Below are 57,671 nucleotides of genomic sequence, written 5' to 3'. Positions count from 1 at the left end.
AACGGGTCGCGGGTCTGCACGAACAACAGTTCGATCACGTGAAAAACCAGATAATAGAGCGCCACCAGCACCACACAGCCAATCGCCCCGGTAAGGACCAGCGAGACCAGCCGCTCGAAACGCTGATAGCCGGAAAGCTGCGACCACTGATCCATCAACTCGGGGAACCACTTCTTCATCGTTGCGTCTCGCTTATGTTGTGCTTACGACTCATAACGGTGTCAGCTTGGCGAATCCCAGCACCAGCCATTTGTCGCCCTTGTCCTCGAAACTGATGTGCACGCGGGCCCTGGCGCCTTCACCCTCGGCATTGATGATCACCCCTTCGCCGAAGACCGGATGACTGACCCGCTGCCCCAGGCTCAACGACGGCTGATCGTCATCGCTAGACACACTTTGCTGCTGGGAGAGGCCGCGGTTGGGCCGCGAAGAAATCGGCCGCGAGACCTGGCCACGCAGGCGCACCTCCTCGAGCAACGATTCGGGCAATTCATGCAAAAAGCGCGACGGCCGCGAGAAGGTTTCCTTGCCATGCAAGCGACGAATCTCGGCATGCGTCAGATACAGCTTACGCATGGCGCGGGTCACCCCGACATAGCATAGCCGCCGTTCTTCCTCGAGGCGTCCCGGCTCCTCCAGCGACATCTTGTGCGGGAACAAGCCCTCCTCGACGCCAGCGACGAACACCACCGGGAATTCCAGACCCTTGGCAGAGTGCAGCGTCATCAGTTGCACGCTGTCCTCGAAGTCGGCCGCCTCGTGATCGCCGGCATTGAGTGCCGCCTCGGCCAGGAACGGCTCCAGCGCCGCCGCGCCCTCGCCGACTTCCTGTAGCGAGAAGGGATCACCCTGGGCAAAGTTGCGCGCCGCGTTGATCAGTTCCTCGAGGTTCTCGACACGTGCCTGGCCCTTCTCGCCCTTTTCGTTGCGGTGATGCTCGAGCAACCCGGTGGTATGCAGGACATGTTCGATCAGCTCATGCAGCGCCATGCCGGCGGTATCGTTGTCGAGACGCTCGATCAGTTCCGCAAACGCCGAGAGCGCACTTGCCGCGCGCCCCTTTAGCAGCCCCTCACTGAGGCTATCGTGCAGGGCTTGCCATAATGATACTGACTGCGTACGTGCCCGCTCGCGCAGCACTTCCACGGTGCGCGTACCGATGCCGCGTGCCGGCACGTTGATCACGCGCTCCAGCGAGGCATCGTCGTCGCGCGTCAGCGTCAATCTGAGATAGGCCAGAGCGTTCTTGATCTCGAGACGCTCGTAGAAGCGTTGACCGCCGTAGATGCGATAGGGCACGCCACTGCGGATCAGCGCCTCCTCGAGCACCCGTGACTGGGCGTTGGAGCGATAGAGAATCGCGATATCATGCCGCGCGCTGCCCTTGTTCACTTCCTCGTTGAGGGTATCGACGATGAAGCGGGCCTCGTCGAGGTCGTTGAAGCCGGCATAGACCGAGATAGGCTCGCCGTGCACGCCGTCGGTCCACAGCTCCTTACCCATGCGCCCGGCGTTATGGCTGATCAGCGTGTTGGCAGCCTCGAGAATCGCGCTCGTCGAGCGATAGTTCTGCTCCAGGCGCACCGTGGTGGTCGCGGGGAATTCCTCGGCGAAGCGCCGGATGTTCTCGACCTTGGCCCCGCGCCAGCCATAGATCGACTGATCGTCGTCGCCGACCACGGTCATGCCCGCGCGATCGCCGGCGAGCAGCTTGAGCCAGGCGTACTGCAAGGTATTGGTATCCTGGAACTCGTCGACCAGCAGATGGCCAAAACGCTCGCGGTAATGCGCCAGCAAGGCGGGATTGTCGCGCAATAATTCCAGGCCGCGCAGCAGCAATTCCCCGAAGTCGACCAGACCGGCACGTTCGCAAGCCAGTTGATAGCGCTCGTAGAGCTCGACCATCTGGCCCATGTAGGCGTCGCCATGGGTCTGGACCTGATGGGCGCGCAGGCCCTCTTCCTTGCAGCCACCGATGAAATATTGCACCTGCTTGGGCGGGAAGCGCTCAGCGTCGATGCGATGATCCTTGAGCAGGCGTTTGACCAGGCGCAGTTGATCGTCGCTGTCGATGATCTGGAAATGCTGGGGCAGGCGCGCGTCATGCCAGTGGGTGCGCAGCAGACGATGCGCAATGGAGTGGAAAGTGCCCACCCACATATTGCGCAGCGACAATCCCAGCAGCGCTTCGAGACGCGTGCGCATCTCGCGCGCCGCCTTATTGGTGAAGGTCACAGCGAGAATCGCGTAGGGCGACAGCCCCTCGACCTGCAATAACCAGGCGATACGATGCACCAGCACGCGCGTCTTGCCCGAGCCGGCACCGGCCAGCACCAACAAATTGCCCTGCGGATGGCTAACGGCCTCGCGCTGAGCCGTATTCAGCGAGTCGAGTAGCGGCGAAACGTCGCCCGGCGAAACGTCGTCCATGGATCACGTATCTTGGCATTGCGAAATGAACGCCCAGCTTAGCACAAGCGGTCTCGGCTTCGGTCGCTCGCGATCCGCCAGGCGGCTAGGCATCTTCGTCGGCGTCGGGATAACGCAGCGGCACCAGGCTTTTCTTCACCGACTGCAGTTGTTCGGCGAGCTTGGGGCCTCGCGTCTTGGCCACACCCACGGCGAGCACGTCGACGATCACCAGGTGCGCTACGCGTGAGCTCATCGGGGTATAGATTTCGGTGTCCTCGTGCACGTCGATGTACAGCGGCAGGGTGACCTCGCTGGCCAGTGGCGAGTCGCTGGGACATAAACCGATCACCGTGGCGCCGGTCTCGCGGGCCAGGCGCACGCTGGCTACCAATGCTCGGGTGCGCCCGGTCTGGGAGATGGCCACCACCACGTCGCGCGGCGTCAGCGTCACCGCCGACATATTTTGCATGTGCGGATCGGAATAAGCCGCTGTGGATATCTGCAGGCGGAAAAACTTGTGCTGGGCATCGAAGGCCACCGCACCCGAGGCGCCGAAGCCGTAGAACTCCACGCGATTGGCCATAGCCAGGGCATTGACCGCCTTGCCTAGCGCGGCGTGATCGAGCCGATCGCGCACCGAGAGCAGCGTGCCCACGGTGGAGTCGAAAATGTTGTGGGCGAATTCGGCGACGCTGTCGCTATCGTTCATCGAAAACTGCGCGAACTGGCTCCCTGTGGCCAGCATCTGCGCCAGTTTGAGCTTGAAGTCCTGGAAACCGTTGCACCCCAGCGCGCGACAGAAGCGCACCACGGTCGGCTCGCTGACCTTGGCTTCGGTGGCCAGATCGACGATGCGCATGTGGATAACATCCTCGGGATGACGCAACACGAAACGCGCCACCTTCTGCTCGGAGCGCCGGAAGTGCTCCATGCGGCGTCTCATCTCGTCGAACAAGGCACTGCTCATGATGGCGCGACTCCTTGGCTGACCAACAACGACGTGAAAACAGATTCGATTCTAGTATGCCGCAGGCGTTGAAGAGGAGAAAAAACGCCCGTTTCAGCCTTGACGTCATAATTCTGTCAAGTGCGTTATAGTAAGAATGTCAAGCGAAAACCGGTTACATGTTAATAAGACGGTTATAAGAACGATTGGGAGATTCGATATGCGTGGTACCGAACATCTTCAATCCTTGAAAAGCGAGCTGCTCGACATTCATATGAGCCTGGAAATGCTCGAGCACGAACAACGCAAGAAGAGTGCCGCGACACGCTATCTGCGCGCGCGGCGCGGCATTGAACTGCATCAGGAATTCAAGCGCTTGGAGCGCGACATCGTCGATTACGACGACTGGCAATAAAATAAACAGACACTCGATGAGCGGAGGAAGCTCCCCGTTCATCGAGTGTCTGGAAGGGCGTTCCCAGCCCGGCGCGGGGGGCAATATCCGCCCACGCCGGGTAACACTCAGAGGCTGCTGACGAAGACGATCACCACGCCGATGGGCGCAATGAAACGTACCGCCACGCGCCACAGCGCGAAGGCGCCATCGCTCATGTTGAGCTGCGAGCGCAGTTCGTCGCGCCCCATGAACCAGCCCACGAACAGCACAGTGGCCAAGCCGGTCAGCGGCAGCAGCAGCTTACTGGTGACGTAATCGAGCAGGTCGAAGAGGGTCATGCCGGCGAACTTGTCGAACATGCCCAGCGGCGCGAAATCACCCCAGATGTTGAACGACAGCACCGTGGCCAACCCCAGGGCCCAGGTCGCCAGCCCCGCAACGATGGTCGAGCCCACGCGCGACAGCGGCGAGCGCTCTTCGATCCATTCCACCAGCGGCTCGAGCAGCGAGATCGCCGAGGTCCACGCTGCGAACACCAGCAGCACGAAGAACAGCAACCCGAACAGCCAACCACCGGCCATGTTGCCGAACGCCAGCGGTAAGGTCTGGAAGATCAGGCCTGGACCCGCCGCCGCATCCAACCCATTGGCGAACACGATGGGGAAAATGGCCAGTCCGGCAAGCAGGGCAATGACGGTATCCATGACCACGACGATGAGCGCCGAGCGCCCGATGTTGACGTCATCGGAGAGATACGAGCCATACGCCATCATGATGCCCATGCCCAGACTCAAGGTGAAGAAGGCATGCCCCAGCGCGGCGAGAATGCCGTCACGGGTGATCTTGGAGAAGTCCGGCGTAAACAGGTAAGCCGCCCCTTCGGCGAAAGCGCCGGTGGTGGCGGCGTAACCCACGAGCAACACCAGCAGCACCGCCAGCGCCGGCATCAGGGTCTTCGCTGCACGCTCCAGGCCACCGGCGACGCCGCCCACCACGACACCGATCGTCATGATCATGAACAAGCTATGCCAGAGCAGCAATTCCACCGGGCTCGCCAGCAGGTTGCCGAACAAGGTACCGACGCTATCGTTATCCAGCCCGCTGAAGGTGTCGACCACCGCCATTTGAATGTACGCCAGCGCCCAGCCACCGATCACGCTATAGAACGAGAGGATCAAGTAGGCGCCGAGAATCCCGGCCACGCCGATCAACACCCAGGCACGGCTACGCTTGAGACGCCGCGTGATGTCGCCCATCGTCGAGATGGGATTCTTCTGGCCCAGGCGCCCGAGCAACCATTCGGACATCAGCATCGGCAAGCCGACCAGGAAGATGCAGATCAGATACACCAGCACGAAAGCGCCGCCGCCGCTTTCGCCGGTCATGTAGGGGAATTTCCAGATATTGCCCAGGCCGACCGACGAACCGACGGCGGCCAGCACGAAGGCCATCCGGGAGGACCATTGCGCGTGCGAATGAGACTTGTAAGACATTGCTTCACCTGAGTTGCGTGGCGCCATCGATCAATAAAATGATGGCGTTGTATTGTTGTTGCCACGTCCCCTGGGCATGGATCGCATACCGCGACATGGAGCATGACAGGCCCTTGCGAGCGCTGGGATCTGGCCACCGATCGACAAGGAGACCGCACCGCTCGCAGCGATGACAGTCAGCGTAAGGGTGTCGATAAACACCGATTGAGGAGACGACTGTCCGCGACAGTCGTCCACAAGAAGTACCATTTTAGCGGCAAGTTTTAGCCAAAACCATTCGCCCAATAGCGTCAAGTCATCAACGGCGAGTCATACGACGCCATCGCGCTATCATCACCGTCAGAAAAGTGCACTCTGACGTTCACCGGGAAAAGCCTCGAGAGGCGGTAATTCGACGCGCTCGGCCAGGCGTGAATAAAAGCGTCGCGCCAATTGCGGCGCTTGCCGGTTATCCGGCGTATGCACAAACAAAAAAGGGGTTTTCCCCTGTTTTATCCACAGCACCAGACGCTCACACCAAGGCGCGAAAAGTCGCTCGTTGATGGCCATATCACAATGACCGATGAAACGCACGATAGGCATATTTGCCGTGGAAATCACGTGTAACGGGCGTTTCGGCTTTTCACCCTGGGCCTTTATCAAGCGCGTATCGCTGCCTGCGGGCGTGGCGAAAAGCGGCCTCACATCGAGCATGACCCGGTCTATTCCTAAAGTTATCAACAAGCGGTTCAATTGCTGTTCTGCCGCCCCTTTGTGGAAAAAATCACTATGACGCACCTCTACGGCACAGGGGATTGCCGACGGCCAGTCTCTCAACAATGCCTCCAGTGCTGGCAGTTCCGGGGCCCCGAAATCACGCGGCAATTGCACCATCGTCGGCCCTAGCTGGTCATGTAACGGCGCTAGCGCCGCAAAGAATGTCTCGAGTTCCTCCGCGATGCCCACCAGGCGCTTTTCATGCGTGAGCCGCGCCGGCAGCTTGAAGCAAAAACGAAAATCCGCCGGCGCTTGACGCGCCCACTGGGCGACGGTCGCCGCCTTGGGCGGCCCGCTGTAGAAGGTGGTGTTGCCCTCCACGCTAGTGAACACGGCACCGTAATCGTGCAGCATGCCCTCCTGCGGTGCGTGTTGCGCGTAGAGACTGCCGCGCCATTCGCCATTGGCCCACATCGGCAAACCCAGAAACAAGCGCGGGCGATCCTCCGTCATGACGCGCCTCGCAATTGTATCGCGGGTATCCCGCGGCTATGATGCGCTGCGCTAAGCGGCCTCACCGGGTACGCTTCTTGCATCGTGTCATTTCTCCGCCCTTCGGCCACAAGCCCTCGGCGGTACGCCGACCATCCTCGGCATCGATTCATCTTCCACACCCTCGGGAGAGACAACATGAAGGTTTCCTGGCGTTCCTGGCTGACGCTGCTCGAAGGCTGCCTATTGGTGGCACTCGGCGTGCGGCTTCTGCAATCCGCCGATTTACTGGTCAGCGGTACCGCAGGGTTGAGTTTGCTGATCAGCGATCTGCTGCCGGTGAGTTTCGGTATCACTTTCTTCGTCATCAACCTGCCCTTTTACGGGCTCGCGTTCAAGCAATTGGGGCGCAATTTCACGCTACGCACACTCGCAAGCGTGACCTTGCTTTCGGTGCTCAGCGACACCCTCACCGCCACACTTCCCCTGGGCAACACCCACCCTGTGGTATGCGCCATCGCGGCGGGGCTTTTGATCGGCCTCGGGCTTGCGTTGCTGTTTCGCAGCAACGCCTCGTTGGGGGGCCTCAACATTCTCGCCCTGTATCTGGAACGCCGCGTAGGGTGGCATGCCGGTCGCACCACGCTGTGCTGCGATCTGCTGCTGTTGTTGCTGGCCGTCATCGTCTACCCATGGACGCAAGTAGCGGGCTCGGCCTTGGCATTTCTCACCTTGAGCGCGGTGCTCGGCCGTTATCATCGCAAGGCCAGTGTCCAGCGCCATCAACGCGGTGGTGATGACGACGAGACGGCACATATTCCACGTCGCAAGGGCGCCTTGTCACCGCATCGCGCTTCGATCGCCCGCTTGCGGCCCCTCAACGAGGAAGGTTAAGACCAAAACGCCACTGGCACGATCCAGTCCGGCAAGGCATCATCGCTGGCGACACTCATTCCAGGCGTCGACCGCCGAGGTGCCTTGCTTGTTCATGCCATTGCCGCGACCGATCATCGATGCCGCCCTCACCCTGCGCCAAATCACGCGTGCGGCGTGGTTGTTGCCGCTATTGGTGCTCGCGGCGTGCAGCTCTCAGCCGCCCGCGCCGAGTGCGCCATCGCCGACGGCGTCCGAGCGCATGCAACCCATGGAATGGCAGGCGTTGCCCGGTTGGCGTGACGATCACGTCATCGCCGCCTGGAGCGCGTTTATCGCCAGTTGTCCGCAGCTTGCCAAGCAGTCCCGCTGGACATCGGTCTGCACTGACGCCAAGCATGTCGACCCGCTCGATGAGCGCGATATCACGCGCTTTTTCGAGACGCGCTTTCAGCCTTACCGCCTCACTAACGACGACGGCTCCACCACGGGCACGATCACCGGCTATTACGAGCCCATTCTGCATGGCGCGCGTGACCGCCACGGGCCGTATCAGACACCGCTCTACCGCTTCCCCAACGCCTGGCAAGCGGCACCGCAGCGTGTGCGTGCCGCGCAGCGCACATTGCTGGAAAGCGGTGCCCTGCGTGGGCAGGAATTGGTCTGGGTCGACGACCCCGTCGAAGCCGCCTTCCTGCAGATCCAGGGCTCGGGGCGTGTTCGGCTGGACGACGGCGGCACCATGCGCGTGGCCTTCGCGGGGTCCAACAATCAGCCCTTTCGCTCGTTCAATCGCGCCTTGATCGAGCGCGGGGAAATCGACGCCTCACAGGCGACGTTGGCTGGCGTGCGGGCCTGGGCCAAGCGTCACCCCCAGCGCGTGGAAGAAATGCTGACCGTCAACCCGCGCATGGTGTTCTTCCGTGAGCTGGATAGCAATCACAGCGCTACCCAGGGACCGATCGGCGCCCTCGGTGTGCCTCTGACCTCGGAACGCAGCCTGGCCGTGGATCCCTCGCGCATCCCGCTGGGCGCGCCGGTATTCCTCTCGACCACACAGCCTCTCTCGAAGGAACCCTTGCAGCGCCTGATGGTCGCTCAGGATACCGGCAGTGCCATCAAGGGGACGGTACGCGCGGATTTCTACTGGGGACATGGCGATGCAGCCGGTGAGCGTGCCGGGCGCATGAAGCAAGATGGCCGCCTGTGGGTGCTGATGCCGAAATGAGTCGATCAGCGGGCGAAGAGAGGAGAGACACATGAATGAAGATCGCCACGCCACGCCTCCCTTGGCGGTGGTCACCGGTGCCACCGCCGGGCTCGGACTCGAGACCGCCAAGGGTCTGGCCACACAGGGTTATCGCCTGATCGTCACCGCACGCAACGTGGAAAGAGGCGAGCTGGCCTGCCATGCCATCCGTGCTCATGCGCCGCATGCCGAGGTGCGCGCCGAGCCACTCGACCTCGACAGCCTCGAATCGGTACGCGACTTCGCCCGGCGTCTGACGCAGACCGAGTCCTCGCTGGAGCGGCTGATCAACAACGCCGGCATCATGGCCCTGCCGCAGCATGAACGCACACGAGACGGCTTCGAGCGCCAGTGGGGCGTCAACTACCTGGGGCACTTCCTGCTCACCAGCGAATTGCTGCCACTGCTCGTCACCGCAACGGCACCCCGCGTGGTGCAGCTCTCGAGCCTCGCCCATCGTAGCGGACGCATCGCCTTCGATGATTTGAACGGCGAGACGCACTACGATCCCTGGCGCGCCTACCGGCAGTCCAAACTCGCCATGTTGTTATTCGCCCAGGCACTGCAGAAACACAGCGATGACCGGGGTTGGGGATTATTGAGCCTGGCTGCCCATCCCGGATTGTCACGTACCGCGCTGTTCGACGCCGGGGTCAAAAGCCGCCCCTTCATCGGCAGTGTATTCAAGCTGACCCTACCGCTGATCAGCCAGTCCGCCGCCGAGGGCGCCCGCCCCACGCTGCATGCCGCGCTCAGCGACAACGCCGGCCCCGGCGCTTACATCGGGCCCGACGGTCTCGGCGAGACGCGTGGCGCCCCCAAAGCGGCCCGACGCGCCCGCAATGCACGCGATCCGGCGGTCGAGGCACGCCTGTGGGACGTTTCATGCGAACTCACCGGGGCACGCTGGGACACGACACACCCCGCGTAGGTACTATCAGCCTCTACAGCCCCTCCAGCCTCTACAGCCCTTCTTCCAACAACTGGGGAGCGAAGTAGGTCATGATCAGGTCGGCACCGGCGCGGCGCATCGAGCCAAGCGTCTCGCGGATCACCGCCGCTTCATCGATCACGCCCTGTTGCGCCGCCAGGCGGATCATCGCGTACTCACCGCTGACCTGATACGCCACCAGCGGCAACAGGCTGTTGCGGCGGATATCCGCCATGATGTCGAGATACGCCAGCGCCGGCTTGACCATCAGGAAATCGGCGCCTTCGGCCTCGTCCGCCAGCGACTCACGCAGCGCCTCGCGACGGTTCATGGGATCCATCTGATAGGTCTTGCGATCCCCCAGGAGCTCGGTGCCCGCCGCTTCGCGGAAGGGCCCGTACAGCGCCGAGGCCAGCTTAGTGGAATACGCCATGATGGGAACATCCTCGAAGCCGGCCTCGTCCAGCGCCACGCGAATCGTCGCTACCTGACCGTCCTGGGCCGCCGAAGGCGCGATGATATCGGCCCCCGCCTTGGCGGCCGCAACCGCCTGCACGCCGAGGTTGCGGATGGTCAGATCGTTGTCGACCGTGTCGCCCTTGAGGATGCCGCAGTGGCCGTGCGTGGTGTACTCGCAAAAGCAGATATCCGGAATCACCACCATCTCGGGGTCGGCCGCCTTGATGATGCGCACCATGCGCGACACCAGGCCATTATCGTCCATCGCATCGCTGCCATTGGCGTCCTTGTGATGCGAAATCCCGAACGGCATGATGCCCTTGAGACCCAGTGCACTGAGGCGTTTCACTTCCTCCGCCAGTTGGCTTTCCGGCACGCGATACTGCCCCGGCATGCCCTCGATGGGAACGAAGTCGTCCGCGCCTTCCTCGACGAAGATCGGATACACCAGATGCTCCGGACGCAGCGAGGTTTCACGCACGATGTCACGCAGCGAGGATGTGCGCCGCAGGCGACGCAGACGGGCCTGGGGAAACTGAGCAGGCATGTAAGACTCCTTGATCGCCGCCGGACGCGGCGCCCGGCGTTAATAATCCGGATGTATTTTATAGCACGCTAACAAAATAGCCCAGCCGACAAAATGTCGCATCACTCCACCGTCACCGACTTGGCCAGGTTACGTGGCTGGTCGACATCGGTGCCCTTGAGCACAGCGACATGATAGGCCAGTAATTGCAGCGGAATGGTGTAGACGATGGGCGCTAACGCCTCGCTGATGGCTGGCACGCGCAGCACGTGCAGATGCTCGGAGGGTTCGAGGCGAATGCCTTCATCGGCGAACACGAACAACTCACCGCCGCGCGCGCGAACCTCCTGCAAGTTGGACTTCAGCTTCTCGAGCAATTCGTCGTTGGGTGCCACGGCGATCACCGGCATCTCGCTGTCGACCAGCGCCAGGGGCCCATGTTTCAGCTCGCCCGCCGGATAGGCCTCGGCATGAATATAGGAGATTTCCTTGAGCTTAAGCGCTCCTTCCAGGGCGATCGGGAAATGCGCGCCGCGTCCCAGGAAGAGTGCATGATGCTTCTCGGCGAACGCCATCGACAGTTGCTCGATCTCGCCATCCAGAGCCAGCACCTGGTTGATCACCCCAGGCAGCTCGCGAAGCCCCTGAACCAGCGGCGCATGATCGCCATTGGCGCCCCGCACGCGGCCCAGCGCCAGGGCTAGCAGCATCAGCGCCACCAGTTGGGTGGTGAAGGCCTTGGTCGAGGCCACGCCGATCTCGGGGCCGGCCTGGGTCATCAGGGTAAGGTCCGATTCGCGCACCAGCGAGCTGCCCGGCACGTTGCAGATCGCCAGGCTGCCGAGATAGTCACGCTGCTTGGCGAAGCGCAGTGCTGCCAGAGTGTCGGCGGTCTCACCGGACTGCGATAACGTCACGAACAAGGTGCCTTCGGGCACGACGACCTCACGGTAGCGATATTCCGAGGCCACCTCGACCTGGGTGGGCACGCCGGCCAGCTTCTCGATCCAGTAGCGCGCCACCATGCCCGCATGATAGCTGGTGCCGCAGGCGATGATATGCACCTGACGCACGTTCTCGAACAGCGCCGCAGCATCCGCCCCGAAACTGTTGACCAGCACCTGATGATCGCCGAGACGGCCTTCCAGCGTGGCCGCGATCACCTGGGACTGCTCGTGGATTTCCTTGAGCATGAAATGGCGATAGCCCCCCTTGCTGGTCACGCCGTCGCCATGCTCGAAGACGGTCACCGGACGCTCAGCGCGTTCGCCGCTCGCCTCGAAGAGCTCGATCTCGCCGCCCCGGGCCAGGCGTACCACATCGCCTTCCAGCATATAGATAAAGCGGTCGGTAACCTGCAACAGCGCCAGCGGGTCGGAAGCCAGGAACGCTTCACCGATGCCCACGCCTATCACCAGCGGGCTGCCCTTGCGCGCGCCGATGATCGCATCGGGCTCGGCACGGTGCACCACCGCCAGGGCATAGGCACCTTCCAGCAGTGCCACACTGCGTTGCACGGCCTGGAGCAGGTCCTGGGAGAGGGTGAACTCGCGCGACAACAAGTGCGCGATCACTTCGGTGTCGGTCTCGGAGGTAAAAACATACCCCTGGGCTTCGAGCTCGGCTTTAAGCGCCTCATGGTTTTCGATGATGCCGTTATGCACCACCGCCAGGCTATCGCCGGATTGATGCGGATGAGCGTTCTGTTCGCTGGGGCGCCCGTGCGTGGCCCAGCGTGTGTGAGCGATACCCAGGGTGCCCTTGAGCGACGTGTCGGCGAGCTTCTCTTCCAGCGCCGCCACCTTGCCCACCGCACGTTGACGATTGAGTCGCGCATCATCGGAGAGCACGGACATGCCCGCCGAGTCGTAGCCGCGATATTCGAGACGGCGCAAGCCTTCGAGAAGGATTTCCTGCACATGACGCTCGGCGACGGCCCCTACGATTCCACACATATTGAACTCCTTGTCTTCATTCGTTGACCGCAGCGCGGATGACGGCGATGCCCTGTGCTTCGATTCGACGGCAGGCATCGGCATCAAGCCCTTCGTCGGTGATCAGGGTATGGATCCGTTCCCACGGCAGTTCCAGATTGGGAATACGCCGGCCGATCTTGTCGGATTCGGCGAGTACCACGACTTCGCGCGCGACCTCGGCCATCACCCGCGATAGCCCCAGCAATTCGTTGTAGGTGGTGGTCCCGCGCGCCAGGTCGATGCCATCGGCACCGATGAACAATTGATCGAAATCGTAGAAACGCAGCACCTGCTCGGCGACCTGCCCCTGGAAGGATTCGGAGTGAGGATCCCAGGTGCCGCCGGTCATCAGGATCGCCGGTTCGGGCTCGACCTCGCGCAGCGCATTGGCCACCGATAGCGCGTTGGTCATCACCACCAGCCCTTCGCGCCCGCCCAGTTCAGGGATCATCGCCGAGGTGGTAGTACCGCTATCGATGATGATGCGGTTGTGGGCACGAATACGTTCGCTGGCAGCACGTGCAATCGCGCGCTTTCGCGGTGAAAGCGGAGCGTTGGCTTCCGCGAGTATCTCACTGGGCAAGGGCACGGCACCGCCGAAGCGGCGTAACAGCAGACCGCTCTTCTCCAAAGTGGCGAGATCCTTGCGTACGGTGACTTCGGAGGTAGCAAAGTGACGGGCAAGCGTGTCGACGCTGGTTTCACCCTGCTCGTTGATATAGGCCAGCATGGCATGGCGGCGCTGGGCGGTATCGCGCTTGGGCATATCATCCTTGTTCACGAAAGACATATCTTCCGAAACGAAACAATTTAATTATGGAATGATATATCTCTTCCCTCGTCAAGCCAAGCCTCGTGAGAAATGAGATAATCCAATCTGCATGAGGATATTTTTTACACTGCTTTCTCGACGCGTATTAAAGACGCCTAGTCAGAATCTGTCATAGCAAGAGTCAAAGAGTAACCATCTTCTCATAACACCTTAAGCGGGCGAAAAAGCAATATTCGGAGATACTCGATGCAACATCTTCAAACACATGAATACATGGAGCAAATGGATGAAAGCATCGAGGATAAGTTAAAAATTGTCGACTGGACAACCGGCAGAAAAGTGCTCGATTGTGGTTGTGGAACGGGCGGGTTGATGGAATACCTAATTCTTAATGACTATAAAACCCTTGGTATCGACTCATCTCATTTATCAGAAAATTTCATGTTCAGGAAAAATCTGACATCGAACTTCACCAAAGGCGACCTGTTAAAGTTGTCTAAATACTTCAACTATCATGAATTCGATACCATCATTTTCTCGTCAGTACTTCATGAAGTATATTCCTATAATAACTTCGATATCGGCCAGGTAGCCGCCACTCTCCAGAACGCCATCGAGTTGCTCACCGACGGTGGACGAATCATCATTCGTGACGGGATCATGGATTCCGATGCTGATCAACAACGCATCATCGAATTCATGAAGCATGAGGATATCGACCTATTTCATGAATATCGAAAAAACTTCAAAGGAAGAAACATTCCCTTCAAGCATTTGGATGTAGCCAGGATTCTTCTCAATGTCAATGACGCGATGGAGTTTCTCTATACTTATACATGGGGGCGTGATTCTTTCTATCGTGAGGTCAAGGAGCAGTATGGTGTTTTCAATGCAAGGGAATACCAGCATTTACTTGAGAGACTCAACTTAAAAATTATTCATGTTTCCGAATATCTTCAAGAAGGGTATATCGAAAACCTGAAACCCAAAGTCAATCTCTACGATGAACACGGACATGTCGTCGATTTCCCCAATAGCAACATGTTATTAGTAGCAGAAAAATAAAGCATCGCATCAGTACTACGGCAATATACCGTAGTACTATCAATTACTTCATTTAAGCTTACGAGGCCGCTGCCAGCCGGCACGCGTGGTCTGACGCGGTCGCGCGACCGCCAAGGCCCCGGCGTCGACATTCTTGTTGATGGTCGAGCCGGCCCCGACCGTCGCGCCATCGCCCAGCGATACCGGCGCCACCAAGGCGGTATTGGAACCCACGAAGACATCGTCGCCGATCTCGGTGCGATGCTTGTTGGCGCCGTCGTAGTTGCAAGTGATGGTGCCCGCGCCGACATTGACGCCACGCCCCAGCCGAGCATCGCCGACATAGCTCAAATGATTGATCTTGCTGCCTTCGCCAACCTCGGCGTTCTTGGTCTCGACGAAGTTGCCGACCTTGCTGTCGCACGCCAGGCGGGTACCGGGGCGCAAGCGCGCGAAGGGCCCGATGTGGGCACGCGCCGCCACCTCGGTGCCGTCGATGATGCTATGCGCCTCGATCACCGTCTCCGCCGCGATATGGCTGTCGCGGATCAGCGTATAGGGGCCCACACTGACACCGTCGCCGAGCGTCACCTCGCCCTCGAATACACAGCCCACGTCGATGAAGACGTCATGCCCGCAGTCGAGACGACCGCGCACATCGAAACGCGTGGGATCGGCAAGCGCCACCCCTTCGGTCAGCAAGCGTTCGGCCCGATTACGCTGATAGGCACGTTCCAGGGTCGCCATCTGCGAGCGGTTGTTGACGCCTTCGACTTCCAGCGCCGAGGCGGGACTGGCCGTGGCAACCTCGATGCCCTCGGCCGCCGCCATGGCGAAGATGTCGGTCAGATAATATTCGCCCTGGGCGTTCTCGGCGGACAGTTGCGGCAACCAGCGCTTGAGCTGGGTACCCGTGGCGGCGACGATCCCGGTATTGCATTCGGTGATCTCGCGCTCGGCCTCGCTGGCGTCCTTATGTTCGACGATACGCGTGACGCGCCCTTCGGCGTCGCGCACGATACGCCCATAGCCGCTGGGGTCGGCCAAGGTCACGGTCAACAGCCCCACGCGACGTTCATCGACCTCGTCGAGTAGCGCCGTCAGCGTCTCGGCCCGGATCAACGGCACATCGCCGTACAGGATCAGCACCTTGCCGTCGCCCAGCCCCTCCAGCGCCTGTGCCACGGCATGGCCGGTCCCCTTCTGTTCGGCCTGCAGGGCGAAACGCACATCACGCCCGTCGAGCTCGGTCTCGACCTGCTCGGCGCCATGGCCGATCACCACGTGCGTACGTGTCGCACTAAGTTGCTCGGCGGTATCCAACACATGAGTGACCAGCGGTTTGCCCGCCAGGGGATGCAGTACCTTGGGCTTGGCCGAGCGCATCCGCGTTCCCTGGCCGGCGGCGAGTATCACCACGTCTAACGTCATCGCTGTCGTCCCTATGCAGCTCTTGAAGAAGATGGGCGTATTCTACGGCGCGCGGAGAATCCCACCAAGCGACATGCATCATGTCTCGGCACGATATGTAAACGTGCGTGACACGCGGTGAGCGGATCGCATCCACAAAAAAGGCGACCCGGAGGTCGCCTTTTTGACTGCAGTAGTGCCTGCGACGCCTAGCGCCGACCACCTTTCTCGCGCAATTGCTGGATAGTGCGCAACTGGGCTACGGCTTCCGCCAGTTCGGCGGCCGCCCGGGTATAGTCGAGATCGGACTGCTTATCGCCCATGGCCTGCAAGGCCTCCTGACGCGCCTCTTCGGCGGCGGCCTCGTCGAGATCGTGCGCTCGCGTAGCCGTATCGGCCAACACCGAGACCACGTCCGGCTGGACCTCCAGGAAACCGCCGGTGACGAAGTACACTTCTTCCTCGCCACCTTCACGCGTCACGCGTACCGGCCCTGGCTTGAGCTCGGTGAGCAGCGGTGCGTGGCCGCGCAGGATACCCAGATCGCCCGACACGCCGGCCGCCACTAGCTGCTCGGCGTTGCCGGAGAAGATGGCCTTCTCGGCACTGACGATGTCGCATTGGAAGCTAGCCATCGCTATCTCCTCGTTCATGGAAGCTCGGGCCCGGCACGCCTCGCGCGGCGACGCCGTCCCGATCACTTCCCAATGGGCGTGGCCTTACTTCATGTTGTTGGCTTTCTCGACGGCTTCGTCGATGGTGCCAACCATGTAGAAGGCTTGTTCGGGCAGTTCGTCGTACTCACCGTCGAGGATGCCCTGGAAGCCACGGATGGTCTCCTTGAGGGAGACGTACTTGCCGGGCGCCCCGGTGAAGACCTCGGCGACGAAGAACGGCTGCGACAGGAAGCGCTGGATCTTACGCGCCCGCGCCACGGTCTGCTTGTCTTCGTCAGACAACTCATCCATCCCCAGGATGGCGATGATGTCCTTGAGCTCCTTGTAGCGCTGCAACACACCTTGCACACCACGTGCGGTGTTGTAGTGCTCTTCGCCGACGGTCAGCGGATCGAGCTGGCGCGAGGTAGAGTCCAGTGGATCGATGGCCGGGTAGATGCCCAACTCGGCGATGGAGCGTGCCAATACTACGGTGGCGTCCAGGTGCGAGAAGGTGGTCGCCGGTGACGGGTCGGTCAAGTCATCCGCCGGCACGTAGACTGCCTGCACGGAGGTGATGGAACCCGTCTTGGTCGAGGTGATGCGTTCCTGCAGGACACCCATTTCCTCGGCCAGCGTCGGCTGATAACCCACCGCGGAGGGCATGCGACCCAGCAGTGCCGAGACCTCGGTGCCCGCCAGGGTGTAACGATAGATGTTGTCGACGAACAACAGCACGTCACGCCCTTCGTCACGGAACTTCTCGGCAATGGTCAGACCGGTCAGGGCCACGCGCAGGCGGTTCCCGGGCGGCTCGTTCATCTGGCCATAGACCAGTGACACCTTGTCGAGAACGTTGGAGTCCTTCATCTCGTGGTAGAAGTCGTTACCCTCGCGGGTACGCTCCCCCACCCCGGCGAAGACGGAATAACCGCTGTGCTCGGTGGCGATGTTGCGGATCAGCTCCATCATGTTGACGGTCTTGCCGACCCCGGCGCCGCCGAACAGGCCGACCTTGCCGCCCTTGGCGAACGGGCACACCAAGTCGATGACCTTGATACCGGTTTCCAACAACTCGTTGGAGGTTGCCTGGTCCGCGTAGCCCGGCGCCTTGCGGTGGATCGGCATGCGTTCGTCTTCGCCGATCTCGCCAGCTTCGTCGATAGGCTTGCCAAGAACATCCATGATGCGTCCCAGCGTCGCCTTACCCACCGGCACCGAAATCGCTGCCCCGGTACTGACGGTATCGAGTCCCCGCTTGAGACCCTCGGTGGTGCCCATGGCGATGGCACGCACGACGCCGTCACCCAGCTGTTGCTGTACTTCCAGAATGGTCCCGGTGTCGGAGACCTTCAGCGCGTCGTAGACCTTGGGAACATCGTCCCGCGGAAACTCTACGTCAATCACCGCGCCGATGATTTGTACGATACGTCCGCTCATGTTGGTTCCTCTAATACCTGCAAATGAAACCTGCTTCGCCTGGACCCCGAGGCCATTCGCATGAATGCCTCGGCGGGACCTGCGTCGTCATACGGCGGCGGCGCCGCCGACGATCTCCGAAATCTCCTGGGTGATCGCGGCCTGACGGGCCTTGTTATAGACCAACTCCAGGTCATCGATCAGATTGCCGGCATTGTCGGTCGCGTTCTTCATCGCGATCATCCGCGCCGCCTGCTCGCAGGCCGCATTCTCGACCACTGCCTGGTACACCTGGGATTCCACGTAGCGCACCAGCAAATGATCGAGCAGGGTCTTGGCATCCGGCTCATACAGGTAGTCCCAGCCGCCGCTGGCACGTGTCTCTTCTTCATCGTCATCGTCAGCAATTCCTTCTTCCAAGGGAAGCAACTGACGTACGATCGGCTTTTGCGTCATGGTGTTGACGAATTCGTTATGCACCACGTAAAGCCGGTCCAATTGCCCCTCATCGAAGGCCTTCAGCATGACGCTGACGCTCCCGATCAGATCTTCAGCGGACGGGGCCTCGCCCAGTCCGCTCTTGCCCGCCACCAGATTGCCGCCATGGTTGCCAAAGAACACATTGGCCTTGGAGCCGATCGCCGCGTAATCGATCTCGACGTCCTGCTCATGCCAATACTTGGCTTCGCGCGTCACGGCCTTGAACACGTTGACGTTCAGGCCGCCGGCCAGGCCGCGGTCACTGGAGACCACGATATACCCCACGCGCTTCACTTCGCGCTCGATCATGTACTCATGACGATATTCGGGGTTGGCCTTGGCAATATGGCTCACAACGCGACGAATCAGCTTCGCGTACGGCTGACTGGCCGTCATGCGCTCCTGGGCCTTGCGCATCTTCGAAGCAGCGACCATCTCCATGGCGCTGGTGATCTTCTGCGTGTTCTTGATGCTCCCGATCTGGGTGCGAATCTCTTTTGCAGCTGCCATCTCGATCTCACCCTCTTGCGAGCCGCTCAGCTGGGATGTCGGCCCGGTAATATCCCGGGCCCTTCATCACCAGGTCTGAGTGGACTTGAACGTCTCGAGGCCGGACTTGAGGCCCTGCTGGATGTCGTCATTGTAGTCGCCGGTCTGATTGATCTTGTCCATCAGTTCGGCGTGCTCGGATTTCATGTACGCCTGTAGCGACTGTTCGAAATCCAGTACCTTGGCGACTTCGACATCTTCCAGGAAGCCTTCGTTGGCGGCATACAACGTCACCGCCATTTCAGCCACCGACATCGGCGAATACTGATTCTGCTTCATCAGCTCGGTGACGCGCTGCCCATGCTCGAGCTGCTTGCGGGTCGCTTCGTCGAGATCCGAGGCAAACTGCGAGAACGCCGCCAGTTCACGGTACTGCGCCAAGGCCAGACGCACGGTACCGCCCAGCTTCTTGATGATCTTGGTCTGCGCACTACCGCCCACGCGCGATACCGACAGGCCGGCGTTGATCGCTGGACGTACCCCGGAGTTGAAAAGGCCCGTCTCGAGGAAGATCTGGCCGTCGGTGATCGAGATCACGTTGGTCGGCACGAACGCCGACACGTCCCCCCCCTGGGTCTCGATGATCGGCAGTGCGGTCAGCGAACCGGTCTTGCCCTTGACCTCACCGTCGGTGAGCCTTTCAACATGATCGGGGTTGATCCGCGCGGCACGTTCGAGCAGGCGCGAGTGGAGATAGAAGACGTCACCCGGATAGGCTTCACGGCCCGGCGGACGGCGCAACAGCAGCGAGACCTGACGATAGGCCACGGCTTGCTTGGAGAGATCGTCATAGACGATGAGGGCGTCTTCGCCACGGTCGCGAAAATACTCGCCCATGGTGCAGCCGGAATACGCTGCCAGGAACTGCATCGGGGCCGGATCGGCAGCGCCGGCGGCAACGATGATGGTATGTTCCATCGCGCCGTGCTCTTCGAGCTTGCGCACCACATTGGCAACCGTCGACTGCTTCTGGCCGATGGCGACATAGACGCAGGTAACGCCCTTGCCTTTCTGGTTGATGATGGTATCGATGGCGATCGCCGACTTACCGATCTGACGGTCACCGATGATCAGCTCACGCTGACCACGCCCGATCGGCACCATGGAGTCGATGGACTTGAGACCGGTCTGGATCGGTTGATCGACAGGCTGACGAGTGATGACGCCCGGCGCGACCTTTTCCACCGCGTCGGTCATCTTGGTGTCGAGCTCGCCCTTGCCATCGATGGGGTTACCCAGCGCATCGACCACACGGCCGATCAGTTCCGGCCCTACCGGCACCTCGAGGATACGACCGGTACACTGTGCAGTCATGCCCTCTTCGAGCTGCAGGTAGTCACCGAGCACCACGGCACCCACGCTGTCGCGCTCAAGGTTGAGCACCATGCCGAAGATGCTGCCGGGGAACTCGATCATTTCACCGAACATCGCGTCGGCGAGACCATGAATTTTCACGATACCGTCGGAAACGCTGACCACGGTACCTTCATTGCGGGCTTCGGATGCGACATCCAGCTTTTCGATACGCTGTTTGATGATGTCGCTGATCTCGGAAGGATTCAGTTGCTGCATGCCATGTCCCTCGAACTCAAGCGGAAAGTGCGTCGCGTAGACGGTTCAATCGACCGCGTACCGAACCGTCGATGACGGTGTCGCCGGCACGCAGGATCACGCCGCCCATCAGCGCACGGTCCACCTGAGTGGTAATGGAGATTTCGCGGTTGAGACGCTTTTTCAGCGCGATCGCGAGCTTGTCCTGCTGTGCGGCATCCAGATCAAAAGCGGAGACGATAGTCACATCCACCCGCTTCTCTTCTCGAGCACGCAGCGCGTCGAACTGCTCGGCGATCGCCGGGAGGGCGGCAAGCCGCCCTTGCGAGCCAACGCTACGGAGGAAATTGCGAAGCGACTCATCGAGTTCTCCGCAAATATCGAGCAACAACTCGGTCTTCTGTCCTTGGGACAGCTTCGGGTTGCCCACCACCTTAGCGGCAAACGTAGCGTCAGCCACCGTTTGCGCCGCCGACGTCAACTGTTCGGACCAGACTTCAAGCGCCTTGTGGTCGCGCGCATATTCGAACGCCGCCTTGGCGTACGGACGAGCTACGGTAGACGTTTCAGCCATGCCTCACCTCCTCAGAGCTCGGCCGCGAGCTTGTCGACCAGCTCACGATGCTTGGCTTCATCAATGGAGGAGTCGAGGATACGCTCGGCCCCCTGAATGGCGAGTGTCGCCACCTGGGCCCGCAACTCTTCCTTCGCACGCTGCGTCTCCTGCTCGATCTCACCGCGGGCGCTTTCGATCATGCGCTCCCCTTCGAGACGAGCGTTATCACGCGCTTCCTCGATCATCTGGTTGGCCCGCTTATGGGCTTGCTCGATGATCTCGGCCGCCTGCTCCTTGCTTTCCTTGAGTTGCTCGGCCGCTTGCTCCTCGGCCAGCTCAAGGTCGCGAGTCGCACGGCTGGCCGCATCCAGGCCATCGGCGATCTTCTTTTGCCGCTCCTGCAGCGCCTGCATGACCGGCGGCCATACAAACTTCATGCAGAACCAGACGAAAACCGCGAAGGCTATGGCCTGACCGATCAGGGTTAGGTTCAGATTCACGCCAGCACCTCTCGCATCACAAGTTTGGGGTTAATGTCACCGTGGCCCATGGGCCGAACGGCGAAGTTAACCGACAAACGGATTGGCGAAGGTGAAGAACAGCGCGATACCCACACCGATCATGGTCACGGCGTCGAGCAGACCGGCGACGATGAACATTTTCACCTGCAGTTGCGGAATCATCTCCGGTTGGCGTGCCGCCCCTTCGAGGAACTTGCCGCCGAGGATGCCGAAGCCGATGGCGGTGCCCAATGCACCCAGACCGATCAGCAGGGAGACGGCGATAGCGGTCATGCCCAGAACTTGTGCTTCCATGATTGACTCCAGTTTATTTCAAGGTTTAAGGGGTTGGGGTTGAGAAAATCGGTTAATGCTTTTCCGTCGCCATGCTCAGGTAGACGATCGTCAGCATCATGAAGATGAACGCCTGCAGCGTGATGATCAGGATATGGAAAGTCGCCCACGCGAAGTGCAAAGGCAACTGCCACAAGCCGACCATGGCGATCAGGATGAAAATCAGCTCGCCCGCATAGAGATTGCCGAACAGCCGCAGTGCCAACGACACGGGCTTGGCCAGCAGCGTCACCGCTTCCAGCAGAAAGTTGACGGGAATCAGCAAGGCCTGGACGAACGGGTTCGAAGCATTGAACGGGTGCAGCGTCAGCTCGGCCACGAAACCGGAGAAGCCTTTTTCGCGGATGCTGTAGAAGATGATCAGGGCAAAGACCGACAGCGACATGCCTAGCGTGGCATTGACGTCGGTGGTCGGTACGACCTTGAAGTAGACATGTGCGGGATCGGCCCCGAACCAGGCACCGATCTTCTGCGCCAGCATCGGCAGGAAGTCCACCGGCACCAGATCCATGAGATTCATCAGGAAGATCCAGCAAAAGATCGTCAGCGACAGAGGTGCGATCAGCTTGCTCTTGCCATGAAACGTCTCGCGCACCGAGTTATCGACAAACTCGACCATCATCTCGACGAAATTCTGCATGCCGCTCGGTACGCTGGTGGTCGCGGTCTTGGCGACCATGCGGAATAACCACAAAAATAAGATCCCCAGGCCGATCGACCAGCCCATGGTATCCAGGTGAATCGCCCAGAAGCCCATTTCCTGGGCTTCCTGCGGGGAATGTGCCAGCCCCAAACCATTCTCCGGGTGCAACCCGAAGGTCATGTTTTGCAGGTGGTGCTGGATGTACTCCGAAGACGTCGGATTGTTGCCTGCCATTGAGTAAGCCTCGAGTTCAAGTGCGCGACGGTCGATACAACAGCCAAGGTCCCAGCCAGTGCGCCAACTGCGTCACCACATAAGCGCCAAAGAAGAAAGCCGGGTTTGAGGGGGGCACAGCCACGAATACCACTATGAACAATGCCGCCGTCAAACCGAACTTACCGGCCTCGGCTCGGTAGAAACTCTTAACGATGTTGCGCGCTTGCGATGCTCCTTGATGACGAAAGGTCTGCCAGGCAAAAAAGACATTGGGCAACCAGGCAACCAGGCCGCCCAACAATGTCGATAACGCCGCTTCAGGCGTATGCCAGATCAACGCGAGTGCCGTCATTCCCAGTGCCATGCACAACTGCAACATCAGCAAAGGAAACAGTCGTGGGCCCTTGAGCCTGGCCGGTGCCGTTTTATGCATGGCGTCGGTCTTGCCGTCCTCTTGTTGCTGGTGTCGTCACCGGACAAATCTCGGCGGATTATAGGGGAGCGCCTAGTGGCCTTCAACAGAACATGAGCCTATTTAGCGCGATCTAGTAGCCCTTTACCACTAAAGGGGCACGAAAAGACGATAAATAACGTTAACGCGCTAAACGTTTACTGCGGCATTTTGTCACACTTGCCGTGTATCTTGCGGCTGCATCCCGTCATTGAATATGGCCCAGGATGCCGTCCAGTTCGTCGAGGCTGGTGTAGCGAATGGTGACATGTCCCTTGCCAGAAGCCCCATGCTGGATCTTGACCGGGGCACCAAGCAGTTCGGCGAGACGCGTTTCGAGCCGTGCCACGTCGGTATTGGCCGGTGCGCTCGGCGCAGACTTAGCGTTTTTCTTGCCGCTGGCGTTCTGCTTGGCCAGCGCCTCGGTCTGGCGCACGGTCAGATCGCGCTCGACGACCTCACGCGCAATGCTGCGCTGGCGCGCGGCGGGCAGGGTCAGCAGGGCACGCGCATGCCCCATGTCCAGATCGCCGCGTTCAAGCAGCGTCTGCACTTCTTCGTCGAGGCTCAACAGGCGCAGCAGGTTCGCCACTTGCGCACGCGATTTGCCCACCGCATCGGCCACCTGCTGTTGCGTAAGCTCGAAGTCCTCGAGCAGACGCTTCAGCGCCATGGCTTCTTCCACCGGATTGAGATTTTCGCGCTGGATGTTCTCGATCAGCGCCAAGGCGAGGGCGGCCTCGTCGCTGACTTCTCGCACTACGGCGGGAATGACGTCGAGTTCCGCTAACTGAGCCGCCCGCCAGCGTCGCTCGCCGGCGATGATCTCGTAACGAGACTCGCCCATCGGTCGGACCACGATGGGCTGCATGACGCCCTGGGCACGAATCGAATCGGCCAGCTCTTCAAGCGACTCAGGCTGAATATCGCGCCGTGGCTGATACTTGCCCCGGCTCAGTTGACCTAGCGGCAAGCGCATCAAGCGCTCCTGCTCCTCGCTGGCAGCCGGGGCCTGAGCGGGTTCCAGCACGACGTCACCGTCGATGGTGTCATCGCCGAGCGTATCGCGTTGACGCGCGCCTGCACCGATCAAGGCATCCAGGCCGCGTCCCAGTGCGCGTTTGCGCGTCATAAGCATTCCCTCGATTCGTCTCCCACTCGCCAGGGGCGCATCATAGCGCCAGGCGACGGATCAGTTCCTTGGCCAATACCCGATGGGCCTGGCTTCCCCGCGACAGCCGCGCGTACTTGGTCACCGGCAACCCGTGACTGGGTGCCTCGGCGACCCGCACGTTGCGCGGGATGGTCGCCTTGAGCAGGGTGTCGCCGAAATATTGGCTCAGCTGTTTGCTGACATCACGCGTCAGGCTGTTGCGCGCGTCGTACATGGTGCGCACGATGCCGAAAATGCTCAGTTCGGGATTCACGTTGGCCTGGATCTGCTCGACGGTGTCGAGAAGCGCCGAGAGCCCTTCCAGCGCGTAGAATTCGCATTGCAGGGGAATCAACACCCCATCCGCGGCGGTCAAGGCGTTGACGGTCAGCATGTTGAGCGAAGGCGGACAGTCAATGATCACTACGTCATAACTTGCGGCCACGCTTCCCAAAGCATCACCCAAGCAGCGCTCGCGTCCGTCACGATCGAGGAGATCGACTTCGGCGGCGGTCAGGTCACCATTGCCGGGCAGCAGCGCATAGCCGGCGTCGGGGCAATCGAGAATCACCTCGCTGGCACGGCGCCCGTCGAGCAGCACATCGAGCACGCTTCCCTCGAGTTCATGCTTGTCGACGCCACTGCCCATGGTGGCGTGCCCCTGGGGATCGAGATCGACCAATAGGACCCGCTTGTCCAGCGCAGCGAGACAGGCCGCGAGATTGACCGCGGTGGTGGTCTTGCCAACGCCACCCTTCTGGTTGGTCAAGGCGATTATCTTGGTCACGATCGACTCCCATTATCGACAACGCCCGAAAACGGCAGCGCTGGTGGCATTCAACTACGTCGCAGGCGCACAAGCACGCGTTGCGCCTCATCGCCCGGCACCGCCAGCCGGCGGTTTTCGACGAGCGTCACCTCGCTCGGCAAGGCGGCAAGCTCGGTGTCCACATCACGGCCCTTCATCGCCAACCACTCGCCATCCTCGGCCAACAAGGGGCGCGTCAGCGTGAGAAAGGTCGCCAGGTCGGCGAAGGCCCGCGACACAATCTGGTCGAAACCGCCATGTTCGAAGGTTTCGACCCGCGCTTGCACCGGTGTGACGTTATCCAGCCCCAACTCTAGAACGGCCTGGCGCTGAAAGCGTACTTTCTTGCCGTTGCCGTCGAGCAGGGTCACCGCCAGGCGAGGATCGAGGATCGCCAATACCAGGCCAGGCAACCCGGCGCCCGCGCCGACATCGAGCAACGTCGGACCGCGCACGGCGGCCGCTATACTGGCGCTATCGAGCAGATGGCGGGTGACCATCTGCTCAGGATCGCGTACCGCGGTGAGGTTATAGGCGCGGTTCCACTTGTGCAACAACGCGAGCAACGCCAGCAGGCGCTCACGGGCAGTAGCATCGACGTCGATCCCGAGTGCGGCAAGGCCGCTATCGAGACGCGTTTCACAAGCTGAGGTCATGCGTTGGCCGCCTGCAGGGACTGCTCATCGATCAGGCGACGCTTCTTGAGATGCACCAGCAGCAGCGACACGGCCGCCGGGGTGACCCCGGAGATACGTCCTGCCTGCGCCAGCGTCTCAGGCCGCGCGGCTTCGAGCTTCTGACGGATCTCGTGGGACAGGCCATCGATGCGTGCGTAGTCGAGATCCTCGGGCAGACGCAGCGTCTCATGGCGACGCAGACGATCGATCTCGTCTTGCTGGCGCGCAATGTATCCCTGGTACTTGGCCTGGATCTGAACCTGGTCGGCGACGGCCGGGTCGAGCGCGGGGGCGTCGTCGTCGAGGTCGGCATGCGTCAGTTCGGGCCGCTTGAGTAGATCCGCCAGGCGGTATTCGCGGGCCAGGGGCTTGTCGAGCTTGCTTGACAGGCGCTGGGCCAGATCGCTCTGGGGTTGTACCCAGGTGTCCCGCAAGCGTTCGGATTCGCGGGCGATGGCCTCGCGCTTGGTGGAAAAACGCTGCCAACGCTCGTCGTCGACGAGTCCCAGTTCCCGCCCGATCTCGGTAAGACGCAAGTCGGCGTTGTCCTCGCGGAGCAACAGGCGGTGCTCGGCCCGCGAAGTGAACATGCGGTACGGCTCCTGGGTCCCCATGGTGATCAGGTCATCGACCAGCACCCCGAGATAGGCCTCGTCGCGGCGCGGTGACCAGGCATCCTGTCCTTGGGCGCAGCGTGCGGCGTTGAGTCCGGCCAACAAGCCTTGGGCGGCCGCTTCCTCGTAGCCGGTGGTGCCGTTGATCTGACCGGCGAAAAACAGGTTGTGGATAAATTTGGTTTCCAGCGAGTGACGCAGATCGCGCGGATCGAAGAAATCATACTCGATGGCATAACCGGGACGCGTGATGTGCGCATTCTCGAAGCCCTTGATCGAACGGACCACCTGGAACTGCACATCGAAGGGTAGCGAGGTCGAGATCCCGTTGGGGTAGAGCTCGTGAGTATCGAGGCCTTCGGGCTCGACGAAGATCTGGTGGCTCGACTTGTCCGCGAAGCGGTTCACCTTGTCTTCGATGGACGGGCAGTAGCGTGGTCCCACACCTCCGATGACACCGGAATACATCGGCGAGCGATCGAGATTGGCGTGAATGATCTCGTGGGTACGGGCATTGGTATGCGCGATATGGCAGTTCATCTGACGCGGATGCTGCTCACGGTTGCCGAGATATGACATCACCGGTGTCGGCGTATCGCCGGGCTGGGTCTCGAGTACCGAGAAATCCACGCTTTTGGCGTCCAGGCGTGGCGGTGTACCGGTCTTGAGCCGATCGACATTGAACGGTAGGGCGCGCAGGCGTTGTGCCAAGGCGTTGGAGGACGGATCCCCGGCACGTCCGCCGGAGTGATTATCCAACCCGATGTGGATAACACCGCCGAGGAAGGTCCCGGTACACAGCACCACGCTTTCGCCATAGACCCGGATCCCCGTCTGCGTGACGACGCCGCGCACCGTGTCGCCGTCGACGATCAGGTCGTCGGCGGCCTGTTGGAAGAGCGTCAGATGCGACTGGTTTTCCAGTTGGCTGCGAATCGCAGCCTTGTAACGGACGCGATCGGCCTGGGCCCGAGTGGCACGCACAGCGGGACCCTTGCGGGCATTGAGTACACGGAACTGAATGCCGCCGAGATCGGTGGCATGCGCCATGGCGCCGCCTAGTGCATCGATTTCCTTGACCAGATGGCTCTTGCCAATCCCGCCGATGGCGGGATTGCAGGACATCTGGCCGAGAGTCTCGATGTTATGCGTCAGCAATAGCGTCTGACAGCCCATGCGAGCGGCAGCCAATGCGGCTTCAGTCCCCGCATGGCCCCCGCCGATGACGATGACATCAAAGCGGTCTGGATAATCCACGTTACACCTCGAATCGCAGCGTCTGGCTGCGGTCGTGCATGTCGGCAAGCCTCATCGTCAGGCGATGAGCTTGGCAAATAGCCGGACAGTATAAACCCCTTGTGAGTAACCGTCAGGGTTTTCCACACATGGATTGCCAGTGGGTGGGTTCGTTATCCGGGCTCTTATTAATAACAATATAGAATTTAAAAGAAGTTCTGTTGTTGTTGTTATTACTGGTCTCGGCGATATCTGGGGATAAGTGGAAAAAGTACAGCATTGGCGAATAGTTACGCTGTTTGTTATTGATCGGAAAAAAGGCCGAAAGCCTGCGTGGGAGCGGGGGATGGCCTGTGGATGGAAGGGGCGCTTATCCACACGTCAGATCGTGCACCACTTGTCCCCAGGCGTATACCTGGGCCCCGCCCATAGTGGTCAACATTTGGCGGTATTGTCTCTTAACCCCGGTATGAAAGGGCTGGTAGCCAGAATAAGCAGGTTATGACAGCAAAGTTATGCACAGGCAAAAAATCGCCCTGTGAAGACAACGAGAAAGCGCGGCGACCCCTTGGGTCGCCGCGTGATTGCGGGGAGGGAGTGCTACCTAGTCTCTGAGAACGTTAGTGCTTGAGGACGCGGGAGAGGAAGGATTGGGTACGTTCGTGTTGGGGATGATCGAAGACTTCCTGTGGTGTGCCTTGTTCGACGATACGACCGTCGTGCACGAAGATGACGCGGTCGGCGACCTCGCGTGCGAAGCCCATTTCGTGGGTCACGATCATCATCGTCATGCCTTCGTTGGCCAGTTCGCGCATGGCGTCGAGTACTTCGCCGATCATTTCCGGGTCGAGGGCCGAGGTGGGCTCGTCGAACAGCATCAGGCGCGGTTCCATGGCCAATGCACGCGCCAGGGCGACACGCTGTTGCTGCCCTCCGGAAAGCTGGCTGGGATACTTGTCAGCTTGATCGCTGATACCCACGCGTTCGAGCAATCGATCGGCTATTTCCCGGGCCTTGACGTTGTCGAGCCCGCGTACTTTCTCCGGGGCCAGGGTCACGTTGGCATGCACCGACAAATGGGGAAACAGGTTGAATTGCTGGAAGACCATGCCGACTTCGGTGCGGATGGTCTGCAACGATTTTCCGCCCTTGCCGTATGGTGTGAGCTCGTTGCCATCGACGACGATGCGTCCCGATTGAAACTCTTCGAGGCCGTTGACGCAGCGAATGAGCGTCGATTTTCCGGAGCCGCTGGCACCGACGATGACGACCACCTCGCCGGCGGCGATCTCGAGATCGATATCCTGCATCACGTGCAGGCTGCCGAAGTACTTGTTGACCTTCTCCAACGTAACGATCGGCATGGGGGAAGCTTGCTGATTGTCATTCATGATAGGCGCCTCATTGTCCGACCAGGCCCTTGCGCTCTAGCAGGCGCAAGGCGAAAGAGAGACTCAGGGTGATTGCCAGGTAGAGCAAGGCGACCATCAAGTAGACCTCGAGCGCGGTGAAGGTGGTCGCGATATAGATCTGACCTTGGCGCACCAGCTCGCCTACACCGATGACCGAGAACAGCGAGGTGTCCTTGATGCTGACGATGCCCTGATTGCCAAGCGCCGGGATCATGCGGCGCAGCGCTTGGGGCCAGATGATGTAGCGAAAGGTATCGGTCCGCGACAGACCGAGCGACAAGCCGGCTTCGCGCTGGCCCTTTTCGATGGATTGCACGCCGCCGCGCACGATTTCCGAAATATAGGCCCCCGAGTTGAGGGCGATGGCGGCGATACCGGCAACCACGGCGTTGATCGGGCCACCCAGAAGTTGCGGTAGGCCATAGAAGATGAACAGCACCTGCACGAGCACTGGAGTACCGCGGAAGATTTCGATGTAGACAGTGGCTGGCCAACGCAGCAAGCGCAGCGGACTGATGCGTAGAAGGCCGAAGACGATGCCGATCAGAAAGCCGATGGCGAGGCCTCCGAAGGAGATCAGCAAAGTCCAGGGAACGCCAATGAGAAGATGCGGGAGGGAGGCGATAGCCGCCTGCCAGTCGAACTGGAAAGTGACGTCCACGAAGGTGTCTCCAGGGTCGTGACTCGGCGTACGTGCGCGCCGAGGCGACGACGCTTACGGTGGATGGTATGCCATGAAAAGGGGCCGAGTGCATGGTCACCCGGCCCCTGATGGATCGTCGTCTTTATTCGGCGTCAGGCGCCTTGCCAAACCACTTTTCGTAGATGTCGTCGTAGGTGCCGTCTTCACGCATCTCGCTGAGCGCTTCGTTGGCGGGTTCTACCCACTCGCTGCCTTTGACGAAGGCGATGCCGTATTGCTGGCCTTCATACAGTGGCCCGACCACCTTGGCTTTGCCTTGGCCCTTGGTTTCAGCGAAGTAGCCCACGTTGGGGGCGTCATAGAACACGGCATCGACACTGCCGCCCATGAGGGCCATGTACATGTCGGCACTGCCCGGATACGGGGTGATCTCGGCATCGTCACCGAGCTCTTCCTGAAGGTAGTCGTAACTCGTGGAACCGATCTTGGTGCCGATACGCATGCCTTCGAGATCGTCGATCTCTTCGACGTCGTCGTTGCTGTTGGGGACCAGGATGCGCAGACCGCTGTCGTAGTACGGATCGGAGAAATCGACGATCTCGCCGCGCTCGTCGGTAATGGTGATACCCGCGATGGCGATGTCGACGTTACCGGTCTGCACGGCGGGAATGATGCCGTTGAAGTCCATGGTGTTGAGGTCGACATCAAAACCGGCACGATCGGCGATGGCGTTGATGATGTCGATGTCGAAACCGACCATTTCGCCGCTATCCTCGTCCATCATTTCGAAGGGCACGAAGCTGGGATCGGTCGCCACGGCGAGCGTGGGTGTATCCTGGGCGAGGGCGGCACCGCTGGTACCGAGTGCCAGCGCGAGGGCGGAAAGACGAAGTGGTAGACATAGTGGCAAGTGTTTCATAGCGTTCCCCGTTTGCTGTTTTTGATGGGACCAACTCTACATTGACGAGTCCCGGTGAGGGCGTCAAGTAAAGGGTGGGGAACGCGAAAGGAGAGAAGGGGCATCCGCGTGGCGGACGCCCGAGACGCTGCATGACCGCTCAGACGGCGAACGAGGCACCGCAGCCGCAGGTGGACGTGGCGTTGGGATTCTTGATGATGAAGCGCGCGCCGGCGAGGCCTTCCTCGAAATCTACCGTGGAACCGACCAGGTATTGATACGAGAGTGCGTCGATGATCATCGACGCGCCGCCATGTTCGATGACGGTATCCTCGTCGCCGACATTCTCGGCGAAATCGAAACCGTACTGGAAGCCCGAGCAGCCTCCGCCGGTGACGTAGACACGCAGCTTGAGACCCGGCTTGCCCTCTTCCTCGACCAAGACGCCCAGTCGCTGGGCGGCGGCATCGGTCAAGTACATGGGCACAGGGACGAACGATTCAGCCCCGCTCATGGGTGACCTCCTTAATCCATCGTATGGCATATGACTCCCTATTATCGTGAAAACCAAGCAAAACGGTCAACTTTGTATTGATATGGAGCGCTGCCTGCCATGTAACGCTAGGGTGTATGGTAATGTTTAACGTTACATTCTTTTGTCATGATGTCGTGCCGCGCCGGGCTTGGCCATGCCGCCTGTCCTTGTTCCGGTGAATATCATCAGTGCCCAGGGAGATACGGTGTGCCATTGCGTCGGTTTCGACCACCGCTCAAGCGGCCCAGCATGGAAGCTTTTCGTCGCCGCTTGGCAAGTGTCGATGCGTTGCCGCAGTTATGTGTGCTGGGTGTTCTCTCGGGGCTTCTGACCGGCGGTCTGATGGTCGTGTTTCGCGGTGCGCTGGAGTTTGGGGCGTTGGCCTTCATGCCCGATGGCGATCCCGAGGCCTTCGAGCGACTCGCAGTACCGCTTCGCGTGGTGTTGCCGTTGATCGCCGTGGCGTTGATCGGCCTGTGGCTGTGGCGCATGCCGACGGGCGCCGGCAAGATTGGCATCGGCCATGTCATCGAACGATTGACCTATCATCAGGGCAAGATGCCATTACGCAACTGGATCACCCAGTGGTGGGTTGGGCTCGTGGCGCTGTTGGGTGGTCTGTCCGCAGGGCGCGAGGGGCCCGCCATTCACCTCGGTGCGGCGGCGTCGAGCTGGATCGGCCAGACCATGCGGCTGCCCCACAACAGCCTACGCGTATTGGTAGGATGTGGCACTGCGGCGGGCATCTCCGCGTCGTTCAATACGCCGATCGCTGGTGTCATCTTCGCCATGGAAGTGGTGATGATGGAATACACCATCGTCGGCTTCATGCCGGTCATTCTGGCCTCGACTACCGGCGCCGTTGTCTCGCAGTTGGTCTACGGTTCGCAGCCCGCCTTCTCGGTGCCCAGCGTGCAGTTGGCCTCGTTGTTCGATCTGCCCTGGATCGTGGTCACGGCCGTGTTGATCGGACTGGTAGCCGGTGGCTTCGTGCGTCTTGCCAGGCCTGCGGCGTGGAAGGCGCGCCTTCCCATGTGGGGGCGATTCCTGGCGGTGGGCGTCGCGGTGGCGGCACTGGCCTGGTGGTATCCTCAGGTCCAGGGCATGGGCTACGACTCGCTGGAGCGCATGCTCGTCGGCCAGCCGGCGCTGGATGTGCTGATCGCCGTGGCGTTCGGCAAGCTGGCGCTGACAGCACTGGCCATCGCCTTCGGGGTCCCGGTGAGCATCATCGGGCCGATTTTGGTGGCGGGGGCGGCCCTGGGCACGTTGTGCGGGCTGCTGTGGGCCACGCTGATGCCGGAGCTGGCATCGTCGCCGGCGGTGTTCTCGCTGTTGGGCATGGCCGCGATGATGGGGGCCGTCCTGCAGGCGCCCCTGGCGGCGTTGATGGCACTTCTAGAGTTGACGCACAATTCGAGCATCCTGCTGCCGGGCATGCTGGCGGTGGTCATTGCGGTACTGGTGGAGCGTCAGGGGTATCACTGCTCGGGGTTTTTCATCTCCACGCTCGATAGCCAGGGCCTGCATCCCTTGCAGCGCCCCTTGATGCAAGCCTTGTCACGGGTTGCGGTGCCCGCTGTCATGGAGCGTAGCGTGGCGCGGGCACCACGCGTGCTGTCGCGGGCCCAGGCTCAGGAACTGCTGGCCGGCAAACCCACCTGGCTAGTGGTCTCGCGCGAGAACGACAAACCCCCGGTGGGGCTCAAGGCCGCCGGGCTGGCAAGACTCATGCTCGACGAAAAATGGCAGGACGAACCGCGCTTCGACCTGCTGGAAATCCCCGGTCAACGTGTCGATATGGCGCCCATTTCCTTGCAAGCAACGCTCTCGGAGGCCTTCGAGCAACTCAACAAGTATGGCGTCGATGCGCTCTACGTCGAACACACCACGGCACCGCTGATCCGCAAGATTTCGGGTATCATCACCCGCGACGCCATCGAGAACTACTACCGTAACAAATGAGCTCGGCATGGCCCCGAGGAACTTTTCAGCAAGAATGCAGGACTCGCATTAAGGAATCGCCATGTATCAATTGATCTTATCGCTGCACCTGGTTGCCGTCATGACCTGGTTTGCGGCGCTTTTCTTTCTCCCCCGATTGTTCGTCTATCATGCCCAGGCGCGCGATCATGGCGATGAACAGGCGGTAGGCTACTTCCAGCTCATGGAGCGGCGTCTCTACAAGGGCATCATGTTACCGGCGATGATCGCGGTAATCGTTCTGGGCGGACTGCTGGTCTATCTGGTGCCGAGTGTCATGAGTAATGGCTCGTTCCATGTCAAGCTGCTGCTGGTGGCATTTTTGATCGGCTATCATCATGTGTGCCTGGCCTATCTCAAGCGATTCGCGGCCACGCAGTGCCACAAGAGCGCGGCATTCTTCAAGGCGTTCAATGGCATTCCCATTGTGCTGTTGCTGGCTATCGTCCTGCTCGTCGTGTTCCAGCCGTTTTGATGGCAACGCCAAGATTGCCAGCGGTGCTGGTGCTTGCGGGGCATGATCCTACTGGCGGGGCAGGACTGACCGCCGATGCCGAAGCCATCCGCGCCTGCGGTGGTTGGCCGTTGACCGTGCCCACGGCGCTGACGGTACAGACCACGCGCGACGTGCAACGCGTCATGCCGTGTTCGCGCGAGAGCATCGAAAGCGCCTGCGAGGCATTGTTCGCGGATATCGAGATCAGCGCCATCAAGGTGGGGCTGATCGCCGATCGTGCGTCCCTCGAAGCGGTCATCGCCGTGGTGCGCGCGCATCCCCATTTACCGTTGGTCGTCGACCCGGTGATGCGTGCCGGTGGTGGCAGCGCGTTGGCTCCCGATGACAGCGTCGCGATGTTTCGCGAACGCCTGTTGCCGCTGGTGGATATCCTGACCCCCAATCGTCACGAACTGGCACGTCTGAGTGCGACGTCCGGTAGTGAAGTGGATCGGGTGGTGGAGCTGATGTCGTTGGGCGCGCAGGCGATTCTGGTCACCGGGGCGGATGCCTGGGAAGAAGAGTCATCCGTGCGCGATGAGGTTGTCCACACCCTGCATACTCCCGACAATAGTCGCCAATGGCGTTGGCCACGGCTGGCGGGCGATTATCATGGCTCGGGATGTACCCTGGCGGCTTCGCTTGCCGCGCGCCTGGCGTGTGGCGAATCCTTGATCGAGGCTTGCAGTCAGGCCCAGCGCGTGGCCTGGGATAGCCTGGTGCACGCGCAACGTCCCGGGCGCGGCCAGGCGTTACCCGATCGGCTGTGGCGCTTGCCGCCCTTCGAGAGCGAGGCAACATGACGGCGGACTGGACGCGCGGCATATACGCCATTACCGATGCGACGCTGTTGCCGGACGATGAATGCCTGTTCGCGGCGTGTGAGCGCGCCTTGAGCGCGGCGCCGGCGCTGCTGCAGTACCGTGACAAGTCGGCGGATGCCGACAAGCGCTGGCGCCAGGCCGCAACCCTGGCCGGGTATTGCCACGATGCCGGGGTACCGCTGATCGTCAATGACGATATCGCCTTGGCGGCGCAGTTGGGCGCGCGTTTCGGCACCACCGTCGGTCTGCACCTGGGGCAGCAGGATGGCGCGTTGGATGCTGCGCGCGAGATCCTGGGACCCGCGGCGATCATCGGGGCGACTTGCCATGCGCGTCTCGATCTGGCGGAACGCGCTGTGGCTGAAGGCGCCAGCTATCTGGCTTTCGGGCGTTTCTTCGCCTCGCGCACCAAGCCCGAGGCGCCAGCGGCGCCCTTGACGCTGCTCAGCGACGCCGCGCGTTTCGGCCTGCCGCGTGTGGCGATCGGCGGGCTCGACGTCCACACTATGCGTCTAGCCCGCGAGGCCGGCGCGGAGTTGCTGGCCACAGTGCATGCGGTCTTTGGCGCCGACGATCCCGCCATCGCCATCAAGGAATTGCAGGCGAGTCTCGTCGAGGCGGCACGACACTAAATTATCCACAGGCTCGAGCAGAGAGTTGTTCGACCTGTCCAGAGAGTTATCCACATTTCTAGCCAGACACAGCCAGAGGAAGTCATGACCACGTCCGCACAACTCTTCGAGCAGGCTTGCCGTCACATCCCCGGCGGTGTGAATTCACCCGTGCGTGCCTTCAAGGGTATGGAGCGCGCTCCCGTATTCGTGGAACGCGCCCAGGGCGCCTATCTCTACGATGTCGAAGGTCAACGCTACATCGATTATGTCGGATCCTGGGGGCCGTTGATCACTGGCCATGCCGATCCCGATGTGCTGGGCGCGGTGCGTGAGCGTCTCGACGATGGGCTGTCCTTCGGCACCCCGACCGCCATCGAAACGCGCATGGCGGAGCTGATCTGCGAGATCATGCCGTCCATCGACATGGTACGCATGGTCAACTCGGGCACCGAGGCCACCATGTCGGCGATTCGTCTGGCACGTGGCCATACCGGACGCGACAAGATCGTCAAGTTCGAGGGCAATTACCACGGCCATTCCGACTCGCTGCTGGTCAAGGCCGGTTCCGGCGCGCTGACGCACGGTGAACCCAGTTCACCCGGCGTGCCGGCGTCCCTCGCCGAGCATACCGTGACGCTGCCCTATAACGATCTCGACGCCGTGCGCGACTGCTTCGCGCGTCTGGGGGACGAGATCGCCGGCATCATCGTCGAGCCGGTGGCGGGCAATATGAACTGCATTCCGCCGCAGCCCGAGTTTCTCAAGGGCTTGCGCGAAGTGTGCGATGCCCATGGCAGCGTGCTGATCTTCGATGAGGTAATGACCGGTTTTCGCGTCGCGCTGGGCGGTGCCCAGGCACATTTCGGTGTGACGCCGGACCTGACGTGCCTGGGCAAGATCGTCGGTGGCGGCATGCCGGTCGGCGCCTTCGGCGGGGCGCGTGAGCTGATGGAGCAAGTCTCGCCTTTGGGACCGATCTACCAAGCGGGCACGCTGGCTGGCAATCCTCTGGCCATGGCGGCGGGGATCGCGCTGCTCGAGAAGATTCGCGAACCGGGCTTCCACGACGCGCTCGGTGAACGCGTGGCGACGCTGTGTGATGGTCTGGAAGCCCGTGCGGAGGCAGCCGGCGTGGATTTGATCACCCAGCGCGCAGGCGGCATGTTCGGGGTCTTCTTCACCGCCCAGCGGCGCGTCGATAACTTCGCCCAGGCCACTGCCTGCGATGCCGATACCTTCCGGCGCTTCTTCCTGGGCATGCTCGAGGAGGGTGTGTATCTGGCACCTTCGCCGTTCGAGGCAGGCTTCATGTCGAGTGCGCACACGGCGGCCGATATCCAGACCACCCTGGACGCTGCCGAACGGGTACTGGCGACCCTCGGTCAGGCCTGACGCGGCGAGTGAACGATGCGATGCAACGACAGGATGCGGGAGAACGCTCAGTGAGCCAGGTATTGATCGAGGCATTGCGCCAAGGCCAGGCATTCGGACACTCGGTCGGCGAGGTCGAGGTGTTCGAGACCCATATTTCCTGGGTCATTCTCACCGGCGATTATGCCTACAAGATCAAGAAGCCGCTGGATTTCGGCAGCTTTCTGGACTTTTCCACCCTCGAAAAGCGGCGTCGGCTCTGCGAGCAGGAGGTACGCCTCAACCGACGTCTCGCCCCGGCGCTGTATCTTGAGACAGTGCCCATCAGCGGGACGCCTGAGGCACCGCGGTTGGATGGCAGTGGCACGCCGTTCGAATATGCCGTCAAGATGCGTCAGTTCAGCAACCGTCACCTGTTCAGCACCTTGCAGGTCAGCGGCGAGCTCTCGGTGGAGCTGCTCGACGACCTTGTCGATCAACTGGTGGCATTTCACGAAGACGCGCCGCGGATCAGCGGCGATAGTCCGCTGGGCTCGCCGGACACCGTGCGTCGCACGTTGGACCGCGAGTTTCGCTTGATCGAGGCGCGGCTCGACGATCCCCAGGCACGTGAACGTCTCTCGCGGCTCGAGACCTGGAGCCTGGACAGTTTCGCGCGGCTCGAGCACGAGTTCGAGCGGCGCTGGCGTGAAGGCTATGTGCGCGAGACCCATGGCGATATTCACCTCGGCAATGCGGTGCATTTCGAAGGCCGCGCGCTGCTCTTCGACGGTCTGGAGTTCAACGCCGAACTGCGCTGGAACGATGTCGGCTGCGAGCTGGCATTTTTGCTGATGGATCTCGAGGCGCGCGGCGAACAGGCCTTCGCCAACCATGTGCTCAATCGCTACCTGGAGCTCTCTGGCGATTACGAGCTGGTGCGCCTGCTTGCCTATTACAAGCTTTATCGGGCGCTGGTGCGGGCCAAGGTGGCGATGCTGCATTACCAGCAACCGCAATTGACGCCTGACGAGCGCCAGGAGGCGTATGCGAAGTACCAGCATTACATTGCCCTGGCAGAGCGTTACAGCGAGTTTCGCTTCCCGTATCTGATCGTCGGCGTGGGCGTCTCGGGCAGCGGTAAGAGCCGTTTCACCGGCGAGATGGTGCAGCGGCTAGGCGGTGTGCGGGTGCGCTCCGATATTGAACGCAAACGGCTTTACGGCTTCGAGGCCCAGGCGAGTACCGCCGACGGCGCCGATATCTATACGACCCAGGCGACTGCGCGTACCTATGATCGCCTTGCCGAACTGGCGGGGATCCTGCTGGAGTCAGGGCTGCCGGCCTGTGTCGATGCCACCTGTCTGACGCGTGCTCAGCGCACGCAACTGTGCTTCGAGGCCGAACGTCGCGGACTGCCGGTGCTACTGGTGAGTTTCGAAGCGGATGAAGCGACCCTGCGAGCGCGCATCGAGAGACGTGCCCAGCGCGGTGGAGACCCCTCCGAGGCGGGGCTCGAGGTACTCGAGCGCCAGCTGGCACGCTTCGAACCCTTCGCCGACGATGAACTGAGCCACCTGGTCCATCTCGATACCACGGCACCGGATGCCAATCGTACCCTGGTGTCGATGATTCAGGAGCGTATCCAACTCAATTGAGGCGCCGTCATCGTCATGTCGCGGCGGCGTCATGGGCCTGTCATGCGCCCCCTTTATGCTAAAGGGGTGGTTAGGGTCGTCACATTGCCGCATGGCGTGTGGGTGATGTGAGTCTCGTGATATTGCGCCGCTCCTTTGGGAGCGGCGCTTTTTTCGGTGCCGCCGAGGTCATGACATGCGCGCCTTGCGAGTGCTGCGCAATGAAACCATGGGTGGCGCACCAAGATTCTGACGCGCCCAGTTCATGGCCTGAATACGGTTGTGTACCTTGATCTTGCGGAAGATATTATAGAGATGCGACTTGACGGTATGCTCGCTGACGAAAAGTTGATCGGCGATTTCGGTGTTGGAAGCGCCGGTACCCAGCAGGCCGATGATTTCCAGTTCGCGATGGGTCAACCCGCATACCGGACGATACGCGTTGAGCTGTTGGCGACGATAGAAGTCGATCAGGCGTGTCATCAGGTTGCGCGACATCCACAGATCGCCTTCGAGCAGCTTGGCGATGCCCTTGCAGATCAGCAGCAGATTGTCCTGGCGGTAAAAGACGCCCTGCAAATGTAGGCTGATCAGAAGTTCCGCCGCATGCTCATCGTCACGCAGATTGAAGGCCGCGAGGATCATCTCCGGGCTTTCGCTGGCGCGGCTGTTCCACAGATGCATGCAGTTTTCGTCGACATGGTCGGCATCCAGCAATACCACGACCTTGCAATTCGTGGGCGGCTCGAAGCTTTCCTGGGTGCTCAGCGCCGAGACCTGGCAATCGAGCTGCTGGCGAATGTAATCGATGAATAGTTGTGACTGCGGATTGCAGTCAGTGACCATCAGAACCCTTGTATTTTCCATGCTCATGCGTTTCATCCCGGTGTTGTGTGAGACATCATTGGCATGTCCCGACTTTCTCATGGCCGGTTTCATGCCGAATTGCCTTCAAGCCTTATCCGAGATACGTCTTTTGTAAATAGACAGTAACCCCGGCAACTTAAAACTTAAAAGAATATAGTCTTTTCTTTTTATAACTTTCATTAATTATAGCGTTGCATCAATTGGTTGGGTGAGGCTCGCAGGCCTCTTGATGAGTACGATGCGGAGGGGGTAAGAGAAATTTCAGTCATGCCGCTAATTTATATTAGCCAAATAGTGGCTAAAAAGTATGAGAAATGTCATTTACGACGTTAACGTATTGTTTTAAAACATATATTAATTAATGGTCAGAGTGGTTTCCCGACCATGGAGCGGCCCGTAGAATGAGTGGCCGAGCGATAAGGAGGAAGCATGATGGCGGATCGAAAGACCCTGGTACTGGCCAGCGGCAATGCCGGCAAGTTGCGTGAATTCCAGCACTTGCTGAGCCCCTTGGGCCTCGAGGTGCGCCCCCAGCACGACTTCGCCGTGACCGAAGTCGAGGAAACCGGCCTGACGTTCGTCGAGAACGCCCTGCTCAAGGCTCGCGAAGCCTCGCGGGTCAGCGGATGTCCCGCTCTCGCCGATGATTCGGGGCTGGATGTCGACGCCTTGCATGGCGCCCCGGGAATTTACTCGGCGCGTTTCGCGGGCGAGCCCAAGGATGATGCCGCCAACAATCGCAAGCTCCTGGAAGCGCTCGACGCAGTGCCGGAAGGACAGCGTACCGCGCGGTTTTGGTGCGTACTGGTGTACTTGCGTCACGCCGAGGACCCGGTGCCGCATATCGTACAGTGCGCCTGGGAAGGGGAAGTCTTGGCGCATCCACGGGGCGAAGGCGGTTTCGGCTACGATTCGCTCTTCTGGGTGCCGGAACGCGGCATGAGCGCCGCCGAACTGTCTGCCGAGGACAAGAACCGGCTCAGCCATCGGGGCCGTGCCATGAACGCGCTGCTCGCCCAATTGTCCGCCAACTCATGACGACTCTACCGCCCTTGTCGCTCTATGTGCACGTGCCCTGGTGCGTGCGCAAATGCCCGTATTGCGATTTCAATTCGCATGGCGTGGGCCATGACCGAACGCTTCCCGAACGCGCTTATGTCGACGCCTTGCTCGACGATCTGGACGCGGAGTTGGCGTTGGCTAGCGGCCGCGAACTGGTGAGCATTTTCATCGGCGGTGGCACGCCCAGCCTGCTGAGTGGCGCGGCGTATCGGCGTCTGTTGCAGGCGATAGAGGCACGCTTGCCGTTTGCTTCGGATATCGAAATAACCTTGGAAGCCAATCCCGGCGCGGTAGAACACGACCGCTTTGCGGCGTATCGCGAGGCTGGCATCAATCGCCTGTCGTTGGGGGTGCAGAGTTTCCAGTCCCTCCAACTCGAGCGACTGGGGCGCATTCATGACGGTGACGAAGCCGCCCAGGCGCTACGTAACGCGCGCGCGGCGGGGTTCGACAACATCAATCTCGATCTGATGCATGGCCTTCCCGAGCAGGGCGTGGAAGATGCCCTGGCGGATATCGAGCAGGCGCTGGCATTGGCGCCCGAGCATATCTCCTGGTACCAGCTCACGCTCGAGCCCAATACCGAGTTCTACTCACAGCCTCCGCGCTTGCCCGATGAAGATGTCCTCTGCGATATCCAGGAGGCTGGGCACGCGCGGCTCGAGGCTGCGGGTTATCACCGCTACGAGATTTCCGCCTACACGCGCCCCGATCGCCAGGCGCGCCACAATCTCAACTACTGGACGTTCGGCGATTATCTCGGCATCGGGGCTGGGGCACACGGTAAGTTGAGTGCTTGGCAAACGGATGGCGCTCTGGCCATCGAACGCCGCTGGAAGGTGCGTCAACCGGAAGCCTATCTGCGGCGCGCGCAAGATCCGCGTGGCTTCGTCGCCGGACGTCGCGCCCTCGAGACGCAGGAGCTGCCGCTGGAGTTCTTGATGAATGCCCTGCGTCTCACCGAGGGCGTTCCGCGATATTATTGGCGCGAGAGAAGCGGCCAGCCTGATACACTGCTCGATGCCCGACTGGAAGAGGCCCGAGCCAAGGGATTGCTGCGCGATCCGGCGCAACGCCTACAGGCATCGCCTCATGGGCTGTTATTCTTGAACGATCTGCTTGCGCTTTGCGATGAGCAGTGACACACGTTTCGATGGCAGGAACGCTAGAACGTTTTTCGAAACGCATTTTAAAGCTAAGGAGAAAGGACGCATGCAACGCTCGATATGGATGGCGATTCCGCTGGCGCTGGCGATTGGTGTAACGGGTTGTGCAAGCAACGATGCGCAAACCGGCGGCCAACAGCAGAGTGACCACGGCAAGACCTTCGGCGGCGCGGGTATCGGCGCTGCCGTGGGCGCAATTGCCGGGGCGCTGACCGGGGACGGCGGCAGCAGCACCCGTGATCGTGCATTGATCGGCGGGGCTGCCGGCGCCGCCATTGGCGGCGGCGTGGGCGCCTACATGGATGCCCAGGAAGAAAAGCTGCGCAAGGATCTCGACGGCACCGGTATCGGGGTCGACCGTCAAGGCGACAACATCGTCCTCAACATGCCCAGCAGCGTGACCTTTGCGGTCGACTCCAGCGATCTGCAGACGCCCGCGCGCCAGGCACTCAACGATGCCACCGCCGTCATGCGTGAATATCCCAAGACGCGCATCAATGTCGCTGGCTACACCGACAGTACCGGCAGCGCGGATTACAACCAGCGTCTCTCGGAGCGTCGTGCGCAGTCCGTGGCCGATTATCTCGGCCAGGGCGGCATCGCCGGCAATCGTATCGCTACCGTCGGCCACGGCGAAAGTCAGCCCGTTGCCAGCAACGATACAGAAAACGGCCGCGCCCAGAATCGGCGTGTCGAAATCACGTTGACACCGGTCACCGAGCAGAGCTAAGCGATTACGGCGTCGCGTCAGGCCGGTTCGCGCCGGCCTGGCCTGCCAAGCTCATCAGCGCCCCTGACGTGGGCTCACTCCGCGCTTCACGTCGTTTCGGAACCCCCTTCATGCTCGCCTATCAGCACGCCTACCACGCCGGCAATTTCGCCGACGTTCACAAGCATCTCGCCGTGTTTGCCGTTCTGCGCCATCTATTACGTAAGCCCTCGCCCGTTACATATGTGGATACGCATGCCGGGCGCGGACTGTACTCGCTCGATGCCGAGGAAACGCAGCGTCTCAAGGAGTATCGCCACGGCGTGGCGAGTGTCTGGGCAGCGCGCGAGCGCTTCGCCGACGACCCGCTGCTGGGCCCATGGTGCGAGCATCTTGGCGCAGTCCAGGCGTCGTCCCGGCTCAGCCACTATCCGGGCTCGCCCTGGTGGTTGTCTCAGGCATGCCGGGCTCAGGATCGGCTCGATCTGTACGAGCTTCACCCGGGGGAGGCGAGCCACCTCGAGGCGCAAGCGTTGCCCGATCAGGTACGATGCCACCACGCGGACGGGTTGGCCGGTCTACGCGCTTCCTTACCGCCGGCGACGCCGCGCCTTTGTGTGCTCATCGATCCCAGTTACGAGCTCAAGCAGGAATACACCGACGTCGCGACGACGTTGCAGGCCGTAGCCGCCAAAGTGCGTCACGCTATCGTCTTGATCTGGTATCCGTTATTGCCCAGCGGTCGCCATCACGACTTGCTCGAGGCCGTCCGGCGTAGCGGGGTGCGCAAGGTCTGGCGCAGTGAGCTGCAATTGCACCCGCCCGGCGATGCCATGCATGGCATGTACGGTAGCGGCATGTTGATCTTCAACCCGCCCTGGGGCGTGGATACGCAACTCGAGGACAGCCTGGCGCGCGTTGTACGGTGTCTGGGAGACGACGCGACGCATTCATCACAGTGGTGGGTGCCGGAGTGAGTCTGGCAGGCGGCACCGGCTGACGGCCGGCGCCGTTACGTGACTATAGCCCTAGCTTGCCGCGCAGGGTCGCCAGATCCTCGGCGAGCACGGTCACCGGCCCGACGAAGGCGCGCCGGTCCGTCTGACTGACCTTTTCGTAGCTGACGAAACCGGCCTCGGGATTGTCGGCCTCGCGCCGGTAGTGGGCGAGCGTGTCCTCAACCTCGGCGAAGTTTTTCTCGACACGGTCGACGAAGGCCGGGTCTTCCTCTGCGACCAGTGGCTTGAACAGTTCGAAGATCTTCTGCGAGCCGTCGACATTGCCCTGGAAGTCCCATAGGTCGGTATGGCTATAGCGATCTTCCTCACCGCTGACCTTAGTCGCGGCGACCTCTTCCATCAGCGCGGCGGCGCCGCCGACGACCTGCGCGGGCGGGAAGGTGAGATCCCGCACTCGTGACTCGAGATCGTTGACGTCCGTCATCAACCGTTTGGCGTAAGGAACGAACCCTTGAGTGGTTTGCTCCTTGAAGAGGCCATATTCGAGACGATGGAAGCCGGTAAAGTCGGGATCCTCGACGCCGTTTTCGTAGTCATCCTCGCGGGCGTCGATGCTGGCATCAAGATCGGCGAACAGCTCGGCGATTGGTTCAATGCGTTCATAGTAGACCCGCGTCGGGGCGTAGAGCACTTGGGCGCGTTCCAGATCGCCAGCTTCGATGGCCTGGGTGAATTTCTCGGTATGACTGACGAACTGATCGAGATTATCGAGCACGTACAGCTTGTACTCGGCTACTGGCTCGACCAGTGCCTCGGGATTGACGTCTGCCTGGGCTGGGGTCTGCAGGGACATGAGGCCGAAGGCGCTAGCAGCAAACAACAGTGAGCGAGGTGACATGCGATGACTCCTTGATGGGGGATCGAATCGTTCGTGAGGCCAGTTCGGTCATGGAGATCGGCGCCTTGGTGCGCCTGTCGTTGTGATCAAACATCGGTCGCTTCCAGCAGGGAGCGACCGAGAAAGTCGCGTTCATCGACGGCGCCCGGAAGTGTGAAGAAGTATCCGCCACCCACCGGCTTGATGTACTCCTCCAGTGGCTCGCCGTTGAGGCGCTTCTGAACGGTGATGAAACCGGCCTCGAGATCGGCCTGGTAGACGATGAACAACAGCCCCATGTCGAGCTGGCCATTGGCTTCGACGCCGTTGGAATAGTTGAACGGCCGACGCAGGATACGGTGCTTCTCGAAGCCTGGGGTACGCGGATTGGCCAGCCGAATATGTGCGTCCAGCGGGGTGATCTTGCCATCCACGTCATTGGCGTAGTCGGGCTCATCGTATTCGCTGCCGCCGGACAGGGGCGCGCCGCTGTCCTTGTGTCGACCGAAGATCGCCTCCTGCTCGGCCAGTTGCGCGCGATCCCAGCGTTCGACGAAGTTGCGGATGATGCGTACTACCTGATAGCTGCCGCCGTGGGCCCAATCGGGTTCGTCGGGATCGGCGCCGGTCCACACCAAGGCATTCATCAGCGTCTCGTCGTCGGTGTTCGGGTTGGCGGTGCCGTCGCGAAAGCCTAGATAATTGCGCGCGCTGGGCGCGGGGGTGCCGTGGCTGGGAGGCACTACCGGCACCGTGCCTTCCTGTTTCCAGCGCACCATGAGAAAGCCGGGCGTGTGCTTGATGATGTCGCGCAGGGCGTGAATGGTCGTATCGTGGGTGTTGGCGCAGATCTGCAGCGAAAGGTCGCCGTGGCAACGTGCCGGCTCCAGGGCGTCGTTGGGGAAGCCCGTCATGCGTTGCAGATGCTTTGGCTTGGCGCCGGCCAGGCCGAAGCGCTCATCGAACAGCGAGGCACCCAGCGAGACGGTGATGGTCAGCGCGTCCGGGGCGATGATCGGTCCGAGGATGCCGGAATCCGCCGGTGGATAACTTGGATCGCGCTTGGAATAGCTACCGCCACGTGTAAGAAAGGCGATACGTTCGGTGAGGGTGCGCAACAGCTGCACCAGTCCGGCACGGTCATGGGCCAGCACGTCGCAGACAACCACCATGCCGGTTGCCGGACGCGGGGTGAGAATACCCTGCTGGTGATGGCCGTGAAAGGGATGGGACTGCTGGGTGGTAGTACTCACCGGTGCGCCGGTGACGTCGTGGGCACTGGTGGCATCGGTGCGCGATTCGGCCCAGGCCGAACCGCCCAATCCGGCGGCGGCACCGGCCGCCCCCAGCCCTTGCAGAAAGCGACGGCGATCCAGCGTGAAGGGGCAGCGTGAGGTGTTGTCGGATTGATCACTCATGTCGGTAAACCGTGATGATGCCAAGATGGAGGCTGATCAGCCATTCAGGGCCAACGTGCGGTCGAGGCTATCCAGGGTGTCGGCCAGGGCCTGGGTGTCGGCAAGCAGGGCATCGCGGTCGATATCGCTGCTGCCCTTGGCTCCCGACACGGTATTGCTCTGCTCCGGCAAGTCCTGCTGGAGTCTGGCGAGCTGGGCTTGCAGGCCTTCCAGGGCGTCCGGTGCCTGACGCTCGAGTAGCGGCGCGAGTAGCGTGACGATCTTCTCGGCGCCTGCGGTCAGGCCCTGCAGATCGAGTAGTTCTTGTGCGTTCAGTGTCTTGCTGTCGATGGCGTGAGCGTGCCATGCCTTGAGGACCCGGGCGCTGCCGTTGGCCAGTTGCGCCGGAGGAATCGACTGATGTCTGAGGCGTTCGCCGAGTGTCCGAGCGTCCTCGAGCAGTTGTGCGGCGATCGGGGTCAGGCCGCCGGTGCTCCCTGCGTCGAACAATCCCCGCGCCAGGCGGTGAAAGCCGACGAATTGCGGATCCTGCTCGCGCTCGGCGAAGTAATCGGCGCGGGCATTGAGGCGTTCGTCGAGATCGCTGTAGAGCCCGGTGGCCATCGCTAGGCGTTGGTCGATGAGCCGCGCCTCGCAGTAGGCCGTGCGTGCCGCGTCGAGCTCACCGGCGGCAATGGACTGGTGCAAGGCCTCGGCGGCTTCGACCAAGCGACGAGTCTGCAGGGTCAGGTAGACCTTGTATTCGGCCAGTGGGGCGATGAAGTCCTGCCGCGACAAGGCGATTGAAGGTGCAGCGTCGTTGGCCGTGACGTGCAATGTCCCGTGAGGATTGCTCAAAAGCCCGCAGGTCATGGCATAGTCGCCCGCCGCCAGGGTGGCGGTCAGCGGCTGGTGCAGGTCGGGGGCGATATTCTCGCGCTCCTCGAGCACCATCACACCATCGAGAATTTCCCATTCGATGGCCCGCTGGGAGTCGTTGACGATGCTGAAACGCGTCTCGCCGGCGGGCACGCTGAGTTCACGAGGCTCGCAGCCCTGGGCGGTGACCACGAGTCGCACGTCTCCATCGTCATGATTGCGCCCATTCAACGATAGTGCGAACAGACCCAAGGCGGCGAGCATCAGCACGGCCGATGCCAATACGCCGATCTTGAGTAGCCGTGCGGAGGGAGGGGAAGATGGGGGCATGGACTCTCTCCGATCAGTGAGCGTTAGCGTGTGCGGCGGCCGACCGCGCGTTGCCAGCGGGACGCAAGAACAGCAGTAGCGTTGTCAGCAGATAGCCGACATATACCACCGCCTCGCTCATGGTCGGGGCGGGCTGATAGCCGAGCACACCGGCGAACACGGCGCCAAGAGGCGAGTCCAGCGGCAATAGGTCGCTGAGGTTGAAGAGAACCTGCTGGGCATGGTTCCAGGTGCCGGCTTCATGCAGGGCACGCACCGAGCCGGCGAGCAGGCCGGCGGCCACCAGCAGGATGAAGAGTCCGGTCAGGCGGAAGAAATGCGCAAGATTGAAGCGCAGGCTGCCGCGATAGAGGGCCAGGCCCACGACGATTGCGGCGAGGATACCCAACAATGCGCCCAAGGGTGCGGCCTGGTCGGTGCTCTGCTGGAATACCGCGAGCAGGAAGAACACCGATTCCAGCCCCTCGCGAGCCACCGCGAGAAACACCATGCCGATCAATGCCAGGGTCTGACGACGACCGCTTTCGAAGGCGTCGTCGAGTGCGCCGGTCAGCGAGCGGCGTACGCCACGGGTGGCGCGACGCATCCAGAACACCATCCAGGTCAACACACCCACGGCGATCAATCCGACGAGGGCCTCGAACAGCTCCTGCTGACGCTGGGGGAACTCGGCGCTGGCGAACTGCAGGCCTGCGCCGATGCCCAGGGCCAGTGCGACGGCAAGGAAGACGCCGATCCATACGGCAGGCATCCAGGCGCCACGCCCGGTCTGGCGAAGGTAACTGGCGATGATGCCGACGATCAGGGCGGCCTCGAGCCCCTCGCGTAGCATGATGAGAAAGGGGACAAGCATGTTGGAGTCCTGGTGAAGCGGGGTAAGAGGACGCGATCTCGAAAGAGAATGAGATTCGTTGTTATCTATAGATTACGCCTGCCCCTGGCGAGGGGCAAGGAAATTAGCAGGAAAAGTGCTTACCGGTAGGCGATAAAGCCCGTGGAAGGACGCGGGGATGCTTATTCTCAGTTTCACTGACCGACCGTCTTACTTGCCGATGCAGAAGCTGCCGAAGATCTCACCGAGTAGGTCGTCTGCAGTGAATTCGCCGGTGATTTCGGAGAGCGCGTGCTGTGCTTCGCGCAGATCCTCGGCAAGGAGTTCACCGGCGCCGTGCCCCTGTAGCTGGGCGATGCCGTTGTCGAGCGCCTGACCGGCGCGGTCGAGGGCGTCGAGATGGCGCCGGCGCGCTGAGAAACGGCCTTCGGTGGTGGCATCGAAGCCCATCACCGTCTTGAGATGATCCTTCAAGTTATCCACACCCTCTCCGGTAATGGCGGACATGCGCACCAGCGGTGGAGTTGTGGATAAATCACTCACGGCAGCTTCGCCGCTTTCATCGATCTTGTTACGTACCAGCGTCAGACGCTCGGGGTGGGGGAGGCGTGCGACGAATTCCGGCCAGAGTTCCATAGGGTCGGTCTGTGTCGTGGTCGCCGCATCGACCAACAGCAGCACACGGTCGGCTTTCTCGATTTCTTCCCAGGCGCGGGCGACGCCGATTTTCTCGATGGCATCCGGTGTGTCGCGCAACCCGGCGGTGTCGATGATGTGCAGCGGCATGCCATCCAGATGGATGTATTCGCGCAGTACGTCGCGGGTAGTGCCTTCGATGTCGGTGACGATGGCGCTGTCGCGTTCGGTCAGCGCGTTGAGCAGGCTCGACTTGCCGGCGTTGGGGCGTCCGGCGATGACCACGTTCATGCCTTCGCGCATTAGCGCCCCCTGGCCGGCGGCGGCGCGCACCTCGCCGAGCATGGTGTGCACGTCGTCGAGCATCGCCGCCACCTTACCGTCGGCGAGGAAGTCGATTTCCTCCTCGGGAAAGTCGATGGCGGCTTCGACGAACATGCGCAGCTCGATCAGCTTGTCGACGAGGGCCGCGACGCGGGTCGAGAACTCGCCCTGCAGCGAACGCAGGGCGTTCTCGGCGGCGGCGCGGGAGCTGGCATCGATCAAGTCGGCGATGGCCTCGGCTTGGGCCAGATCGAGCTTGTCGTTGAGGAAGGCGCGTTCGGAGAACTCGCCGGGACGCGCCAGGCGAGCGCCCAGGGTGACACAGCGTTCGAGGAGCAGATCCATGATCACCGGCCCGCCGTGCCCTTGCAGCTCGAGAACATCCTCACCGGTAAAGGAGTGGGGACCGGGGAAGAAGAGCGCGATCCCTTCATCGATGACATCGCCATTGGCGTTGCGGAAAGGGCCGTAATACGCATAACGCGGTGCCGGGCAATGGCCGAGGATACCCTCGGCCAGGGCGCGGCTGGCGGGCCCTGAGATGCGTACGATGCCGACCCCGCCACGTCCGGGAGGCGTGGCGATGGCGGCGATGGTGTCCTGGCGATAGAGAGGCGTGGCAGTCATGTCGTTCTCCGACTCGTTGCCGGTATTGTCCCGGTGGCAGGCCCAAAACGCCAGACCCCCGCCAAGGCGGGGGTCTGATCGGGCGGTACACGGAAAGGGCCGTCAACTCTTGGCTTTACTGGCTTTTTCCGTATCGCCGTCATTTTCGATCTTGCGCGTGATAACCCACTGCTGAAGGATCGAAATGACGTTGTTGCAGATCCAGTAGATCACCAGGCCGGCCGGGAACCACAGGAAGAAGAACGTGAAGACCACCGGTAGCATCTTCATGATCTTGGCCTGCATGGGATCCGGCGGTGTGGGGTTCAGCAACTGCTGAACGAACATCGAGGCGCCCATGATGATCGGCAGGATGAAGTAGGGATCCTGAGCCGAGAGGTCCTGTATCCACAGCATGAAGGGCGCATGACGCAACTCCACGGATTCCAGCAACATCCAGTACAAGGCGATGAAGACCGGCATCTGCACGACGATGGGCAGACAGCCCCCCAGAGGATTGATCTTCTCCTTCTGGTAGAACTTCATCATCTCCTGCGACATCTTCTGTCGGTCGTCGCCGTACTGCTCCTTGATGCGCTTCATCTCCGGGCCCATCTTGCGCATCTTCGCCATCGACTTGTAGGCCTTGGCGGAGAGCGGGAAGAGCACGAGCTTCACGACGACCGTGAGCAGCACGATCGACCAACCCCAGTTGCCGATCAGGCTATGAATCTTCGCCAGCAGCCAGAACAGCGGATTGGCGATGAACCACAACCAACCGAAGTCGACGGTCAGTTCCAGGTGCGGCGCGATGGTCTCCAGGCGGTCCTGAATCTTGGGGCCCATGTAGAGCGTCGCGGCCAGTGTCGTCTCCTCGCCGGGCGCAAGCTGCTGGGAAGGACCGGCAAACGCGGCCACGTTGCGATCACGGGAATCGATATTGGCGTAATAAAGATTCTCCTGCTCCTGCACCGGGACCCACGCCGAGGTGAAATAGTGCTGGATCATCGCGACCCAACCGCCCTCGGACTCGACGTTCTTGAAGTCGCCTTCACGAATGTCATCGAAGTCGATCTTCTCGTAATTGCTTTCCTGCGTTGAGAAGGTCGCGCCGAGGAACGACTTCATGCTCATCGGGCCGCCGCCCTGACTGGGATCGGCGCTATTGTCGCGAGCAAGCTGGCCGACGAAGCGTGCGGAGACAGGCGTTTCGCTCTGGTTATCGAGTCGATACTCGACATTGACCGCGTAACTGTCGCGATCGAAGGTGAAACGCTTGATGACGTCCACGCCGTTGACCTCGGCCTTGAGGTCGACACTTAGGCTGTCTTGATCATCACCCAGCGAATATTGCGTTTGTGCGGAAGAGAAGTCGATGCGTCCGTCATGGTCCTTCAATTGCAGCCCCGACTTGGCAACGTAACTGCGCACGTTGTTATCGCTGAGGAGAACGAAGGGTTGGTCGCTATTCAAGGACTCATGGTGCTTGGGTAGCGCCGCGTAGACGACATCGCCTCCGCGGGGGTCGATGCGAAGGTCCAGCGTATCGGTGCGTACCTCGATCAAGCCGCTCGCGTCGGTTTGCCCATCCGCGCCAGGCATGTCGGCGGCCTCTTGCGATGAGGCATTGTTCCCGCTGTTATTGGAAGCGGGAACCGAGAGGCCTTCACTGCCGGCGTCACTATCGGACGTATCCTGGGTAACGCTTTCAGGTGCGCGCTGTTCGACGCTGTTTTGCCCATAATCCGCATTCCACTGAATGACCAGTAGATAGGCGAGTACCGCGAGCGGGATGACGAGTAGGAGTCGTTTTACGTCCATAAGGATTCTGCCCGGTGATACATTCTGACGTCACGTCCCGACCGGCACTTGCGGCCACGGTGGAACGTGGCGGAGAAATGCCGATCAAGGGGATGGCGTGGACGAGACCGACTGCTTGCGTACGTCTTTTTCCAGGCGTCGCCACATGCCGTGCAGTTGGCGATGCAAGGTATCGTTATCCAGTTCATGAGCCCCACGCCGAGCGAGAACGATGATATCCACGGCGGGAAGACGGTGCTGCTGGAGACGAAAGGATTCACGGACGAGGCGTTTCAGACGGTTACGGTCGACAGCACGACGTACGTTCTTCTTGCTGAAGACGAGCCCCACTCGCGGCTCATCGAGAGCGTTGGGGCGCGCAAGCATCAAAAGGCCCTTACCGTGCACCTTGAAGGACGCATGAGCGAAGACGTGCTGATAGTCCCCGGCGGTCAGCAGTCGCAGCCGCCGGGAAAAGCCCTGATCGGACATTCGTTGTCCAGTCAGGCGCTCAGACGCTTGCGGCCTTTGGCACGACGACGCGCCAGCACCTGGCGGCCGTTCTGGGTGGCCATGCGAGCACGGAAGCCGTGCACGCGCTTGCGCTTTAGGACGCTCGGTTGAAAAGTGCGCTTCATAGCTGCGAATTCTCACGTGGTTGTTTGGAAACGATTTGAAACTGAAGAGCCCGATACGTTTGCACCAGGCGGTATTCGGCTCAAGACCGGCAATTCTAGTGAATCCCTGGGGCGGGTGCAATTTTTCTGGCGTTTTTATCCACACCTGTTTTGTTACGGCGGCGGGGGCTCGGCATGTGCCGAGGCGGTTAGCCCGAGGGGATGTCGGTCGAAGGCTCGTCGCTGGTTGCGGCGATCTTAACGGGAACGGCAATCCTATTATTACTATTGAAGTTATATTGATTGATGCTGTTATTATTACTGGGGATAATATTTGTGGATAACCTATTTATAACCTTTATTAACAATATCTTGCCATGTTCTTGAATATGTGGGGAAGTGGCGGGAAAGCGGTGGGTAAGCTGTCGGTGGCGTTGTGGGTAAGTGGCGATCTTTCCACACCCCGTGATATCTCCCCGTTTCACGGACAGGTTGTGCGTTGAGTTGTGGGGTGGGTTTTCCACAGGAAAAGAGACTCGGTATCCATGTGGATAACCCGGGCGTCGAACGATACAATAGCCGGCCATTCATCAACGCTAGGTGAGGTCGTGTGTCGGTCGCTCTCTGGCAGCAATGCCTCAACTTTCTTCAGGATGAACTGAGCTCCCAGCAGTTCAACACCTGGATTCGCCCCTTGCAGGCGGAGGACGGTGACGCCAGCGAGCTGTGTCTGCTGGCGCCCAATCGCTTCGTGCGTGACTGGGTCAATGATAAATACCTGAAACGTATCAATGAGTTGCTGAGGGAGCTTGCATCCGGCAAGCCGCCTAAGGTGCAGTTGACGGTCGGCAGTCGCCGCAATGTGGCGGCGACGTCGCCGCGTGACCTGGGGGCACCGGTATCGGCGGCGTCAATGAATACCTCTCGTCCACCCGAAACGCCGCCTACGGTGCATACCCCGCGGGCGCGGGGCGACTATGCGGACGAGCAGGAAATCGATCGCCTGCGTGAACGTCAGGAGACGTCGCGCCGCGGTGAGCGCCAGGTGCAGGTAGAAGGTAGCCTCAAGCATCAGAGTGGCCTCAATCCTAATTTCACCTTCGAGACCTTTGTCGAGGGCAAGTCGAACCAGCTTGCGCGGGCCGCGTCACGCCAGGTGGCCGAAAATCCCGGTGGTGCCTATAATCCGCTGTTCCTGTACGGTGGTGTCGGCTTGGGTAAGACGCACCTTATGCATGCGGTGGGCAATCATCTTGCTACGCAGCGTGAGAATGCCACCGTGGTCTACTTGCATTCGGAGCGCTTCGTCGCCGATATGGTCAAGGCGTTGCAGCTCAACGCGATCAACGATTTCAAGCGTTTCTATCGCAGCGTGGACGCACTGCTGATCGACGACATCCAGTTTTTCGCCGGTAAGGAGCGCTCGCAGGAAGAATTCTTCCATACGTTCAATGCGTTGCTTGAGGGTGGCCAGCAAATGATCCTTACCTCGGATCGCTATCCCAAGGAAATCAGCGGGGTGGAAGAACGCCTCAAGTCGCGCTTCGGCTGGGGGCTGACGGTGGCCATCGAACCGCCCGAGCTGGAAACCCGCGTGGCGATCCTGATGAAAAAGGCCGACCAAGCCAAGGTCGATCTGCCCCACGATGCAGCATTCTTCATCGCCCAGAAGATTCGCTCCAACGTGCGTGAACTGGAAGGGGCATTGAAGAAAGTCATCGCCGACTCGCACTTCATGGGCAAACCGATCACCCAGGATTTCATCCGCGAGTCGCTCAAGGACCTGTTGGCCCTGCAGGACAAGCAGGTCGGCGTCGACAACATTCAGCGTACGGTGGCGGAGTACTATAAGATCAAGCTAGCGGATCTTCTCTCTAAGCGTCGTTCACGTTCAGTGGCGCGTCCACGTCAGGTCGCCATGGCCTTGGCCAAGGAGTTGACCAATCACAGCTTGCCCGAGATCGGCGATGCCTTCGGGGGGCGCGATCACACCACGGTGCTGCATGCCTGCCGAAAGGTGCAGACACTCAAGGAAGAAAGCGCGGATATCCGCGAGGACTATAAGAACCTGTTGCGGCTGCTGACTAGTTGAGCATGGCGGCCAGAATATTCCCTTGGACCCCAGGACGAGAGTGGAGCCCATGAGATTTACCATCACCCGCGAAGACCTTTTGCGTCCACTGTCGCTGGTCGCCGGCGTCGTCGAGCGTCGCCAGACCCTGCCGGTGCTGTCCAACGTGCTGCTCGAGGTACGCGACACGCAACTGGCATTGACCGGTACGGATCTGGAAGTCGAACTGATCGGCCGCACGGTTCCGCATCACGTCGATGAGCCGGGCTCAGCGACAGTGCCGGCGCGCAAGCTAATGGATATCTGCAAGTCGTTGCCCGAGCGGACCGACATTACCTTTACGCTCGAAGAAGGGCGTGCGGTACTACGTGCGGGGCGTTCACGCTTCACCTTGTCGACGTTGCCGGTGGCGGAATTCCCGAATATCGAGGGAAGTCAAAGCGATACGACCTTGACCTTGACGCGCGGCACACTCAAGCACCTGATCGACGCGACCTCTTTCGCCATGGCGCAGCAGGACGTGCGTTATTATCTGAACGGCATGTTGCTCGAATTCGGCCATCACCTGGTGCGTACGGTGGCGACCGACGGTCACCGCCTAGCGGTGTGCGCACGTAGCGCGGAGGTCGACGTCGAGCCGTCGCAGAAGCTCATCGTGCCGCGTAAGGGCATTCTCGAATTGGCGCGTTTGCTGGATGGCAGCGATGAGCCGGTGGAGCTGACCATCGGCGGTACCCATCTGCGTGCACAGACCGGGGATTTTACCTTCACCTCCAAGCTGGTTGACGGCAAGTTCCCCGATTACGAGCGAGTGGTGCCGCGGGGCGGTGATAAGGTCGTCATCGCCGAGCGTGGCGAGTTGCGCCAGGTGTTGTCGCGTACCGCGATTCTCTCTAACGAGAAATACCGCGGGGTCCGGCTCAATCTCGAAGAGCACAACCTGCGTGTGACGGCCAACAACCCCGAGCAGGAAGAAGCCGAGGAAAACGTGGCCATCGAGTATGAGGGCGACACCTTGGAAGTGGGCTTCAATGTCGGCTATCTCGTGGATGTACTCGGCGTGCTCGATGCCGACCGCGTGCAAATGACGCTTTCCGATCCCAACAGCAGCGCACTGCTGGAAGAACCGGGCGGTGGCGATGCTATGTACGTGGTCATGCCGATGCGCCTCTGATCGCCTGCGCTGCTCTTTCACTCATGCATGTCTCGGGTGCGGTCGGTTCACGCCGACATCGCTAACCGCGCCCGGGGCGGCATGCTGCCGCCGATCTCCTTATGCCCCTCGAACGTCTCAATTTCCTAGGTCTGCGTAACCTGGCAGCACTCGATATGCGCCCCGCACCGGGGATCAATCTGGTGACCGGTGCCAATGGCAGCGGCAAGACCAGCTTGCTGGAAGGCGTGCACATGTTGGGCATGGCGCGCTCGTTCCGTACCCAGAAGCTCAAGCATGCGATCACCCACGACGCCGATGCCGTCACCTTACACGGTCGTCTGGCGGGTGATCCGCCGGTGTCGTTGGGCGTTCGTCGGGCACGCGATGCTGCCGAGCTGGAAATTCGTCTCGATGGCGAGCGCGGTATCCGCGTGGCGCGCTTGGCGGAAACGCTCCCCCTGCAATTGATAAACCCCGATGCCTTCCGCCTATTGGAAGGTGCGCCTGCGGCTCGGCGTGAGTTTCTGGACTGGGGTGTGTTTCACGTGAAACATGAGTTCTTCGAGGCATGGCGGCGGGTGCGGCGCGCCCTGAAACATCGGAATGCCCTGCTCAGACATGATAGAATCGACTTACGATCGATGCGTGTCTGGGAGCAAGAGTTGGCGCATTGGAGCGAACAACTCGATCTCTTGCGCAGCGGCTATATGGCACAATTCGCCAAGGCATTCGAAGCGACATTGCACGAGTTGTTGCCGCTTTCCGGCTTGTCTCTTCGTTATTATCGCGGCTGGGACAAACAGCGTGGGTTGCTGGACGTGCTCGAAAACGGTCGAGACACGGATCGGCAAATGGGCTTTACCCAGCAGGGGCCGCAACGTGCCGACTTGCGCTTGCGCATTGGCAAGCGCGCTGCCGTGGAAGAACTGTCGCGCGGGCAGCAAAAATTGGTAGTGAGTGCGCTGAAACTAGCCCAGGGGCGCTTGCTGGAGGAACTGACAGGCCGTACCTGCGTTTACCTGATCGATGACCTGGCTGCCGAGCTTGATGTTTCGCATCGGCGGATCTTCTGTCATTGGCTGGCGCGCTTGCACTGCCAGGTCTTTATTACCGGAGTCGAGCGCGATGCGCTCGCGAATGCATGGCAGTCGGAAACGGATGTCGCGATGTTTCACGTGGAACACGGGCGGCTGCTCACGGAATGACTTCACGACGGAGTAGGCAATGAGCGAACAAGCTTACGACTCATCGAGCATCAAGGTTCTCAAGGGCCTGGATGCGGTACGCAAGCGCCCCGGCATGTACATCGGCGATACCGATGATGGTACGGGCCTGCATCATATGGTCTTCGAATTGGTGGATAACTCCATCGACGAGGCGCTCGCGGGACACTGCAGCGAGATTCGTGTGGTGATCCACCCCGATGAGTCCGTCACCGTCAGTGACAATGGGCGTGGCATTCCGACCGATCTCCATTCGGGGGAAAACGTCTCGGCGGCAGAAGTCATCATGACGGTGCTGCATGCCGGCGGCAAGTTCGATGACAACTCCTATAAGGTCTCGGGCGGTCTCCACGGTGTTGGCGTTTCCGTCGTCAATGCGCTTTCCGAAGAGCTCAAGCTCACGGTGTGGCGCGCCGGTCAGGTTTATGAACAGATCTATCATCACGGTGTGCCCGACTCGCCCTTGGACGTAGTGGGTAAAACCGAGAAGAGTGGCACCCAGGTCAACTTCAAGCCGTCGACCGAAACCTTCTCCAATATCGAGTTTCACTACGATATTCTGGCCAAGCGCCTGCGTGAACTGTCGTTTCTCAACTCCGGTGTTGCGATTCGCTTGCTCGACGAGCGCTCGGGCGCGGAAGAACTGTTCCACTATGAAGGTGGGTTGCGGGCCTTCGTCGATCACTTGAATACCAACAAGGCGACGTTGAACCCCGTTTTCCATTTCGAAACGCAACGCGAAGATGGCATCGGCGTCGAAGTGGCGATGCAGTGGAACGATACCTTCTCCGAGAATATCTTCTGCTACACCAACAACATTCCCCAAAACGATGGGGGCACGCACCTGGCCGGCTTCCGGGCAGCCCTGACGCGTACGCTCAATCACTACATCGAAACCGAAGGGCTGCTGAAAAAAGCCAAGGTCAATACCGCCGGTGACGATGCACGGGAAGGCTTGACGGCGATCGTGTCGGTCAAGGTGCCCGACCCCAAGTTCTCGTCGCAGACCAAAGAAAAGCTGGTGTCGTCCGAGGTCAAGACGGCGGTCGAGCAGGAGATGGGGCGTCAGCTGGGTGATTACCTGGTGGAACGGCCCAACGAAGCCAAGGCCATCGTCAACAAGATGCTCGACGCGGCGCGTGCTCGTGAGGCCGCGCGTAAAGCGCGCGACATGACCCGCCGCAAGGGCGCGCTGGATATCGCCGGGCTACCGGGCAAGCTGGCCGATTGCCAGGAGAAAGACCCTAGCCTGTCGGAGCTTTATCTGGTCGAGGGTGACTCGGCGGGTGGTAGTGCAAAACAAGGTCGCGACCGCCGTACCCAGGCGATCCTGCCGCTCAAGGGCAAGATCCTGAACGTCGAGAAGGCGCGCTTCGACAAGATGTTGTCGTCGGTGGAAGTGGGTACGCTGATTACGGCATTGGGGTGTGGCATCGGACGTGAGGAATTCAATCCCGACAAGCTGCGCTACCACTCGATCATCATCATGACCGATGCTGACGTCGACGGTTCGCACATCCGGACGCTGTTGTTGACGTTCTTCTTCCGTCAAATGCCGGAACTGATCGAACGCGGCAACGTGTTCATCGCTCAGCCGCCGCTTTACAAGATCAAGCGTGGTAAGCAGGAAACTTATCTCAAGGATGAGCAGGCGCTGACGGATTACCTGACCACCACGGCTCTCGATGGCGCACGCCTCTACGTCAATGCCGATGCGCCGGGGATCGCTAACGAGAACCTCGAGGCGCTGGTCAACGAATATCGCGATGTCATGCGGCGTATCGACCGCCTGTCGCGGGTCTATCCCAATCTCGTGCTGCGCAAGATCGTGCATACCGCGAAGCTCGAGAGCGATAGCCTCAAGGACCGTGAGACCATGCAGCATTGGATCGACCATCTGCAACGCGAAATGGATGATCTCATCGCCTACGAAGGTGGCCCGCGCTATACCTTCCATCTTCAGGAAGACATCGAACGCGGCGTTTATCTACCCTGCGTAGCACTAACGGCGCATGGGGTGACGACCGACTACGTTTGGGGCGTCGATTTCTTCCGCAGCGCCGATTACCGCGCCATGACGACATTGGGCGAGACGCTGGACGGGCTGCTCGAAGAAGGATCCTATGTGGCCCGCGGTGAGCGTCAGCGTTCGGTAGATACCTTCTACGAGGCGCTCGAGTGGCTGATGAGTGAGGCCCAGCGAGGCTTGAGCGTTCAGCGCTACAAGGG

At 60.8% G+C, this 57,671-nt stretch carries 54 protein-coding genes (2 of these 54 cut by a window edge); 19 read left to right on the top strand and 35 right to left on the bottom strand.

Going from position 1 to position 57,671, the window contains the following annotated elements; translation table 11 throughout:
* The 3 genes from L1071_RS08025 to hexR all read right to left on the bottom strand — a co-directional run.
* Positions 1–179: the beginning of a phosphate-starvation-inducible PsiE family protein gene (locus L1071_RS08025; protein ID WP_246897699.1), read on the bottom strand. Its footprint begins 277 nt before the window's first position; 179 of the gene's 456 nt are visible here — the first part of the coding sequence; its start codon is at positions 177–179; the stop codon falls past the left edge of the window.
* Between the two features lie 31 nt (positions 180–210).
* Complete coding sequence (uvrD, locus tag L1071_RS08020) at positions 211–2,430, bottom strand: DNA helicase II (RefSeq protein ID WP_246971850.1); 2,220 nt, start codon at positions 2,428–2,430, stop codon at positions 211–213.
* A gap of 85 nt (positions 2,431–2,515) precedes the next feature.
* Positions 2,516–3,379: a transcriptional regulator HexR gene (gene hexR, locus L1071_RS08015; protein WP_246971840.1), complete on the bottom strand. Its 864-nt coding sequence runs from the start codon at positions 3,377–3,379 to the stop codon at positions 2,516–2,518.
* A 199-nt stretch (positions 3,380–3,578) separates the two neighbouring features.
* Between hexR and L1071_RS08010 the strand changes: the two genes are divergently transcribed.
* Positions 3,579–3,773, top strand: coding sequence for a PA3496 family putative envelope integrity protein (locus L1071_RS08010; RefSeq protein WP_246971838.1), 195 nt, complete (start codon positions 3,579–3,581; stop codon positions 3,771–3,773).
* A 107-nt stretch (positions 3,774–3,880) separates the two neighbouring features.
* Here the strand turns inward: L1071_RS08010 and L1071_RS08005 are convergent, their stop codons facing one another.
* Together L1071_RS08005 and L1071_RS08000 are read right to left on the bottom strand one after the other, a co-directional pair.
* Positions 3,881–5,248, bottom strand: coding sequence for a sodium-dependent transporter (locus L1071_RS08005; RefSeq protein WP_097021479.1), 1,368 nt, complete (start codon positions 5,246–5,248; stop codon positions 3,881–3,883).
* A 339-nt stretch (positions 5,249–5,587) separates the two neighbouring features.
* The gene (locus tag L1071_RS08000) at positions 5,588–6,457 is read right to left on the bottom strand and encodes a DUF72 domain-containing protein (RefSeq protein WP_246971836.1); all 870 of its coding nucleotides are present in this window, start codon (positions 6,455–6,457) and stop codon (positions 5,588–5,590) included.
* Positions 6,458–6,634: 177 nt separating this feature from the next.
* Here L1071_RS08000 and L1071_RS07995 point away from each other — a divergent pair, with 177 nt between their 5' ends.
* The 3 genes from L1071_RS07995 (at position 6,635) to L1071_RS07985 (ending at position 9,489) form a co-directional block, all read left to right on the top strand.
* Positions 6,635–7,330: a DUF6198 family protein gene (locus tag L1071_RS07995; protein ID WP_246971835.1), complete on the top strand. Its 696-nt coding sequence runs from the start codon at positions 6,635–6,637 to the stop codon at positions 7,328–7,330.
* A 94-nt stretch (positions 7,331–7,424) separates the two neighbouring features.
* Positions 7,425–8,537 carry a murein transglycosylase A gene (gene mltA, locus L1071_RS07990; protein WP_246971823.1) on the top strand — a complete coding sequence of 371 codons (1,113 nt, stop codon included), beginning with the start codon at positions 7,425–7,427 and terminating at the stop codon, positions 8,535–8,537.
* A gap of 31 nt (positions 8,538–8,568) precedes the next feature.
* The gene (locus L1071_RS07985) at positions 8,569–9,489 is read left to right on the top strand and encodes an oxidoreductase (RefSeq protein ID WP_246971808.1); all 921 of its coding nucleotides are present in this window, start codon (positions 8,569–8,571) and stop codon (positions 9,487–9,489) included.
* A gap of 31 nt (positions 9,490–9,520) precedes the next feature.
* Here L1071_RS07985 and hemB read toward each other — a convergent pair whose 3' ends face one another.
* The 3 genes from hemB to L1071_RS07970 form a co-directional block, all read right to left on the bottom strand.
* Positions 9,521–10,495 (bottom strand): porphobilinogen synthase, encoded by a 975-nt coding sequence (hemB, locus tag L1071_RS07980; protein ID WP_246971805.1) that lies wholly within the window; start codon positions 10,493–10,495, stop codon positions 9,521–9,523.
* A 101-nt stretch (positions 10,496–10,596) separates the two neighbouring features.
* Positions 10,597–12,429, bottom strand: coding sequence for a glutamine--fructose-6-phosphate transaminase (isomerizing) (gene glmS / locus L1071_RS07975; protein ID WP_246971802.1), 1,833 nt, complete (start codon positions 12,427–12,429; stop codon positions 10,597–10,599).
* A 16-nt stretch (positions 12,430–12,445) separates the two neighbouring features.
* Complete coding sequence (locus L1071_RS07970) at positions 12,446–13,231, bottom strand: DeoR/GlpR family DNA-binding transcription regulator (protein WP_246971799.1); 786 nt, start codon at positions 13,229–13,231, stop codon at positions 12,446–12,448.
* A gap of 237 nt (positions 13,232–13,468) precedes the next feature.
* Here L1071_RS07970 and L1071_RS07965 point away from each other — a divergent pair, with 237 nt between their 5' ends.
* Positions 13,469–14,287, top strand: coding sequence for a methyltransferase domain-containing protein (locus L1071_RS07965; RefSeq protein WP_246971796.1), 819 nt, complete (start codon positions 13,469–13,471; stop codon positions 14,285–14,287).
* 48 nt (positions 14,288–14,335) lie between these two features.
* On the opposite strand, the gene glmU is transcribed toward L1071_RS07965, so the two are convergent.
* The 18 genes from glmU to erpA all read right to left on the bottom strand — a co-directional run bounded on the left by glmU (position 14,336) and on the right by erpA (position 31,006).
* Complete coding sequence (glmU, locus tag L1071_RS07960; RefSeq protein WP_246971794.1) at positions 14,336–15,697, bottom strand: bifunctional UDP-N-acetylglucosamine diphosphorylase/glucosamine-1-phosphate N-acetyltransferase GlmU; 1,362 nt, start codon at positions 15,695–15,697, stop codon at positions 14,336–14,338.
* A gap of 188 nt (positions 15,698–15,885) precedes the next feature.
* On the bottom strand, positions 15,886–16,311 hold the full coding sequence (locus L1071_RS07955; RefSeq protein ID WP_246971785.1) for a F0F1 ATP synthase subunit epsilon: 426 nt from the start codon (positions 16,309–16,311) through the stop codon (positions 15,886–15,888).
* Between the two features lie 84 nt (positions 16,312–16,395).
* Positions 16,396–17,772, bottom strand: a complete 1,377-nt coding sequence (atpD, locus tag L1071_RS07950) for a F0F1 ATP synthase subunit beta (RefSeq protein ID WP_246971780.1) — start codon at positions 17,770–17,772, stop codon at positions 16,396–16,398.
* An 87-nt stretch (positions 17,773–17,859) separates the two neighbouring features.
* Positions 17,860–18,741 carry a F0F1 ATP synthase subunit gamma gene (gene atpG / locus L1071_RS07945; protein ID WP_246971764.1) on the bottom strand — a complete coding sequence of 294 codons (882 nt, stop codon included), beginning with the start codon at positions 18,739–18,741 and terminating at the stop codon, positions 17,860–17,862.
* Between the two features lie 66 nt (positions 18,742–18,807).
* Positions 18,808–20,352 (bottom strand): F0F1 ATP synthase subunit alpha, encoded by a 1,545-nt coding sequence (atpA, locus tag L1071_RS07940; protein WP_246971755.1) that lies wholly within the window; start codon positions 20,350–20,352, stop codon positions 18,808–18,810.
* A 16-nt stretch (positions 20,353–20,368) separates the two neighbouring features.
* Positions 20,369–20,905: a F0F1 ATP synthase subunit delta gene (locus L1071_RS07935; protein WP_246971739.1), complete on the bottom strand. Its 537-nt coding sequence runs from the start codon at positions 20,903–20,905 to the stop codon at positions 20,369–20,371.
* A gap of 11 nt (positions 20,906–20,916) precedes the next feature.
* The gene (locus L1071_RS07930; protein WP_246897733.1) at positions 20,917–21,387 is read right to left on the bottom strand and encodes a F0F1 ATP synthase subunit B; all 471 of its coding nucleotides are present in this window, start codon (positions 21,385–21,387) and stop codon (positions 20,917–20,919) included.
* A 66-nt stretch (positions 21,388–21,453) separates the two neighbouring features.
* Positions 21,454–21,702: a F0F1 ATP synthase subunit C gene (gene atpE / locus L1071_RS07925; protein WP_011508579.1), complete on the bottom strand. Its 249-nt coding sequence runs from the start codon at positions 21,700–21,702 to the stop codon at positions 21,454–21,456.
* A 52-nt stretch (positions 21,703–21,754) separates the two neighbouring features.
* Complete coding sequence (gene atpB / locus L1071_RS07920) at positions 21,755–22,618, bottom strand: F0F1 ATP synthase subunit A (protein WP_246971732.1); 864 nt, start codon at positions 22,616–22,618, stop codon at positions 21,755–21,757.
* A 16-nt stretch (positions 22,619–22,634) separates the two neighbouring features.
* A complete protein-coding gene (locus tag L1071_RS07915) occupies positions 22,635–23,033 on the bottom strand; it encodes a F0F1 ATP synthase subunit I (protein ID WP_246971717.1) in 399 nt (132 codons plus the stop codon).
* 226 nt (positions 23,034–23,259) lie between these two features.
* Positions 23,260–24,183 (bottom strand): ParB/RepB/Spo0J family partition protein, encoded by a 924-nt coding sequence (locus L1071_RS07910; RefSeq protein ID WP_246971713.1) that lies wholly within the window; start codon positions 24,181–24,183, stop codon positions 23,260–23,262.
* A 40-nt stretch (positions 24,184–24,223) separates the two neighbouring features.
* Positions 24,224–24,991 (bottom strand): ParA family protein, encoded by a 768-nt coding sequence (locus L1071_RS07905; RefSeq protein ID WP_246971703.1) that lies wholly within the window; start codon positions 24,989–24,991, stop codon positions 24,224–24,226.
* A 50-nt stretch (positions 24,992–25,041) separates the two neighbouring features.
* On the bottom strand, positions 25,042–25,668 hold the full coding sequence (gene rsmG, locus L1071_RS07900; RefSeq protein WP_246971695.1) for a 16S rRNA (guanine(527)-N(7))-methyltransferase RsmG: 627 nt from the start codon (positions 25,666–25,668) through the stop codon (positions 25,042–25,044).
* Positions 25,665–27,560, bottom strand: coding sequence for a tRNA uridine-5-carboxymethylaminomethyl(34) synthesis enzyme MnmG (mnmG, locus tag L1071_RS07895; RefSeq protein ID WP_246971691.1), 1,896 nt, complete (start codon positions 27,558–27,560; stop codon positions 25,665–25,667). The genes rsmG and mnmG overlap by 4 nt, the downstream gene beginning before the upstream one ends.
* Positions 27,561–28,159: 599 nt before the next feature.
* Positions 28,160–28,930: an amino acid ABC transporter ATP-binding protein gene (locus L1071_RS07890; RefSeq protein WP_281504487.1), complete on the bottom strand. Its 771-nt coding sequence runs from the start codon at positions 28,928–28,930 to the stop codon at positions 28,160–28,162.
* A gap of 10 nt (positions 28,931–28,940) precedes the next feature.
* Complete coding sequence (locus L1071_RS07885) at positions 28,941–29,612, bottom strand: amino acid ABC transporter permease (protein WP_246971682.1); 672 nt, start codon at positions 29,610–29,612, stop codon at positions 28,941–28,943.
* A 124-nt stretch (positions 29,613–29,736) separates the two neighbouring features.
* Positions 29,737–30,513 carry a transporter substrate-binding domain-containing protein gene (locus tag L1071_RS07880; protein ID WP_246971680.1) on the bottom strand — a complete coding sequence of 259 codons (777 nt, stop codon included), beginning with the start codon at positions 30,511–30,513 and terminating at the stop codon, positions 29,737–29,739.
* Between the two features lie 139 nt (positions 30,514–30,652).
* Positions 30,653–31,006, bottom strand: coding sequence for an iron-sulfur cluster insertion protein ErpA (gene erpA / locus L1071_RS07875; RefSeq protein WP_040240244.1), 354 nt, complete (start codon positions 31,004–31,006; stop codon positions 30,653–30,655).
* A 270-nt stretch (positions 31,007–31,276) separates the two neighbouring features.
* On the opposite strand from erpA, the gene L1071_RS07870 reads away from it, so the two are divergent.
* The 6 genes from L1071_RS07870 (at position 31,277) to L1071_RS07845 (ending at position 37,952) form a co-directional block, all read left to right on the top strand.
* Positions 31,277–32,992 (top strand): chloride channel protein, encoded by a 1,716-nt coding sequence (locus L1071_RS07870; RefSeq protein ID WP_246971678.1) that lies wholly within the window; start codon positions 31,277–31,279, stop codon positions 32,990–32,992.
* A gap of 61 nt (positions 32,993–33,053) precedes the next feature.
* A complete protein-coding gene (locus L1071_RS07865) occupies positions 33,054–33,485 on the top strand; it encodes a CopD family protein (RefSeq protein ID WP_246971676.1) in 432 nt (143 codons plus the stop codon).
* Entirely contained in the window at positions 33,485–34,309 is an 825-nt protein-coding gene (thiD, locus tag L1071_RS07860) for a bifunctional hydroxymethylpyrimidine kinase/phosphomethylpyrimidine kinase (RefSeq protein ID WP_246971674.1), read from the top strand. Before L1071_RS07865 ends, thiD begins: the two co-directional genes overlap by 1 nt.
* Positions 34,306–34,962 (top strand): thiamine phosphate synthase, encoded by a 657-nt coding sequence (thiE, locus tag L1071_RS07855; RefSeq protein WP_246971672.1) that lies wholly within the window; start codon positions 34,306–34,308, stop codon positions 34,960–34,962. The genes thiD and thiE overlap by 4 nt, the downstream gene beginning before the upstream one ends.
* Before the next feature lie 84 nt (positions 34,963–35,046).
* A complete protein-coding gene (gene hemL, locus L1071_RS07850; RefSeq protein WP_246897757.1) occupies positions 35,047–36,336 on the top strand; it encodes a glutamate-1-semialdehyde 2,1-aminomutase in 1,290 nt (429 codons plus the stop codon).
* Positions 36,337–36,356: 20 nt separating this feature from the next.
* A complete protein-coding gene (locus tag L1071_RS07845; protein WP_246971662.1) occupies positions 36,357–37,952 on the top strand; it encodes a bifunctional aminoglycoside phosphotransferase/ATP-binding protein in 1,596 nt (531 codons plus the stop codon).
* Positions 37,953–38,120: 168 nt separating this feature from the next.
* Here the strand turns inward: L1071_RS07845 and L1071_RS07840 are convergent, their stop codons facing one another.
* On the bottom strand, positions 38,121–38,804 hold the full coding sequence (locus L1071_RS07840; RefSeq protein WP_246971659.1) for a LuxR C-terminal-related transcriptional regulator: 684 nt from the start codon (positions 38,802–38,804) through the stop codon (positions 38,121–38,123).
* 426 nt (positions 38,805–39,230) lie between these two features.
* On the opposite strand from L1071_RS07840, the gene rdgB reads away from it, so the two are divergent.
* From rdgB to L1071_RS07820, 4 genes are all read left to right on the top strand, one after another.
* Positions 39,231–39,836: an RdgB/HAM1 family non-canonical purine NTP pyrophosphatase gene (rdgB, locus tag L1071_RS07835; RefSeq protein ID WP_246973090.1), complete on the top strand. Its 606-nt coding sequence runs from the start codon at positions 39,231–39,233 to the stop codon at positions 39,834–39,836.
* Complete coding sequence (gene hemW, locus L1071_RS07830; RefSeq protein ID WP_246971656.1) at positions 39,833–41,002, top strand: radical SAM family heme chaperone HemW; 1,170 nt, start codon at positions 39,833–39,835, stop codon at positions 41,000–41,002. The genes rdgB and hemW overlap by 4 nt, the downstream gene beginning before the upstream one ends.
* Positions 41,003–41,072: 70 nt before the next feature.
* Positions 41,073–41,756, top strand: coding sequence for a YiaD family glycine zipper/OmpA-like lipoprotein (locus tag L1071_RS07825; protein ID WP_246971638.1), 684 nt, complete (start codon positions 41,073–41,075; stop codon positions 41,754–41,756).
* A 110-nt stretch (positions 41,757–41,866) separates the two neighbouring features.
* Positions 41,867–42,712: a 23S rRNA (adenine(2030)-N(6))-methyltransferase RlmJ gene (locus L1071_RS07820; protein WP_246971636.1), complete on the top strand. Its 846-nt coding sequence runs from the start codon at positions 41,867–41,869 to the stop codon at positions 42,710–42,712.
* A 43-nt stretch (positions 42,713–42,755) separates the two neighbouring features.
* On the opposite strand, the gene efeO (L1071_RS07815) is transcribed toward L1071_RS07820, so the two are convergent.
* From efeO (L1071_RS07815) to rpmH, 8 genes are all read right to left on the bottom strand, one after another.
* Entirely contained in the window at positions 42,756–43,592 is an 837-nt protein-coding gene (gene efeO, locus L1071_RS07815; RefSeq protein WP_281504486.1) for an iron uptake system protein EfeO, read from the bottom strand.
* 86 nt (positions 43,593–43,678) lie between these two features.
* Entirely contained in the window at positions 43,679–44,989 is a 1,311-nt protein-coding gene (gene efeB, locus L1071_RS07810) for an iron uptake transporter deferrochelatase/peroxidase subunit (protein WP_246971625.1), read from the bottom strand.
* Between the two features lie 36 nt (positions 44,990–45,025).
* The gene (gene efeO, locus L1071_RS07805; protein WP_246971610.1) at positions 45,026–46,177 is read right to left on the bottom strand and encodes an iron uptake system protein EfeO; all 1,152 of its coding nucleotides are present in this window, start codon (positions 46,175–46,177) and stop codon (positions 45,026–45,028) included.
* Between the two features lie 13 nt (positions 46,178–46,190).
* Positions 46,191–47,030: an iron uptake transporter permease EfeU gene (gene efeU, locus L1071_RS07800; protein ID WP_246971607.1), complete on the bottom strand. Its 840-nt coding sequence runs from the start codon at positions 47,028–47,030 to the stop codon at positions 46,191–46,193.
* 189 nt (positions 47,031–47,219) lie between these two features.
* A complete protein-coding gene (gene mnmE, locus L1071_RS07795) occupies positions 47,220–48,596 on the bottom strand; it encodes a tRNA uridine-5-carboxymethylaminomethyl(34) synthesis GTPase MnmE (RefSeq protein ID WP_246971595.1) in 1,377 nt (458 codons plus the stop codon).
* 102 nt (positions 48,597–48,698) lie between these two features.
* A complete protein-coding gene (gene yidC, locus L1071_RS07790; protein ID WP_246971576.1) occupies positions 48,699–50,396 on the bottom strand; it encodes a membrane protein insertase YidC in 1,698 nt (565 codons plus the stop codon).
* Between the two features lie 84 nt (positions 50,397–50,480).
* Positions 50,481–50,867 carry a ribonuclease P protein component gene (gene rnpA / locus L1071_RS07785; RefSeq protein ID WP_246971563.1) on the bottom strand — a complete coding sequence of 129 codons (387 nt, stop codon included), beginning with the start codon at positions 50,865–50,867 and terminating at the stop codon, positions 50,481–50,483.
* An 11-nt stretch (positions 50,868–50,878) separates the two neighbouring features.
* A complete protein-coding gene (gene rpmH, locus L1071_RS07780; protein ID WP_040240205.1) occupies positions 50,879–51,013 on the bottom strand; it encodes a 50S ribosomal protein L34 in 135 nt (44 codons plus the stop codon).
* 589 nt (positions 51,014–51,602) lie between these two features.
* Between rpmH and dnaA the strand changes: the two genes are divergently transcribed.
* From dnaA to gyrB, 4 genes are all read left to right on the top strand, one after another.
* Positions 51,603–53,084, top strand: coding sequence for a chromosomal replication initiator protein DnaA (gene dnaA / locus L1071_RS07775; protein WP_246971559.1), 1,482 nt, complete (start codon positions 51,603–51,605; stop codon positions 53,082–53,084).
* Positions 53,085–53,133: 49 nt separating this feature from the next.
* Complete coding sequence (gene dnaN / locus L1071_RS07770; RefSeq protein WP_246971553.1) at positions 53,134–54,237, top strand: DNA polymerase III subunit beta; 1,104 nt, start codon at positions 53,134–53,136, stop codon at positions 54,235–54,237.
* A gap of 101 nt (positions 54,238–54,338) precedes the next feature.
* Positions 54,339–55,424 (top strand): DNA replication/repair protein RecF, encoded by a 1,086-nt coding sequence (gene recF / locus L1071_RS07765; RefSeq protein WP_246971549.1) that lies wholly within the window; start codon positions 54,339–54,341, stop codon positions 55,422–55,424.
* A 19-nt stretch (positions 55,425–55,443) separates the two neighbouring features.
* On the top strand, positions 55,444–57,671 hold the 5' portion of the coding sequence (gyrB, locus tag L1071_RS07760) for a DNA topoisomerase (ATP-hydrolyzing) subunit B (RefSeq protein ID WP_246971533.1). The gene runs 190 nt beyond the window's last position; the window shows 2,228 of its 2,418 coding nt (coding positions 1–2,228); the start codon lies at positions 55,444–55,446; the stop codon falls past the right edge of the window.

It is taken from the genome of Chromohalobacter sarecensis (assembly GCF_023061135.1).
GTDB classification, from domain to species: Bacteria; Pseudomonadota; Gammaproteobacteria; order Pseudomonadales; family Halomonadaceae; genus Chromohalobacter; species Chromohalobacter sarecensis.
Note: the sequence above shows the minus strand (reverse complement) of the source record. Positions and strands in the feature narration are given on the sequence as shown.

Bases quoted from the DNA above. Each gene is read 5' to 3' on its own strand.
- uvrD (WP_246971850.1), bottom strand. From the start codon at position 2,430: ATGGACGACGTTTCGCCGGGCGACGTTTCGCCGCTACTCGACTCGCTG.
- hexR (WP_246971840.1), bottom strand. From the start codon at position 3,379: ATGAGCAGTGCCTTGTTCGACGAGATGAGACGCCGCATGGAGCACTTC.
- L1071_RS08010 (WP_246971838.1), top strand. From the start codon at position 3,579: ATGCGTGGTACCGAACATCTTCAATCCTTGAAAAGCGAGCTGCTCGAC.
- L1071_RS08005 (WP_097021479.1), bottom strand. From the start codon at position 5,248: ATGTCTTACAAGTCTCATTCGCACGCGCAATGGTCCTCCCGGATGGCC.
- L1071_RS08000 (WP_246971836.1), bottom strand. From the start codon at position 6,457: ATGACGGAGGATCGCCCGCGCTTGTTTCTGGGTTTGCCGATGTGGGCC.
- L1071_RS07995 (WP_246971835.1), top strand. From the start codon at position 6,635: ATGAAGGTTTCCTGGCGTTCCTGGCTGACGCTGCTCGAAGGCTGCCTA.
- mltA (WP_246971823.1), top strand. From the start codon at position 7,425: ATGCCATTGCCGCGACCGATCATCGATGCCGCCCTCACCCTGCGCCAA.
- L1071_RS07985 (WP_246971808.1), top strand. From the start codon at position 8,569: ATGAATGAAGATCGCCACGCCACGCCTCCCTTGGCGGTGGTCACCGGT.
- hemB (WP_246971805.1), bottom strand. From the start codon at position 10,495: ATGCCTGCTCAGTTTCCCCAGGCCCGTCTGCGTCGCCTGCGGCGCACA.
- glmS (WP_246971802.1), bottom strand. From the start codon at position 12,429: ATGTGTGGAATCGTAGGGGCCGTCGCCGAGCGTCATGTGCAGGAAATC.
- L1071_RS07965 (WP_246971796.1), top strand. From the start codon at position 13,469: ATGCAACATCTTCAAACACATGAATACATGGAGCAAATGGATGAAAGC.
- glmU (WP_246971794.1), bottom strand. From the start codon at position 15,697: ATGACGTTAGACGTGGTGATACTCGCCGCCGGCCAGGGAACGCGGATG.
- L1071_RS07955 (WP_246971785.1), bottom strand. From the start codon at position 16,311: ATGGCTAGCTTCCAATGCGACATCGTCAGTGCCGAGAAGGCCATCTTC.
- atpD (WP_246971780.1), bottom strand. From the start codon at position 17,772: ATGAGCGGACGTATCGTACAAATCATCGGCGCGGTGATTGACGTAGAG.
- atpG (WP_246971764.1), bottom strand. From the start codon at position 18,741: ATGGCAGCTGCAAAAGAGATTCGCACCCAGATCGGGAGCATCAAGAAC.
- atpA (WP_246971755.1), bottom strand. From the start codon at position 20,352: ATGCAGCAACTGAATCCTTCCGAGATCAGCGACATCATCAAACAGCGT.
- L1071_RS07935 (WP_246971739.1), bottom strand. From the start codon at position 20,905: ATGGCTGAAACGTCTACCGTAGCTCGTCCGTACGCCAAGGCGGCGTTC.
- atpE (WP_011508579.1), bottom strand. From the start codon at position 21,702: ATGGAAGCACAAGTTCTGGGCATGACCGCTATCGCCGTCTCCCTGCTG.
- atpB (WP_246971732.1), bottom strand. From the start codon at position 22,618: ATGGCAGGCAACAATCCGACGTCTTCGGAGTACATCCAGCACCACCTG.
- L1071_RS07915 (WP_246971717.1), bottom strand. From the start codon at position 23,033: ATGCATAAAACGGCACCGGCCAGGCTCAAGGGCCCACGACTGTTTCCT.
- L1071_RS07910 (WP_246971713.1), bottom strand. From the start codon at position 24,183: ATGACGCGCAAACGCGCACTGGGACGCGGCCTGGATGCCTTGATCGGT.
- rsmG (WP_246971695.1), bottom strand. From the start codon at position 25,668: ATGACCTCAGCTTGTGAAACGCGTCTCGATAGCGGCCTTGCCGCACTC.
- L1071_RS07890 (WP_281504487.1), bottom strand. From the start codon at position 28,930: ATGAATGACAATCAGCAAGCTTCCCCCATGCCGATCGTTACGTTGGAG.
- L1071_RS07880 (WP_246971680.1), bottom strand. From the start codon at position 30,513: ATGAAACACTTGCCACTATGTCTACCACTTCGTCTTTCCGCCCTCGCG.
- erpA (WP_040240244.1), bottom strand. From the start codon at position 31,006: ATGAGCGGGGCTGAATCGTTCGTCCCTGTGCCCATGTACTTGACCGAT.
- L1071_RS07870 (WP_246971678.1), top strand. From the start codon at position 31,277: ATGGAAGCTTTTCGTCGCCGCTTGGCAAGTGTCGATGCGTTGCCGCAG.
- L1071_RS07865 (WP_246971676.1), top strand. From the start codon at position 33,054: ATGTATCAATTGATCTTATCGCTGCACCTGGTTGCCGTCATGACCTGG.
- thiD (WP_246971674.1), top strand. From the start codon at position 33,485: ATGGCAACGCCAAGATTGCCAGCGGTGCTGGTGCTTGCGGGGCATGAT.
- thiE (WP_246971672.1), top strand. From the start codon at position 34,306: ATGACGGCGGACTGGACGCGCGGCATATACGCCATTACCGATGCGACG.
- hemL (WP_246897757.1), top strand. From the start codon at position 35,047: ATGACCACGTCCGCACAACTCTTCGAGCAGGCTTGCCGTCACATCCCC.
- L1071_RS07845 (WP_246971662.1), top strand. From the start codon at position 36,357: ATGCAACGACAGGATGCGGGAGAACGCTCAGTGAGCCAGGTATTGATC.
- L1071_RS07840 (WP_246971659.1), bottom strand. From the start codon at position 38,804: ATGAGCATGGAAAATACAAGGGTTCTGATGGTCACTGACTGCAATCCG.
- rdgB (WP_246973090.1), top strand. From the start codon at position 39,231: ATGGCGGATCGAAAGACCCTGGTACTGGCCAGCGGCAATGCCGGCAAG.
- hemW (WP_246971656.1), top strand. From the start codon at position 39,833: ATGACGACTCTACCGCCCTTGTCGCTCTATGTGCACGTGCCCTGGTGC.
- L1071_RS07825 (WP_246971638.1), top strand. From the start codon at position 41,073: ATGCAACGCTCGATATGGATGGCGATTCCGCTGGCGCTGGCGATTGGT.
- L1071_RS07820 (WP_246971636.1), top strand. From the start codon at position 41,867: ATGCTCGCCTATCAGCACGCCTACCACGCCGGCAATTTCGCCGACGTT.
- efeO (WP_281504486.1), bottom strand. From the start codon at position 43,592: ATGTCACCTCGCTCACTGTTGTTTGCTGCTAGCGCCTTCGGCCTCATG.
- efeB (WP_246971625.1), bottom strand. From the start codon at position 44,989: ATGAGTGATCAATCCGACAACACCTCACGCTGCCCCTTCACGCTGGAT.
- efeO (WP_246971610.1), bottom strand. From the start codon at position 46,177: ATGCCCCCATCTTCCCCTCCCTCCGCACGGCTACTCAAGATCGGCGTA.
- efeU (WP_246971607.1), bottom strand. From the start codon at position 47,030: ATGCTTGTCCCCTTTCTCATCATGCTACGCGAGGGGCTCGAGGCCGCC.
- mnmE (WP_246971595.1), bottom strand. From the start codon at position 48,596: ATGACTGCCACGCCTCTCTATCGCCAGGACACCATCGCCGCCATCGCC.
- yidC (WP_246971576.1), bottom strand. From the start codon at position 50,396: ATGGACGTAAAACGACTCCTACTCGTCATCCCGCTCGCGGTACTCGCC.
- rnpA (WP_246971563.1), bottom strand. From the start codon at position 50,867: ATGTCCGATCAGGGCTTTTCCCGGCGGCTGCGACTGCTGACCGCCGGG.
- rpmH (WP_040240205.1), bottom strand. From the start codon at position 51,013: ATGAAGCGCACTTTTCAACCGAGCGTCCTAAAGCGCAAGCGCGTGCAC.
- dnaN (WP_246971553.1), top strand. From the start codon at position 53,134: ATGAGATTTACCATCACCCGCGAAGACCTTTTGCGTCCACTGTCGCTG.
- recF (WP_246971549.1), top strand. From the start codon at position 54,339: ATGCCCCTCGAACGTCTCAATTTCCTAGGTCTGCGTAACCTGGCAGCA.